Raw genomic sequence first — 44,385 nt, 5'->3', positions numbered from 1 at the left:
GGCCGGCTTCGTGAACCGCCGAGGGCGACTTCCCACCACGTGGGGCGACTTCGCCACCGCCGGGGCCGACTCGCGTCGCCGGGGCCGGCTTCGTGAACCGCCGAGGGCGACTTCCCACCACGTGGGGCGACTTCGCCACCGCCGGGGCCGACTCGCGTCGCCGGGGCCGGCTTCGTGGACCGCCAGGGGCAACGTCGCGCACCGCCGGGGTCCGAGCCTGGCGGGCCGACTTCGCGCACCGCCGGGCCGCTTCGTAGACCGTCAGGGCGGGCTTCGCGCACCGCCCGGGCGGGCTTCGTTCGGACTGCGCGAGGGCAAAGATCTCGGCGTTGCAGCGCTCGGCGCAGCGGTGCGATGATCGCACGCATGTCTGATCGCGGGGAGGGCGGTGGAGCGGCGGAGGGCACACGCCGGTCCAGGATCTTGGATTACCTGGAGGCGCCCGTCCCGGCGGGGCCGACGAGTTCGGCAGAGCCGCCCGATGCCGCGCCCCCGCCTCCGCCCCCGGTGGACCACCACGGCCCGCCACCTCCCACCGACGCAGGTGACGAGGCCGACCAGGCCGCCCTTCGCCGCCGCCGACGCGAAGCCGCCGCCCTGCTCGGCGAGTTCCGGCGTACGGCGGTCCTGGTGCCCCTGTCGGACGACGGCGACCCGCTCACCGGGGAGTACGGCGGCGTCCGCTGGATCTACGCCTTCTCGGACGAGCCGTCCCTGGCTCGATTCGCTGTCGCAAGGGGCGAAGGCGCGCGGGAGTGGACGTACGACCGTGTCCTGGGCGCCCGACTGCTGGACGTGGCGATCCCGGCGATGCCGGTGCCGTACGGGGTGGCGCTGGACGTCGGCAGCGACGGCCAGGGCGCGTTGTTCCCGCCGGTGACGGGGATCGTGCCGGACGCGGCGGCGGTGGACGTGGACCTGGACGTGGACGCGCACGGGACGAACGTAACGGGCGGCAACGGGGAGTTGGCTCGATGAACGACGGCGGAGGCGGTGGCGGAGCCGTTGGCCCCGGCGGAGGCGGTGGCGGTGAGAAGGACCTGCAGGTGGAAGGCCTGTCCCTGATCACCGAGGGCATCAACCTGGCCATGGCGGAGCTTCGCGAACTCGGCATGCTCGGTGAGGCGAGCGTGGGCCGCGGCGCACCCGGACCGGGCCCTGAAAGACGCCTGGCAGTCCGCCAAGAAGGACCCGTCCGAGTTCACCGGCCGCGTCATCCTCGACCTGCTGGGGACGAAGGGTGCGGGAGCGGCGCGCGGGGTGGCGACGGGCGGGATCAAGGGGGCGGTCAGGCACGGTCTCGAGGACGCGGCCGACGCGGGAGCTCAACGAGGCGCGAGGGAGGCCGCCGAGAAGGCGCCCCAGGAGCACGACAACCCCAACCGGAAGGTCGAGAAGGACCCGACCGACCCGGTCGATCTCACCACGGGCAAGATGTACCTGCCGCAGACGGACGTGGTACTTCCGGGTGCGCTCCCCCTCGTCTTCCGACGGCGGGTCGAGTCCGGCTACCACTTCGGCCGCTGGTTCGGCCCGTCGTGGTCCTCGACGGTCGACCAGCGCCTGGAGATCGACTCCGAGGGCGTCGTCTTCGTCACCGAGGACGGCCTGCTCCTCGCCTACCCCCATCCCGCGCCGGGCGTCCCGACCCTCCCCAGCCACGGCCCCCGCTGGCCGCTGGACCGGGAGGACGGCGGCTACACGGTCACCGACCCGCAGACCCACCGCGTCTGGCACTTCACCGACCGCGGGGACGACCTGGCCGTCATCGAGCAGATCGACGACCGCAACGGCAACTGGCTCACCTTCGAGTACGACACCGAGGGCACCCCTCTGGGCATCGTCTCCAGCGCCGGATACGACGTACGGATCATCACCGAGGCCGGCCGGGTCACGGCACTCCGGCCGGCCTCCGGCGACCAGGAACTGAAGCGCTACGGCTACACGGACGGCAACCTGACCGAGGTCGTCAACTCGTCCGGGCTCCCGCTCCGCTTCACGTACGACGAGGCCGACCGGATCACGTCCTGGACGGACACGAACGACCGCGGCTACACGTACGCATACGACGACCGGGACCGCTGCGTCGCCGAGGGCGGCACGCACGGTCACATGAGCCTGCGTTTCACCTACGGCGAGCGGGACCCTGGGACCGGCCGCCGCGTGACGACCACGACGACCGGCGAGGGCCACACCCGCCACTTCGTGATCAACGACGCCTGCCAGGTCGTCGCCGAGATCGACCCCCTCGGCGCGGCCACCCGCTTCGAACGGGACCGCTACCACCGCCTGCTCTCCCGCACGGACCCCCTCGGCCACACGACGACATTCCGCTACGACGAGGCAGGCAACCCGACCCTCGTCGTACGCCCGGACGGCCGCGAGGCGAGGGCTGAGTACAACGAACTCGGCCTGCCGGACCGGGTGGTGAACCCGGACGGCACGGTGATCCGCCAGACGTACGACGAACGGGGCAACCGCACATCGGTGACGGCCCCCACAGGTCTGACCACCCACTTCACATACAACGACTCGGGCCACCTGACCGCCGTCACCGATCCCCAGGGCCACACGGCAACGATCCGCTGCGACCGTGCCGGCCTTCCCTTGGAGATCACGGACCCCCTGGGTGCGACCACTCGGTACGAACGTGACCCCTTCGGCCGGCCCGTCAGTGTCACGGACCCGACGGGTGCGGTGACCCGGCTGGAGTGGACGGTCGAGGGCCACCTCGCCCGCCGCACGGCCGCCGACGGCACCACGGATTCGTGGACGTACGACGGCGAGGGCAACTGCGTCACCCACACGGACCCGATGGGCGGGGTCTCCCGCTTCGAGTACACCCATTTCGATCTGCTGACGGCTCGGACGGGCCCGGACGGCGTGCGCCACGAGTTCGAGCATGACCTGGAGCTACGGCTGACCAAGGTCACCAACCCGCAGGGCCTGACGTGGAGCTACGCGTACGACGCGGCAGGCCGTCTGATCACCGAGACGGACTTCGACGACCGCACCCTCACCTACGAGCACGACGTGGCGGGCCGTCTGACGTCCCGCACGAACGCCCTCGGCCAGGTGGTGTCGTTCGAGCGCAACGCCCTGGGCCAGGTGCTCCGCAAGGACGCGGCCGGCGACGTCACGACGTACGCGTACGACATGACGGACCAGCTCGCCCAAGCGACCGGCCCGGACGGCACGACTCTGACGATCCTGCGCGACCGCTTCGGCCTGGTGCGCTCGGAGACGGTCGACGGGCGAGCACTGACGTACACGTACGACGACCTGGGCCGCCGGACGGGCCGCACGACCCCGTCCGGCGCGACGACGACGTGGACGTACGACGCGGCGGGCCGCCGTACAGGCATGGTCGCCGGGGGCCGCGCCATCGACTTCACCTACGACGAGGCCGGCCGCGAGCTGACCCGCCGGATCGGCGAGACGGTCACCGTCGAGCACACCTTCGACTCCGTCGGCCGCCTCACCACCCAGGCGGTGACGGGCCCGTCCGGCCGCTCGATCCAACACCGCACGTACCACTACCGCGCCGACGGCAACCTGACCGACATCGACGACCAACTCTCGGGTTCCCGCCACTTCGATCTGGACGCGGCGGGCCGGGTGACAGCGGTGCACGCGGCGAACTGGACGGAGAGGTACGCGTACGACGCGGCAGGCAACCAGACGTCAGCGTCCTGGCCGTCGGCCCACCCGGGCCATGAGGCCACGGGTGAGCGCTCATACCAGGGCACCCGCATCACTCGCGCGGGACGCGTCCGCTATGAACACGACGAGCTGGGCCGCATCACCCTCCGCCAGAAGCCCCGCCTCTCCCGCAAGCCGGACACCTGGCGGTACGAGTGGGACGCCGAGGACCGCCTGACCTCGGTGCTCACTCCGGACGGCACGCGTTGGCGCTACACGTACGATCCGCTGGGCCGCCGCACGGCGAAGCTTCGCCTGGCGGACGACGCGGAAACGGTGGTGGAACGGGTCGACTTCACCTGGGACGGCACGACCCTTTGCGAACAGCGCACGACATCCCGGGATCTGTCGAACCCCGTGACTTTGACTTGGGACCACCACGGCCTACGCCCCATCGCCCAGACAGAACGCATCACCGCCGCAGGGGCACCACAGGAAGAGATCGACTCCCGCTTCTTCGCCATTGTCACCGACCTGGTCGGCACCCCGAGCGAACTCGTGGACGACCAGGGCGAGATCGCCTGGCGGACGCGGAGCACAGTGTGGGGTACGACCGCCTGGGCTACCAAGAGCGCCGCCTACACACCCAGGGCTGATGCGTTCTCAGATTTCGAGATCGAGTAGTTGGAGTGCGTGGTCGGTTCGTGACCGATAGTGGTCGGTGGCGGCGGCGATGTTCGTCCATCCGGCCTGGCGGATGAGGCCGATGGCGAGGTTGCGGAGCGTCGCCATCGCGCGGGGTGCGGTGCCGGTGCGGACACTGGAGGCGTCTTCGGCGAAGGTCACGTCCCGCACGTGGTGCAGGGCTTCCACCTGCCAGTGCCCGCGGATCAGTTCGGCGAGCTGGGATGCTGTGACCTGGTCCGGGGTGAGGCTGGTGACCGCGTAGATCGTCTTGATGGTGGTCTTGCCGGTCCTGCGGTTTATGCGACGCCGCTTGACCTCGATGGCTTGGACGGCGTGGGGGAAGAGCAGTCCGGGCTGGACGGTGCAGACCTTGAGTCGGCGGATTTCGCGGCGTCCGTGTCGCTGGTCGCGGGTGCGGTGCTGGAGCGGGACCTCCCGCCAGGGCAGGTGCCGCAGCTGACGGCGAAGTTTCTTCTGGTTGCCTTTGACGACCAGGATGTAGTGGGCACCCTGGGCGGTGATCTGCTCGGCGTGGCCGGTCTGGGTGTGCAGCGCGTCGGCGGTGATGACGTGGCCACGCAGGTCGAGTGGCTCAAGCAGCGGGGCAAAGGCGGGGATTTCGTTGCTCTTCGCGGCGATCTGCCGCTGGGAAATCACGGCCTGGCTCTCGTGCAGGACCGCGGCCAGGAGGTGGACAGCCGTCTGGCCGTCACGACGGCTGCCGCGTACGGCCTTGCCGTCGACGGCCAGTCCCACCAGCGCGGGCGCCTCGTCCTGGACCGGGTCACGGGAGTACCGGGCGAGCCAGGCACCCACTGCGTCATCAAAGGCGTCGCCGTCGATGCGGGACAGCAGGCGGCCCAGGGTGGTGGCACGCGGGAGACGCGTAAGGCCGATGCGTGTCCGTGTTTCAGGGGCGGCGTCGACGGCGAACCGGGAGATGCCGGCCAGTGTGGTGGCACCGCCGAGGACTGCGAGCAGGCACAGGGCGAGCAGGGAGCCCAGCCGGTAGCGGCGGCCTCTGACCCGCCTCGGATCGGGGAGCCGGTCCAAGATCTCGCGGAGTGAGGTGAGTTGCTCGGGCGGGCAGGGCAGGCCGACGTGCCCGCAGTGGCGCTGCAGGACGCCGATCAGGGAGGATGACACGCGAACGCGACCCCTGTTCGTGATCAAAGGCTTCGAGAACCTTGATCATCGGGGGTCGCGTTCACCGTCTCCAGTCCGGCCGCCGCGGCGCATGCACACGCGATCAGCTCATCTCGCCGAGTGAGAACGCATCAGCCCTGCCTACACACCTCTTCGATTTCCCGGCCAGTATTACGACCCGGAAACGGGCCTGCACTACAACTACTTCCGCCACTACGATCCCGAAACCGCCCGCTACCTCAGCCCTGATCCCCTTGGGCTCGCCCCAGCACCAAATCCAACTACCTACGTCTACAATCCTCACAGATTGGTCGACCCGCTAGGTTTGGCACCGGGCGGGTGCCCCGAAGAGGATCATCTGTTCCGCGGGACGACCAAGGGTTTCAACGCGGGCGATAATGCACAGAGTTCGGGGTTTACTCCCACCTCAACAGACCCCGGTGTGGCAACAGCGTTTGCCAGACATTCCGAGCAATTCGGTGAAGCCGTGGTCCAACTTATCCCGCGGAGCGCACTCGAAGGAATTGAAACCATGAGGGGATTCATTCGCGCCGAGGCAGAAGTAGCAGTAAATCTCCCCGCTTCCGAGCTTGCCAGGAGAGCCAGCGTTGAACTGCCAGCGAGCACTGCCGGAGACATCCTCAAAAACATGGGTATTCATGTCCCTAGAGTGAAGTCCTATGAAGGCATCAGCGACGCACTAGAATTTGACATACCAAAGCTTTCCCCCGATCAGATAAAGCATTTCGTTGCGGAGGCCTACAAACATGGATGACACCCGAGCAGGGAAGCTACAGATCTACTCTGTAGAAGAGCGTGAAGCTGCAGCCGCTGTCTGCATTGTCCGATGCGTAGGAGGTGTCGCACGAACAGGCCAGACATTCACTATCGAAACCGCACCAGATACCGTCCAACCCTCATCACACATGACCCTTGACTGGATTAACCGATACGAACGGCTAGTGGAGTTCGTTAGTCCGCCGCACAGCGCCAAGGTTCGCCTTTCCGGACACGGAATCTCCATACTGGAGAGGGGGAGCATCATCTCCTCCACCACTACTCAAGAGCCACGGTGAAGGAATGATCGGAGTTATACGCCGGTGGCCGTCGACAGCTCGAACCAGACCACCTTCCAACCGCGTCTACGGAAGTCTCCGGTGACGGGGTAGCGGCCCCAGACGTCCGCCAGTGCGTCGACGAGGAACAGGCCTCGGCCGAATTCCTGGTCGGCGGTGGAGGGGAGCGGGTCGGGGAGTTCCGGGTGGTTGTCCAGGACGGCGACATGGATGCGGTCGGGGCGGGTGCGGAGGGTGACGGTGATGAGGCCGTCGGAGTGCTTCACCGAGTTGGAGAGCAGTTCCGAGGTCAGCAGTTCCGCCGTGTCGGCGAGGGCCTGGGGGCAGGCGTGGCCGAGGAGTGCCGCGCGGATCGTGTGACGGGCGATGCGGGGGGTGCGGGGGTCGTTGGGGAGGTCCAGGCGGCATTCATAGGTGCGGGGTGCCTGCGAGGGCGAGTGCGCGGGCGGGACGGGGCAGGCCGAGGTCGCTTCGGGCATGAGGGTTCCCTTCGGGGAGCAACTGCCGAGGTTGGCTGACGCACTGCCAACTTAGCGAGGTGGTGGCTAATTTGGCCCCCCATAGTGAAATTTACGCCCGTTCGTGGCTCGGTCGTACGCGTAAGCGGCAGACTGCACCTGACCGCACGCGGAGGGAACGACATGGCAGCGAGGACGTCGCCCACGGAACGCCAGAAGCGACTGGGGGCCGAGGTACGAAAGATGCGCACGTCAGCGGGGGTCTCGGCGGAGTACGCCGCCGGGCTGCTGGGCGTGGACCGGGGAAAGATCTCGCACATAGAGTCCGGAGTGCGGGCCATCAGCCCCGAGCGCGTGCGCACCCTCGCTTGTAACTGTGCCTGCCAGGACGAGCAATACGTCGAGGCCTTGGTCGAAATGGCACAGCCCGGACAGCGCGGCTGGTGGGACAAGTACCGCGGCGAGCTACCTCAAGGGCTTTTGGACATCGCCGAGTTGGAGGCGCACGCGGTACGGATGCGGGCGGCGTACTCCATGCACATCCCGGGACTGCTCCAGACCTCCGACCATGCCCTCGCCCTCTTCCGAGTCGTCATCCCGCAACTGCCCGAGCATGAGATCGCCCTGCGCCTCGCACACCGAGTGGAGCGGCAACACGTGCTGGACGGTGAAAATCCGACGCCGTTGACCGCCATCGTGCACGAGGCCGCGTTGCGTATGCGGTTCGGCGGACCCGGCGTGGCACGAGCGCAGCTTGAGCACCTGTTGAAGAGGTCCGAGCAGGACAACATCACGTTGTTGGTGATCCCGTTCGAGGCAGGTGCGTTCCCGGGGGCAGGGCAGACCGTTCTGTACGCGGAGGGGCCCGTTGCCTCGCTCGACACCGTGCAGATCGACAACTCTCACGGGCCTGATTTCCTTCATGCGGACAACCAGTTGGCGAAGTACCGTTCCCACCTGGACTGGATGGAGGGCATCGCCCTGTCGCCATCGGCATCGCGTGACTTCATCCGCGACATCGCCAACGGTTTCTGAGGAGACGCCCGATGCACGACACAACGATCAGCTGGGAAGAGCCCTTCTGCGGCGAGGGCAACTCTTGCTTCCGCCTCGGCACCGACCCCGTCGGCAACGCCTACATAGCCGTAGCCGGCGCCGAGGACACCTACCTCACCGACAGTCGCGAAGCGCTTCGTACGCTCATTCTCGACATCAAGGCCGGGAAGGTGGACCACCTGCTCTGAGATGCCGCGCGGCTGCCGCTAGCCCATCGGGCGGTAGTAGCCGAGCACCTGGGCCAGGTGGGCGAACCACTGGTGGAGGCGTTCGCGGGGCTTGGCCTCGACCGTGCACTCGTAGAAGCGGCCGTCCAGGTGGATCACGGCGACCATGAGCGCCTTGCCGTTGCCGCTCGCCTTGTAGTGGACGCTGCGGATCTCGGGCCAGGGGAAGTCGACGGAGACGCCGTGGTCCTCGAAGGCGACGCCGGTGTCGTCGACGACGACGGAGTTGTGGCGGTCGACGGCCAGGAACTCCGGGCCCTGGGCCGGGGCGGCGCCACCGGGCACTCCCGGGGCCGCCGCCTGTGGCTGGGGGGCGTACGGGTGCGGCGGCTGCGCGTATGGCTGGGCCGGCGGCCCGTACGGCTGCTGCGGCTGCGCGTACGGCTGCTGCGGCTGCGCGTACGGCTGCTGCGGCTGCTCGTACGGCTGGGGCGGTGGGCCCGTGGGCGGGCTCTGGGGCGCGTACGGCTGGGGCGGTGGGCCGAAGCCCTGGCCTCCCGGCGGTGTCCACGGTTGTGGTGGCGGCTGGTGGCCCTGCTGTTCAGGCTGGTCCATGGTGTGCGTTCCTCTGCCCCGTTGGTGTGACTCGTACCGCACCGTATCTCTCAGCCTCGCGTGAAACATTCCCCGGGTGCCACCGCATCAATGGAGTGAGAGGCGACAACGCGAGTCCGTTCAGGGGGAGCCACGCATGAGACCAGTCCGCGCGGACGGATACCAGGAGTTCGCGGCGGCGCGCGCGGGTCATCTGTACCGGTCCGCGTGTCTGCTCACCGGTGGGGACACCCATCTCGCTGAGGACCTGGTGCAGGAGACGCTCGGCCGGTTGTACGTGAAGTGGGGGCGGGTGCGGCGGGCGGACAACCCGGTCGGCTATGCGCAGACCGTGCTGACCAGGACGTTCCTCGCCCATCAGCGGCGGCGCAGCAGTAAGGAACGGGCCACGGACGTGATTCCGGACGTGCCCGCCGCGCCCGGCACCGACTCCTCCCTGCGGCTCACCCTCGTCGAGGCACTGGCCCAACTGCCGCCCAAGGACCGGGCCGTGGTCGTCCTGCGCTACTGGGAGGACCGGTCCGTCGAGGAGACCGCCGCGGCGATGAACGCCAGTTCGGCGGCGGTGCGGACGAGATGTGTCCGTGCCCTCGCCCGGCTGCGCGTCCTGCTCGGCGACGCCATCGGCGAGTACGCCACGCCCTGAGCGCCCCCGCACCCACCGACACCAGCACACCCACTCGCAGAAACGGCGGTTCGTCATGCCCCAGGAACAGCAGGAAGACCCCTTCGAGGGCAGGCTCGGCGACGCCCTGCGCCGGGTCGGCGGCGCCTTCGAGACCGATCACCACGCGCTGGTCGGCGGCGGAGCCGTACGCGGCCGTCGGCTGCTGTTCCGCCGACGGGCGGCGATGCTGGGCGGGGTCGCCGGGATCGCGCTCGTCGGGGTGGGCGGGGCGATGCTGCTGCCCGGGGGCGCCGACGGAGGCGGCAAGCATTCCGTGGCGGCGGAGCGGTCCACCGAGCCCGGCGTCAGGGACGACGACGGCGCGGTGCCCGGCACGGAACTCGTCCGCATGCTCAAGGAGATGCTGCCGGACGGGAAGATCAGCGGGGAGTCCGCTCGTGGCACGAGCGCGGACGGAGGGCCGTACGCCCAGGTCGTGTACGACGACGGCAAGGGCGGGGGGGCCGTACAGCTCGGGCTCGGGCGGATCGAGGCCGACAGCGAGCAGGCCCGGCAGCTGACCGACTGCCCGGACAAGACGTTCGTCGCGTACGACTCCTGCGAGGAGAGCACGCTGCCGGGCGGGGCGCGGCTGATGGTCTTCCAGGGCTACGAGTACCCGGACCGCCGGGTGGACACCAAGCACTGGTACGCGCAGCTGGTCGATCCGGCGGGGTACGAGGTCAGCGTCATGGAGTGGAACGCCGAGGCGCAGAAGGACGCGCCGGTCACCCGTGCCGAACCGCCGCTGCCCATAGCCCTCCTGAAGACGATCGTCAGGGATCCGGGCTGGCAGGCGGTCGTCGACGCCATCACGGAGAAGCCGGAGAACGGCAGCCCGCAGGAGGACCAGGGAGAGAAGGAGGAGTCGTCGACGGTTGCCCCCGGGGGCGGGTCAGTCGATGCCCCGGTCGTCGAGGGCGAGGCCATTCGGAAGACGCTCATCAGTCTCCTTCCCGAGGGCCTCGACGTCGTCACCCAGGACAGCCAGGTGTCGGACTTCGCGTATGTCGTCCTCGACGACGGCAAGGGGCGGAGCCTGGTGCAGATCAATGTGCAGCCGGGGATGGGGGACCTCGCGGGCTCGCTGTTCGGCGCCGACGCCGAGACCCTGCCGGACGGTACGAAGGTCGCCTCGCAGCAGGGTCCCGGGGAGAAGGGCGGCGAGGGGGTCGTCATGTGGACCGTGGACACGCTCCGCACGGACGGGCTGCGTGTCGTGATCAGCGCCTTCAACTCCGGCGCCCAGCACACGGCCGCGACCCGCGAGACCCCCGCGCTCACCATGGCTCAGCTGAAGGAGATCGCCACCAGCGAGCGGTGGAGGACGCTCGACTAGCAACTGCTGCTCCGCCCCGCCCTGGTCAGAAGAAGTCCCCCCACGGCTGGTCCCAGATCTGCTTCACGGCCAGGACCAGGAAGAGCAGGCCCGCGATCGCCAGCATTCCGTTGCTGACCCATCCGTTGCGCCATTCGCGGGGTGTGCGGGAGGAGTTGAGGAGCCAGAGGAGGGTGGCGGCGAGGAAGGGGAGGAAGGCCGCGCCGAGGACGCCGTAGATGATGATCAGGCGGAACGGCTGGCCCTGGAAGAGCAGGACGATGGGCGGGAAGGTCAGCCAGAGCAGGTACGCGCGGAACGGCCAGGACCGCTCGTGCCGGCCGGAGGCGACCTCGCGGCCGGACGCGGCCGTCTCGCCCGTCGCCTCCCCCTTCCTGCGGAAGCGCTCCACGAAGTCCGCGAACATCAGGCTCACGCCGTGCCAGACGCCGATGAGGGAGGTGTACGAGGTGGCGAAGAAGCCGATCAGGAAGAACTTGGCGGTGGCCGTGCCGTACTCGTCGGCCAGGATGTCGCCGAGCTGGATCAGGCCCTTGTCGCCGCTGGCGATGGCGATGTTGGCGGAGTGCAGCAGCTCGGCGCCGACGAAGAGCATGGCGATCACGAAGATGCCGGTGGTGATGTACGCGACCCGGTTGTCCAGGCGCATGATCTTCATCCAGCCGGTGTTCGTCCAGCCCTTGGCGTTGACCCAGTAGCCGTACGCGGCCAGCGTGATCGTGCCGCCGACGCCGCCGATCAGGCCGAGGGTGTTGAGGATCGAGTCCTTCTCGTCGGGGAGGACGGGGAGGAGGCCGGCGAAGGCGTCGGCGAGGTTGGGGGTGACGCGGATCGCCAGGTAGACCGTCACCACGAACATGACGCCCACGAGGACCGTCATGACCTTCTCGAAGACCTCGTACTTGTTGAACCAGACGAAGACCAGGCCGCTCAGGCCACACAGGACGGCCCACCACTTGAGGTCCATGACGTCGGGGAACAGCGCCTGCAGGGGCAGGGCGCTGGAGGACATCGCCGCCGCGCCGTACACGAAGCCCCAGATCACGACGTACACGACGAAGAACCACGTCGTCCAGCGGCCGAGGCTGGCCCAGCCGTCGAAGAGGGTGCGGCCGGTGGAGAGGTGCCAGCGGCCCGCCGCCTCGGCGAGGGAGATCTTGACGAGACAGCCGATGACGGCCGCCCACAGCAGGGTGTAGCCGAAGTTGCTGCCCGCGATCAGGGTCGCGACGAGGTCGCCGGCGCCGACGCCGGTCGCGGCGACGACGATGCCGGGGCCGATGTACTTCCAACTGGACTTACGAGGGGCCGAAGTCGCTTCCCCGGCAGCTGTGTTGTCCGTGGTGTCAGCCATGCCGATCAAGAAAGCGCAAAGCGGGGCCGGACACAAGAGGGCGTGCGGTGAAGGAAACCGGCGGTGATCTTGATGGTTCCGGGGGGGGCGGCCGACCCGGTGGCGCCCTTGGCGGTCGGCGGCGGGGCGGGCGGTCGGAGACGGGGCGGGCCCGGCGGGGTGGTCGGGAACCGGGCGGGCCCGGCGCTCGGGGACCAGGCGCGCCTGGCGTGGCGGTGGTGAACGGGCGGGCCCGGCGGGCTGGGACGGGGCCGCGGGCCTGGCAGTCAGACAGGCCGGCCCCGACGGCTGGGGGCGGAGCGGCCCTGCGGTCAGGGACAAGGCGGCCCCGACGGCTGGGATGAGGACGGGCCCGACGTGGCAGTCGGGAACCGGGCGGGCCCGGCGTGCGGTCGGAGCGGGGCGGGCCTGGTGGTCAGGGACGGGGTGGCCCCGGCGGCTGGTTCTGCCGTCGGGGCCCTGGGCGGGGCGGGTCGCGGCGGCGGTGCCGCCGGAGCAGTTCGAAGCCGCCGAACCCAGCGGAGCGCTACTGCTGTCGCCGACCACAGCCGTCGGACCCGCACGTGCCGAGTTCGAACCACACGGTCTTGCCCGGCCCGTCCTGGTGGCAGCCCCAGCGCCCGGCGAGCGCGTCCACCAGGAACATCCCTCTGCCGCTCTCCGATATCCCCGTGGTCCGGCGCACCCGGGGCGGGCGGCCGTCCGTGTCCGAGACCTCGCAGCGCAGTACGCCGTGCGAAGCCGACAAAGTCAGCTTCAAGCGGCTCTCCGCGTGCACCAGCGCGTTGGTGACCAGTTCGCTCACCAGCAGCTCGGCCGTCTCGGTCTGGTCGAGAAGTCCCCATCCCTCCAACTGCCTGCGCACCTGCGCGCGGGCCTCCGCGGCGGCGGTGGGACGGGGCTCGTACTCGACGCTCAAGTGGCCCGCGCCCATGGGTGGTTGGGGGTACGAGGCGAAATGGGGGCCGGAATCCGGAAGGAGTCCCCCGGAGAGTTGCAGCATGACTCCAGCGTTGCCGCCGCGCGAAGGCGGCACACGGGGAGGAATACCTGTTTCCGGTCGTGCATATACCTGTTTCCCGCCCAGTTACGTCCGCAATTGCGGGTGTACGCGACTGATGGGCGTGTACGCGGTCGTGTACGGCTTACGCATGCCGTGAACCTCCGGCCGGTTCCCGCCCGTTCCGGCCATGCGCAGTCCGCGTCCGCCACAGTCACTCTTGACCTGGTCATGCCAGAGCCGCACCATGAGCGCCACACCCGCACCAGGGCCTGCCGAGCACCCCACGGTCATCGGCCAGGCCCGAGGCACGTCGCAAGGATCCACCCCCCGCTCCACTCCCCACCTTCCGGAGACCCCGGAATCCCTGGAGAAAATAGGAGACTTCATGCGACTCCGCATACGCGGCAGGGCGGCGACGCCCGGCGGCACCGGCAGGAGATCAGGCCGCCGCACCGCCGCCCTCGCCACCCTGCTGGCGCTCGCCCTCGCCGCCCCGGTCGCCGCGACCACGACGGACGCCACGGCGACCAGCGGCGAGCGGCCCAAGGCCTCGGCGGACGACATCCGCCAGTACGAGGTCCACATGCACTCGGACAGCAAGTCCCGCACGGCGCTGCAGCGGGCCGGCGTGACCGTCGACGACGCCGACGACCACACGGTGTTCATCTCCGGCCGCGCCGATCAGATCAAGAAGCTGAAGCAGCAGGGCTACGAGGTCACACCGCTCGGCGCGGTGCCGGACCGGTCGAACGGCGAGGACGACGTACGGCTCTTCGACTTCCCGTCCGCCGACTCCCGCTACCACAACTACGCGGAGATGACGAACGAGATCAACTCCGTCGTCTCGGCGAACAGTTCGATCGTCAGCCAGCGCGTCATCGGCACCTCGTACCAGGGCCGGAACATCGTCGCCATCAAGATCAGCGACAACGTCGGCACGGACGAGGCCGAGCCCGAGGTGCTGTTCACCCACCACCAGCACGCCCGCGAGCACCTCACCGTCGAGATGGCGCTCTACCTGCTCAACGAGCTGACCTCCGACTACGGGACCGACTCCCGGGTCACCAACATGGTGAACAACCGCGAGATCTGGATCATCCCGGACCTCAACCCGGACGGCGGCGAGTACGACGTCGCCACCGGCTCGTACCGCTCGTGGCGCAAGAACCGCCAGCCCAACAGCGGTTCGTCGGCCGTCGGCACGGACATGAACCGCAACTGGAACTACCGCTGGGGCTGCTGCGGCGGTTCGTCGGGCTCACCGTCCTCCGAGACGTACCGGGGTACGGCCGCCGAGTCGGCGCCCGAGGTGAAGGTCGTCGCCAACTTCGTGCGCAGCCGGGTCGTCGGCGGGGTCCAGCAGATCAAGACCGGCATCGACTTCCACACGTACAGCGAGCTGGTGCTGTGGCCGTTCGGGTACACGACCGCCGACACGACGACCGGGATGACGGCGGACGACCGCAACGCGTTCGCGACGGTCGGCGGGAAGATGGCCGCGAGCAACGGGTACACGCCCGAGCAGTCCAGCGATCTCTACATCACGGACGGGTCGATCGACGACTGGCTGTGGGGCAGCCAGAAGATCTTCGGGTACACGTTCGAGATGTATCCGTCGTCGGCCGGGGGTGGCGGGTTCTACCCGCCCGACGAGGTCATCGCCCGGGAGACCGCGCGGAACCGGGACGCGGTGTTGCAGTTGCTGGAGAACTCGGACTGCATGTACCGGTCCATCGGCAAGGAAGCGCAGTACTGCGCGTGAGGCTGCGCCGCTTGAGCCGGTGAGTGCTCAAGGGCTTCTGTGAGTGGGGAACTGCGCGTCCGATGTGGCTGGTCGCGCAGTTCCCCGCGCCCCTTAGGGGGCGCTGTCCTCGGCCTCTTTGTCGTCGGCGCCGTCGTCGGAACGGTCGTCGGAGCCGTCGTCGAAGTAGGCGTCCAGGACCTCGTCGATCTGCTTCTCCCACTCGGCGTGCTCGGACTTGGCCTTGGCCTCGATCTCGAGGAAGTACCAGCGGCGGTCGGGGGTGTGGACCGTGATGGTGAAACGCTTGCCGAAGCGGGGGGACTCCGTCTCGATCGCGCCGATCTCGTCCCAGCGGAACTCGCACTCCTGGTCGTCCAGGCGCAGTTGTACGCCACGGCTGTCGGCGACGATCTTCGCGCGGCGGTCGGAGGCCTCGAAGACGGGGCCGTCCGCGGTCGTCCCCTCCGCGTCCTCGCCGTCGGAGTCCGCGTCTGTCTCGCCGTCGGCCCCGGGCTTCGCCTCGTCTTCGGCCCCGGCCCCGGTGTCCGCGTCGGCCGAGGTCTTCTCGACGGACGTCTTCGACGCCTTCTCGGCCGCGGTCGGCTCGTCCTGGTCCGGGGCAGCCTCGTCCGGCTCCTCGGTCTCCGCCGGTTCGACGGACTCCGTCGGCTTGATGTCCTCCGGCTCCTCCTGCTTCTCCTTCTTCACGGACACCGGGGCCGTGAGTCCGGGGATGTGCGACGGGTCGACCGCGGCGGCGGCGGCCAGGGGCTGGTTGTTCGAACCGATGCGCTGCTCCACAGCGGGCAGTATGGTCGACGACCCTGTGCCGGGGACAGTCGGGCCAGGCATATGTCCGTATCTGGGTTTCACAACGGTCAGACGAACACGCTCAATACCGCCGCTACCGCGAAGCCCGCCACCGACAGCACCGTCTCCAGGACGGTCCATGTCTTGAGGGTGTCGCGTTCGCTGATGCCGAAGTACTTGGCGACGATCCAGAAGCCGCCGTCGTTGACGTGCGAGGCGAAGATCGAGCCCGCGGAGATGGCCATGATGACGAGGGCGACGAAGGCCTGGGAGTGGTCGCCCTCGGCGAGGAGCGGGGCCACGATGCCGGCCGTGGTGACGATCGCGACCGTCGCCGAGCCCTGGGCGACCCGGAGGACGACCGAGAGCAGGTAGGAGAGGACGACCACCGGCAGGCCCACGTCGTTGAACGTGTCCGAGAGGGCCTGGGCCACTCCGCTCGCCTTCAGTACGGCGCCGAAGACACCGCCCGCGCCGACCACCAGCAGGATGTTGCCGACCGGCTTGAGGGAGGAGGTGGAGACCGTCTCCAGCGACTTGCGGGACCAGCCGCGGCGGATGCCGAGCAGGTAGTACGCGAGCAGCAGGGCGATGGTCAGGGCGACGAAGGGGTTGCCGAAGAACTCGATCACCGAGCGGAGCGTGGAGGGGTCCAGGGCGATCGAGGAGAAGGTCGCGGCGAGGATGAGGATGAGGGGCGTACCGATGATCAGGAAGACCGTGGTGAGCGGGACCGGGCTCTCCTGCGGGGCCACGCCCGCCGCCCGCTGTTCGTCGATGACGGCCTGACGGGACTCCTCGGCCGCCTCGACCATGTCCTGCGGTACGGGGACGAAGATACGGCGGCCGATCCAGGCGGAGAACGCCCAGGCGGCCAGTACGGCCGGGATGCCGCAGACGACGCCCATGAGGATCACCCAGCCGAGGTCCACGTGCAGGAGCGCGGCGGCCGCCACCGGGCCCGGGTGCGGGGGCAGGAAGGCGTGGGTCATCGACAGGCCGGCGAGGAGCGGGAGGCAGTAGAGGAGGATCGACTTGCCGGAGCGTTTGGCGGCGGCGTAGACGATCGGGGCGAGCACGAAGATGCCGACGTCGAAGAAGACCGGGATGCCGAAGATCAGGCCCGTCAGGCCCATCGCGAGCGGGGCTCGCTTCTCGCCGAAGAGGTTCAGGAGGCGGGAGGCCAACACCTCGGCGCCGCCGCTGACTTCGAGGATCGCGCCGAGCATCGTGCCCAGGCCGATGATGATCGCGACGTGGCCGAGGATGCCGCCCATGCCGGACTCGATGGTCGAGACGGCGTCGCTTCGCTGGACCGTGCCGAAGAGTTCGGTGACCGAGAGGCCCGCGGCGAGGCCGACGGCTATGGAGACGGCGAGGAGGGCGACGAAGGGTTGGAGTCTGGTTCTGATGATGAGGAAGAGGAGGAGGGCTATGCCGAGGGCGGCGACGGTGAGGAGGCCGGCGGTGCCGTCGATGAGGAGGAGCAGGCCGCCGGTGTGTGGGGGTGTTTCGGGCATGGGGGTCCTCTGGGTGGGGGGCCTCTGGGTGGGGGCATGGCTGGGGTTTTCGGGCAGGGGGGAGCGCCGTGCGGGGTGCGGGGGTTGTGGGGGGGTGGTGCTGATGGCTGCCCGGGCGCGGGTTGTGTGGGGTTGCTCGCGCAGTTCCCCGCGCCCCTACAGGGCCTGCGGCCCTTCGAGCGCGGGGGCGGGACTCAGGCGTCCAGGACCGCCAGTGCGTCGATCTCGATCAGGAGGCCCGCCGGGAGGCCGACGTAGACCGTCGTGCGGGCGGCCGGGGCCGCGGTGAGGTGGGTCTCGAAGTACTCGTTGTAGATCGCGTTCATCTCGGCGAAGTGGTCCACGTCGGTGAGGTAGACGCGGATCATCATCACGTCGTCCCAGGTGGCGCCGCCCTCCTCCAGGATCGCCTTGACGTTGGCGAGGGTCTGGAGGGTCTGTTCGCGGAGGGTGGGGCCTGCGGGGGTCGGGGGCTGGCCCTCGACGGCGGGGAGGAAGCCGACCTGGCCCGCGACCTGGAGGATGTTGCCCTTCTTCACACCGTGCGAGAACTTCGCGGGCGGGGCGGTGTGGGTCTTCGGGGTGAGGGCGATCTTGTCGGTCATAGGGGGTCCTTGTCCGTCATACGGGGTCTGACGTGGGGGTTCTTCCGGAGTACTCGCCGCTGATCGCGTCCGCGGTGCGGCGGACCAGCGGGAGCAGGGTGAGGAGTTCGTCGGCGGTGACGACGACGTTGGGCGCGGAGACCGACATCGCGGCGACGACCCGGCCGTCGGCGCCGCGGATGGGCGCGGCGACGCAGTTGATGGACTCCTCGTGGCCGCCGAGGTCGGTGGCCCAGCCCTGTTCGCGGACCCGCGCCAGCTCCTTGAGGAAGGCGGGGGCGTTGGGGGTCGAACGGGGCGTGTACAGGGGGTAGTCGAGCTTCTCCGCGACGGCGCGGCGCTCGGCTTCGGGGAGGTCGGCGAGGCAGAGCTTGGCGACGGCGGCGACCGTGATGGCGACCGGCTTGCCGATCCGGGAGTACATGCGGACCGGGTAGCGGCTCTCCACCTTGTCGATGTAGAGGACCTCGTTCTCCTCGTAGACGGCGAGGTGGACGGTGTGGCCGCACTGTTCGTTGAGGCGTACGAGGTGGGGGTGGGCGATCTCACGGATGTCCAGGTTCTCCACGGCCTCCTGGGCGAGGGCGAAGAGGCGGGCGCCGAGGCGGTAGCGCTGGTCGGACTGGCGGTAGACGAGTCCGTGTTCGTGGAGGGTGCGCAGGAGGCGCAGGGCCGTGGACTTGTGGACGCCCAGGCGGTCGGCGACCTGGCCGAGGTCGGCGGGGCCCTCGGCGAGCAGCGGCAGGATGCTCAGCGCGCGGTCGACGGTCTGGCTCATGGGGTGCGTACCTCCTCGGGGGCCTGATCGGCTTGCGTCCAGCCGGGGCCGAGTCGAAGTCTCCCCCACGTGTCGTCGTCCAGGGCCGCCAGGCGGTCGGCGTGGTCGCGGAGCGGTGGGACGGCGAGGTCGCCGGGAACGGTGAGGGCGGCGGCTGCCATGAGGTGGCCGTGGCGGAGGCGGTCGCGGGCGGGGAGGGCGCGGAGGGTGGCGGAGAGGAAGCCGGCGGCGAAGGCGTCGCCGGCGCCGACCGCTGCCGTGACACGGACCGTGGGGGCGGGCACGAAGGTGGTCGTGTCCGTGGGCGGCCGGGTGCGCGCCGTCGTGGGGGCGGGCGCGATGGGGGTGGGATCGGGGGCGTGCCGGGGAGGCTCCGTCCTCGGTCCGGCGGGCGCCTTCGCGTCGGGATGTGACCGGTGGTGGACGCCGGCCGCTGCGGCCGCCCACCCCCCGGCATGCTCCCTTCCGTCCGTACTCGGCTGATCCACCGGTGGGGGCGTGCGTTCGAACAGGGTGGCTCCGTGCGCTCCCTGTTTCACCACCAGGGTTCCCGGCTCCGGCAACAGCGTCCGGATCGCCGTCGGGCCGCCTGTGACACCCCAGGCCTCGGCCGCCTCGTCCTCGCCCACGAACACGATGTCGGCGCTCCGTGCAAGGTCCAGCAGGGTCCGCGGGCCGTCGTCGGTCCGCCACAGGGCCGGTCGGTGGTTGACGTCGAAGGAGACGAGGGGGGCGTCGGCGCGGCCGGGGTCGGTCAGGGCGCGCATCAGGGCGCGGCACTCGGGGGAGAGCGCGGCGGTGATTCCGGAGAGGTGCAGCACCCGGCCCGCGCGCACCGCGTCCAGGTCCACGTTCCCGGCCGTCATCGCGGAGGCGGCCGAGCCCGCGCGGTAGTACGCCACCTCGTGGGCGTCGGTGGCCCGGTCCCCCGCCGTCCGGAAGTACACGCCCGTGGGACGTTCCGGATCGCGCCGTACGGACGTCACGTCGACGCCGTAGGAGCCGATCTCCTCGATCAGGTGATCGCCGAAGCCGTCGGCCCCGACCCGGCTGACCCAGCGCACCGCGTGGCCGGCGGCGGCCAGTACGCAGGCCACGTTGGACTCGGCGCCGCCGATGGCGCGGTCGAAGGAGGGGACGTCGGCGAGGCGGCCTGGGCGCGTGGGCAGGAACGTGACCATGGACTCGCCGAGCGCGACGACGTCCACGACGTCGGGGGCGGCGGGGCAACGGAGTCCGTCGGCGGTCACGATGGTGGGGGCTCCTCGTCGGCTCTGCGGGCTGGGTTCCGTGGGGGCGGCACCGTTGACCCGGTGCTGGCTGGGATGTTAGACAGCTGTAAGCGGCATACGCAATGAACGTTGCAGAGAGTGCAACGCACCTCGCCAGGGAGGCTCCATGAGTGTCGTGAGTGTCGAAGCGCTCGCCCGTCTTGCCGCCGAGCGCGTCGACCACCGCTTCAAGGGCCTCCCGCCGGACGCCGACGGACTGACGGTGGCCGAGCTGGCCGCGCAGGGCCGGAACCTGTTCACCGGCGGTTTCACCACTCCCGTGCTCGCCCTGTCCGCCGAGCGCCTGGAGCACAACCTGGCGCTGATGGAGACCTACTCCGCCCGCCACGGCCTCGCCTTCGCCCCGCACGGCAAGACGTCCATGGCGCCGCAGCTGTTCTGGCGCCAGATCGAGCGCGGCGCGTGGGGCATCACCCTCGCCGTCCCCCATCAGGTGCGCGTGGCACGGGAGTTCGAGATCGAGCGGATCTTCCTCGCCAACGAGGTCGTCGACCCCGCCGCCCTGCGCTGGATCGCCGCCGAGCTGGCGGCCGACCCGTCGTTCCGCTTCGTCTGCTACGTCGACTCCATGCGCGGGGTCGAGCTGATGGACGCGGCGCTACGGGGTTCCGCGCGCCCGGTGGACGTCGTCGTGGAGCTGGGCGCGGGCGAGGGCGCGCGCACCGGTGTCCGTACGGAGGCGGAGTGCGCGGCCGTCGCGGACGCGGTGGCCGGGGCCGCGACGCTGCGGCTGGCGGGGGTCGCCGGGTACGAGGGCGAGGTGCCGGACGCCGACCCCGAGCGGGTGCGGGCGTGGCTGCGCCGGCTCACCGCCCTGGCCGTCGACTTCGACAAGGCGGGGCGGTTCGCGGGGCTGGACGAGGTGATCGTCAGCGCTGGCGGCAGCGCGTGGTTCGACGCGGTGGCCGACGTCTTCGCCGAGCTGCCCGAACTGTCCGTGCCCGTACTGAAGTTGCTGCGGTCCGGCGCGTACGTCTCGCACGACGCCGGGCACTACCGCCGCGTGACCCCCTTCAACCGCGTCCCCGAGGAGGGCACCCTGGAGCCCGCCTTCCGGCTCTGGGCCCAGATCGTCTCCCGCCCCTCCCCCGAGCAGGCCTTCGCCAACGCGGGCAAGCGCGACGCCGCGTACGACCTCGACCTGCCCGCCGCCGAGGTCGTACGGGACGCCGCCACGGGCGCGGTCCGCGACGCCGGCGGGATCACGGTGACGGGGCTCTCCGACCAGCACGCGTGGCTGCGCACGGCGGCCGGGGCCGCGCTGGAGGTCGGCGACTGGGTGGGGCTGGGGCTGTCGCATCCGTGCACGTCGTTCGACAAGTGGAAGCTGATCCCGGTGGCGGAGGCGGACGGGACGGTCGTGGACTACGTCCGCACCTTCTTCTGAGGCGAAGGGCGGGCGCCGGCCGCGCGCCTCGACGGGCCGCGGGCCCGCAAGGGGCGCAGGGGACTGCGCGAGCGGCCACGGCGGACCCGCGGCCGCGAAGCCTCCTCAGCCGCCCCTCCCCGTAGGCACGCTCCAACGGCCCCCACCGGAAGGTGAAACGCGATGGACCTGGTCTTCCGTGACGCCGAGGTCGTCGACGGCTCCGGCGCTCCCTCCTACCGCGCCGACGTGGTCGTGGCGGACGGCAGGATCACGTCGATCGTCAAGGAGGCCGCCGCGGCGGGGTGCCAGCGGCCGAGGGCCCGGCGGGAGCTGGACGCCGAGGGCCTGGTCCTGGCCCCCGGCTTCATCGACATGCACGCCCACAGCGATCTCGCGCTCCTGCGGGACCCCGAGCACACCGCGAAGGCGGCGCAGGGGGTGACCCTGGAGGTCATCGGCCAGGACGGCCTGTCGTACGCGCCGGTCGACGACCGCACCCTCGAAGAGGTCCGCCGAGCGATCACCGGCTGGAACGGCTACGGCGAGGACATCGACTTCACCTGGCGCTCGGTCGGCGAGTACCTGGACCGCCTCGACCACGGCTTCGACGGCGAGGGGATCGCCGTGAACGCCGCGTACCTCGTCCCGCAGGGCACCGTCCGGATGCTCGCGATGGGCTGGGAGGACCGGGAGGCGACGCCTCAAGAGCTGGACTGTATGCGGGAGTTGGTGGCGGCCGGACTGCGGGAGGGTGCGGTCGGGATGTCGTCGGGGCTGACCTACACCCCCGGCATGTACGCCAAGGACGCCGAACTCACCGAACTGTGCCGGGTGGTGGCGTCGTACGGCGGCTACTACTGCCCGCACCACCGGTCGTACGGGGCGGGCGCGCTCCAGGCGTACGAGGAGATGGTCGCGCTGACGCGGGAGGCCGGGTGCGCGCTCCATCTGGCCCACGCCACGATGAACTTCGGTGTGAACAAGGGGCGGGCTCCCGAACTGCTCGCCCTCCTCGACGAGGCGCTCGCGACCGGCGCGGACATCACGCTCGACACCTACCCCTACACCCCCGGCTGCACGACGCTCGTGGCGATGCTGCCGAGCTGGGCGAGCGAGGGCGGCCCGGAGGCGATCCTCGCGCGGCTGAAGGACGAGGACACCGCCGAACGCATCCGCCGCCACATGGAGGTCGTGGGCGCCGACGGCTGCCACGGCGTGCCCATCGAGTGGGACACCATCGAGATCTCGGGCGTCACCGACCCGGCCCTGTCGTCGTACGTGGGCCGGACGATCGCGCGGTCGGCGCGGGCGCACGGCGAGGAGCCGTGGGTCACCGCCCGCCGACTGCTCGTCGGGGACCGGCTCGGTTCGACGATCCTCCAGCACGTGGGCCACGAGGAGAACGTCCGCACGATCATGCGCCACCGCGTCCACACCGGCGGCTCCGACGGCATCCTGCGCGGCGACAAGCCGCATCCGCGCGCGTACGGGACGTTCCCCCACTATCTCGGCCGGTACGTGAGGGAGTTGGGCGTCCTCTCCCTGGAGGAGTGCGTCGCCCACCTCACCTCACGCCCCGCCGCGCGGCTCCGCCTCGCGGACCGGGGACTCGTCCGCGAGGGGTACCGCGCCGACCTCGTCCTCCTCGACCCGGCGACCGTGGCCGCCGGGTCGACGTACGAGGCACCTCGCACCCTGCCCACCGGCATCCCGTACGTCCTCGTCGACGGCCGTTTCGTCATCGAGGACGGCCGCCGGACGGACGTACTGGCGGGCCGGACGATCCGGCGGAGCGCCTGACCCGCGCCCCTCAGGGGCGCGGGGAACTGCGCGAGAAGCCCCACCGGCCCGCGGACGGAGAACCGCCTGAGGGCCCCGGTGGTCTCGACGGCTCCGAGCGGAGCGCTACGGCTTCGGGAGTACGCAGCCGCTGCGAGTGAGGTCGAGCTTGTTGTCCACGCCGAAGCAGGCCGGGACGTGCCAGGTCTGCTGGGCGTAGTTGATGCCCTGGCGAACGGTCACGGTGCCGTTCGCGTCGACCTCGCAGGGGTTGTTGACGGTGCAGCGCTCGCCGCTCTCGTTGCCCGTGTTGTTGACGCCGACGACCTTGCCGGTGGCGTCGTTGAGCACCGGGGATCCCGAGGTGCCGCCGATGGTGTTGCAGGCGGAGGTGTAACGGATGGAGTCCTTCCAGGTCCAGTCACCCTCCTTGAGGCGGTAGGCGAAGCCGTCGACACCGCAGCTGTAGATCCGCTTCCAGTACCCGGAGACGACGCTGATGGCGGTGCCGGCGGCCGGGCGGGTGGTGTCGTAGACGAGCGCGTCGATGCCGTACGCGCTCTTGATCTGCGCGTACGTGGTGGTGAGCTGGTACACCGCCATGTCCGTGTCGGTCATCGTGCCGTACGCGATCTTGCTGGCACGCAGGGTGCCGACGCGGGTGCCGGCGGAGTTCAGCAGGCCGAAGGTGCGGGTGGAGGCCCGGTCGACGATGACCTGTCCGGGGGTCGGGAAGCCGGTCTCCAGACAGTGGCCGTTGGTCATCACCAGCGCCGGGTCGTTGTCCTCGGAGGCGGGCATGCGGACGACCGAGCCGGAGCAGTTGCTGAGCGAGACGGTGCCGGCGAAGTTGACGGCCTGGACCGCCGGGGCCGGGGCCGCGAGGTCGGCCACGGCCTTGTCGGCCGTCTCGACGACACTTCCGACCACCTGCTTCACCGGTGCGTCCGTCGTCGTCACGGGCGCCGCGACCGCCGGTGCCGCGCCCGCCCCGGTGACCACCAGGGCGAACAGCGAGGCAACGAGAGGCTTTCTCATGTGGGGGTCCCCTCTTGCTACATGGGTGACAGAAGATCTTCCGGCCACCGCAGTTTGTCATGCGCATTGTGAAGCTCATGTGGGGGACGAGCAAGGAGTTGGTTCCGGCCGCGTGATCTTCGGCCAACGCGATCTCCGGCCAAGGGGTGGGCTACTTGGGGCCCTTCGTCGCTCCCTGGCCACGGCCTTGGTTGCCGTTGGCGTTGCCGTGGGGCGAGGTGGTCGTGGCGGAGGGGGAGGCGGACGGGGTCGTGGGGTCCGGGGTGGGGGACGTGGGGTCGGAGGGCTCGGGGGTGGTGGCGTCGGGGGACGGCGTCGCGGAGGTGTCGGACAAGCCGCCCGGGGGCGCCGTGGCCGCCGCGTCGGAGGACCCGCCCGCCGAAGGGGAGACCTCTTGCGCGTCACCGGAGCGGGCGTCGGCCGGAGCCGACCCGACGGGCGCCGGGGCGCCGGGGTCCTCCTTGTCCTCGTCCTTGCCCGAGGGGCCGAGCCCGGCCAGCACCGCCACCGCCGCCCCCACGAGCACCGCCGCGCCGAGACCGCCCGCGATCAAGGCGCCGCGCCTCCGGGCCCGACGCCGGCCGAGCGTGACCCGCCGCCCGTCCGTGGGCCGCGCCCGCCGCCCGGCAGCGTCCAGGGCCTCGGGGGCGACGGGGCGGTCCTCCGCCTTCGGGTCACCTGGCTCCCGGGGGTGATCCAGAACGAACTCGTCCAGTCGCACCGTGTCGTCGTAGGCGTTCTGCCAGCCGTGGGCGGCGGCCGGGTCCCTGAAGGCCTCGTAGGCGGGGGTGGAGCGGGGGTCACCGACGGGGTGGTACACGTTCGGCTGATCGTGGAGATCGGCATCGCTCCGGTCCGGCCCGTGCGCCCTGTCCACGCCGCCCACCCCGTTCATGTCGTTCCGCCGCCTTCGTGTCGTGCGCCGTGCGGCCGCACAAGCCGTACAACCTGTGTCATGTGGTCGACGGCCATGGGGTGGGGGGTGGCCTGGACCTGCTCGCGGATTGTAGAGAGGAGGGGGCCGGGAGGACAGCGGCGGGGCATTTCGGGGTATAGCGGCCGTCTCACGTGGTGGAAAACACGGCCCGGAACCCGTTACCGGGCCGTAAGCTCGCGGACATGCAGGTGATCCAGTCGACCAAGCTCGCCAACGTCTGTTACGAGATCCGGGGCCCGGTGCTCGAGGAGGCGATGCGGCTAGAGGCGGCAGGGCATCGCATCCTCAAGCTGAACACGGGCAATCCGGCGGCGTTCGGCTTCGAGTGCCCGCCCGAGATCCTGGAGGACATCCTCCGCAACGTGTCGTCGGCCCACGGGTACGGCGACGCGAAGGGGCTTCTGGCCGCGCGCCGCGCGGTCGTCATGCACAACCAGACCATCGGCATCGAGACGGACGTCGAGCACGTCTTCATCGGCAACGGCGTCTCCGAGCTGATCGTGATGGCGATGCAGGGTCTGCTCGACGACGGCGACGAGGTCCTCGTACCGTCCCCGGACTATCCGCTGTGGACGGCCGCGGTGTCGCTGTCCGGCGGTACGGCGGTCCACTACCGCTGCGACGAGCAGTCCGACTGGATGCCGGACCTCGCGGACGTCGAGCGGAAGGTCACCGACCGCACCAAGGCCATCGTCATCATCAACCCGAACAACCCGACGGGCGCGGTGTACGACGAGGCGATGCTGCGCGGCCTGACGGACATCGCGCGCCGCCACAACCTCCTCGTCTGCTCGGACGAGATCTACGACAAGATCCTCTACGACGGCGCCACGCACACCCCGACCGCCGCGATCGCCCCCGACCTGCTGACCCTCACGTTCAACGGCATGTCGAAGGCGTACCGGGTCGCCGGGTACCGGGTCGGCTGGGTGGCGATCTCCGGGCCGCGCGCGCACGCCGACTCCTACATCGAGGGCCTGACGATCCTCGCGAACATGCGGCTGTGCGCGAACATGCCGGGGCAGCACGGGGTGGTCGCCGCGCTCAGCGGACGCCAGACGATCAACGACCTGGTGCTGCCGGGCGGGCGCCTGAAGGAGCAGCGGGACGTCGCGTACGAGCTGCTCACGCAGATCCCGGGCGTCTCGTGCGTGAAGCCGAAGGGGGCGCTGTATCTGTTCCCGCGCCTCGACCCGAACGTCTTCAAGATCAAGGACGACCGCCGGATGGTCCTCGACCTGCTCCGGCAGGAGAAGATCATGGTCGTCCAGGGCACGGGCTTCAACTGGGCCGAGCCCGACCACTTCCGGGTCGTGACCCTGCCGACGGTGGGTGACCTGCGGTCCGCGATCACCCGGATCGGGAACTTCCTGGACGGGTACGGGCAGGCCTGACGCGGATACGGCGACCAGACTTTCGGACCTCACTCAACTTTAGACGAAATCTAAGGTAGGCTGGTCGTCCGAGAGCTTGGAGGCCATCCCATGTACGAGCCGATCCGCACCAAGTCGGTCCACACGATGGCCGGCACCACCTCCTCCGACTTCCCTCACCGTTCGCGTGAGGAAGAGCTGGACATCCAGCTCGCGGGTCATCTGGCGGCGCTGCTGGCGGCGACCGACGAGCTCCGCGCGCTGGACCCTTCCGACGACCTCGACGTGGCCGCGGAGCGGGTGGCCGCGCAGGTCGCCCGTTTGCGGGGCGGGCGTCCGCCGGTTCGCTCCGCTTCGACCGCCGCCGGAAACCGTGAGGTCGGCGAGCTGCACCGGCGCGCCCATGCCCTCGCGGGGCGGGCCCTCGTCGTGGCCGCGTCACGGGCGGACACGGCGTCCGCGATCCTTGCGGCGGAGCGGATGGACGCGCATGCCGCCGGGGCGCTGCAGCGTGAGCTGGCGTCTCGTTGAGGTTGGGCACGGTCACGAGGGGCTGTGCCCCTTCGGCCCCCTGAGCGCCTTTCAGCTTGGGGGGTTCGGTTGTTCCAGCGGGTGCGGGTGGTATGTGGTTGCTCGCGCAGTTCCCCGCGCCCCTTGAAAGACACGACCCCGCGGACGACACACGCACCCCCGGCGGCAGCCCCCCGTTGCGTTCCGGGACCACCAGTTCACCGGCGGTTCACGCGCGGCGGCGAGGAACGTTGGGTTCCGGGAGCACGCTCCTCGATGTGAGACGAATAGCGGGAATCGTCCTCGCGGTACTGCTGATCGGCGGCGTGGTGGCAGCCGTCGTGGCGGGCCGGCAAACCGAGGACACGAGCACGGCAACGAAGACCGTGCGAGGCGTGATCGGGTCGGAGAAGGCGGAGTTCTTCGCCGACCCGGAGGTGGTGAAGGCCCTGGCCGCCAAGGGCTACACCGTGAAGACGGAGACGTCGGGATCCTGGGCCATGGACGGCCTGGATCTGAAGGGGTACGACTTCGCCTTTCCGTCCAGCAAGGCACCCGCCGACGAGCTGGCGAAGAAGTACGACGTACGCGAGCCGTTGCCGCGCCCCTTCTACTCCCCGCTCGTCGTGGTCGCCCACCGGGGCGCCGCCGACGTGCTGCGGCAGAACGGGCTCGCCACGGTCGAAGGCGGCCGGGGTGTCCTCGGCATGGCGGCCTATCTGAAGGCCGCCGAGGGCAGTCGGACCTGGCAGGACCTCAAGGGGGCGCAGAAGTACGGCGAGTTGATGGGGCTGCTCTACATCGCCACCACCGACCCGACCTCCTCCAACTCCGGGGCGCTCTACCTCGCCGCCGCCTCCAACGTCGCCAACGGCGGGCGGGTGGTCGCGAGCGAGAAGGAACTGGACAGGACCGCGCCTCTCCTGCGCGAGCTGATCAGTGTCCAGGGCGCCCAGCAGCCCAGCACCGACGCGGCGTTCCGCGACTTCGTCAGCGGGGTCGGCAATCCGCTCGTGCTCGTCTACGAGTCGCAGGTCGCCGCGCTGCTCGCCGAGGGCCAGAGCGTCGACGACCTGGTCGTCCTCTACCCGGACACCACTGTCTTCAGCGACCACACCGTCGTACCGGTCACGGATGAAGGGCGCGCGCTCGGTGAACTCCTGGGCACCGACCCGGAGTTGCGCGAGCTTGCCGCCCGGCACGGGTTCCGGCCGCAGGGGGCGGCCACCGAGTTCACGGCGGCCACCGCCGACCACACCACCTATCTGATGCAGAAGCTGACCGTCCGGCAGGCGCCCGTGCCCACCTCCGAGGTGCTGCACGAGATGGCGCGCCGGGCCAGGGGCCAGTAGGACGACGGGGGAACGACAGAGATGACCATCGAAGACAGCGGCAACGACAGCGGCTTCACCCTCACCCCGCCCGAGCCGGTCGCGGCCGTGCCCCGGGAGAAGGCCGGCGGGCTCGTGCCGGTCGAGGAGTCCGTGCGGACGGACATGGCCCGCAAGGCGGAGGAGTACGTGCGAGGGCTCGCCGCCCTCGACGCCCGCTCCCCGGAGTTCGCCGGGCGGGTCGGGGAGATCACCGCGCTCGGCGCGGGGGAGATGCGGACGGCCGCCGCGCAGTCCAACCGCATGCTGGAGCGGACCGTGCGCAGCCTGCCGGACAAGGGCGGTGACGCCCAGTCGCAGGTCGCCGGATCGCTCGTCGAACTGCGGCGCGTGGTCGAGGACCTGGACCCGCGTGATCTGGCGGCGGGCAAGGGCCGCAAGTTCCTGTCCCGGCTGCCCGGCGGCAACAGGCTGCGCGACCACGTCGCCAAGTACGCCTCCGCACAAGGGACCTTGAACAAGATCGTGGGGTCGTTGCGCGGCGGACAGGACGAACTGCGGCGTGACAACGCGGCGCTGCAGACCGAGCGCGTCCGCCTGTGGGAGACCATGGGCAAGCTGCAGGAGTACGTTGTCCTGACGGAGGCCCTGGACTCGGCCGTCGAGGCGCACATCCAGACGCACCTCGACGGAGTCGACCCGCAGCAGGGCGACACGCTCCGCGCCGACGTGCTCTTCCCCGTCCGGCAGAAGCACCAGGACCTGCTCACCCAGCTGGCCGTCTGCGCCCAGGGCTATCTGGCCATGGACGTCGTACGGCGCAACAACGAGGAGCTGATCAAGGGCGTCGACCGGGCCGCCACGACCACGGTCTCGGCGCTGCGCATCTCCGTGATGCTCGCCTCCGCCCTCGACAACCAGAAGAAGGTCGTCGACCAGGTCAACGCCCTTCGCGGCACCACGGAGGACCTGATCCGCGGCAACGCCGAGATGCTCGCCACCCAGAGCGGCGAGATCCAGCGCATCGCCGCCGACCCGGCCGTCGGCGCGGAGACACTCCGCTCGGCCTTCCAGCAGATCTACCGCACCCTCGACGCCATCGACACGTACAAGGCGCAGGCCACGGAGACCATGGCGGCGACCGTCGAGTCCCTGACGTCCGAACTCCAGCACGCGACGACGTACCTGGAGCGCAGCCGGTCGCAGGGGGCGCTGGAAGGGGGTGGGCTCGCATGAGAACACGTACGACCGCGGGGGTCCTCATGACCACCGTGGCCACGCTGCTGGCCACCGCCTGCACCTCGGCCGCCGAACCGCAGGCCGACCCGACCGAGTACGTCCCCGGTACCCTCCGCGTCCTCGCCTCCAGTGAACTCGCCGACATGAGGCCCGTGTTGGAGCGGGTCGAGAAGGACACCGGGATCAAGGTCCGGCCCACCTACATGGGCACGCTCGACGCGGTCGACCTGCTCGCGAAGGGCCGGGCGAAGGGCGCCTACGACGCGGTCTGGCTGTCCTCCAACGACTATCTGCGACTGCGCCCGGACGCCGCGCGGCAGGTGGTGTCGGAGACGCCGGTGATGTCCAGCCCGGTCGCGATCGGCGTGAAGAACGAGACCGTGCGGAAGCTGAGGTGGAAGCCGGAGAGCGTCACCTGGGCGGCGATCGAGGAGGCGGTGGGGGACGGGAAGCTGACCTACGGCATGACCGACCCGTCCCGCTCCAACTCCGGTTTCTCCACGCTCGTCTCGGTGGCGTCGGGGCTCTCCGACGCGCAGTCCGCGCTCACGGACGCGGATGTCGCGCGGGCGACGCCCCGGCTGAAGGAGTTCTTCGCGGGGCAGAAGCTGACGTCGGGGTCGTCGGGCTGGCTGGCGGCGGCGTACGACCGGCGCGGTGACGTCGACGCTCTGCTGAACTACGAGTCGGTGCTGAAGGGGAAGAAGGGCCTGACGGTGATCCGGCCGCGCGACGGGGTCGTCACCGCCGACTATCCGCTCTCCTCGCTCGCCTCCACGAGCAAGGGCGTCCGCGACGACGTACGCCGGCTCACGGACGCCCTGCGCACCCCGGACATCCAGCGGCTGATCACCGAGGAGACCCTGCGCCGCCCGGTGGTCGCCTCCGTCCCGCCCACGCCCGGCCTCGACACCACGCGCCGTCGTGAACTCCCCTTCCCCGGGACCCTATCCGTCGCGGACGGGCTCCTCGACGCGTACGAGAACGAGCTGCGCCGCCCGTCGCGGACCGTGTACGTCCTCGACACCTCGGGCTCGATGGAGGGCGAGCGTCTGGACCGGCTGAAGAGCGCCCTCACCGAGCTGACCGGCGACTTCCGGGACCGGGAGGAGGTCACGCTGATGCCGTTCGGGTCCGATGTGAAGAGCGTGCGGACGCATGTCGTACGGCCCGAGGATCCGCGGGCCGGGCTCGACGGCATCCGCGCGGACACCCGCGAACTGTCCGCCGCCGGCGACACCGCCATCTACACCTCGCTGCGCAAGGCGTACGAGCACCTCGGCACCGCCGACCGGGACACGTTCACCTCGATCGTGCTGATGACGGACGGCGAGAACACCGAGGGCGCGAGCCCCGCCGACTTCGACGCCTTCTACGGCCAACTGCCTCCCGCAGACCGGCAGATCCCCGTCTTCCCGATCCTCTTCGGCGACTCCGACAAGGACGAACTGGAGCACATCGCCGACCTGACCGGCGGCCGCCTCTTCGATGCCCGGCAGGGCTCGCTGGACGGCGCCTTCGAGGAGATCCGTGGCTACCAGTAGATTCATGACGTACGTCGAGTCCCGTAAGAACCTCACCGGCAGTGCGCTGGGGATCGTCGGACTCGGGCTGACCTTCGCGGGGGTCGCGGGCCCGTACTGGCCGGTCGTGGTCGCCGGTCTGTACGGCGCTGGCGCGCTGATCGCCCCGCCGGAGCGCCCGCCGCTGCCGGACTTCCCCGACCCTTCCGCCCAACTCGACGAGGTTCGCGCCGACTTCGGTACCCTCCGCGCATACCTCGCGGACGTCGACCTGCCGCCCGCCGCGGCCGGCCGTCTCACCGAGCTGACCGAACTCCTCACCGCCCTCCTCGACCCCGGCTGGGTCGCCGAGGTCCTCGCCCGCGACCCCGAGGGCATCCACGCCCTGTCCCGGGCCGTACGGCAGGACGTCCCCGAGGCCGTCGACACCTTCGTCCGCACCCGCTGGTGGACCCGTCTGACCCCGGGCACGGAACCGCCCGAGCGACACCTGGAGCGCCAACTTGGCGTTCTCCAGGAGGAGCTGGGTCGCCTGGCCGCCGCGCTGCGGGACACGGAAGCGCGGCGGCAGGAGTCCCACACGCGGTATCTGGAGGACCGGTCGGGCTGAGGGGGCGCGGGGAACCGCGCGAGAAGCCCCACTCACCCGCACCCGCCCGACTACGCGCCCACCCCGTCGGTCCGCGACTCTCATCCCACGCTGGTCAGAAACACGATCAGCAGCACCACCCCGAGCACCACGGCCAGCACCTTCAGCGCGGCGTACGGGGAAGGGGGCTGATCCGGCGGCGGTGGCGGGACCGGGACCGAGCTGGGCCGGGGGCCGTTGAACACGTCGTGGCCGGTGACCGCGGCCCGGGTGCACCAGGGGCACGTCGGCAGGTGGGAGCCGTAGGTGTGCAGCGGCCGTACCGTGCAGGCGCGCACCTCGCCGCGTTCCTTGTCCAGGGCGCGCAGCCAGGCCTCGGCAGGGGGCCGGGCGGTGGGCTCCTGGACGCCGGGTCCGAAGGCGGCCCTGGCGAGGGTGAGGAGTTCGGGTGGCAGGACGGACGGGTCGATGGTGCCGCGCGGGATGGTGACCCGTTCGGGGCGGACCACATAACTGCAGCTCGCGGCGATGTTGTCCTTGACGGTCGACTCGGAGGCGCTCTCGTGCGGGACCCCGCCGAAGGGGTGGTTGCCGGCGGTGAGCAGCTGGTAGACGAGGACGGCGAGGGCGAAGTCGTCGCTCTGCCGGGTGGCGGCGCCCCCGGTCTGGCGCTCCGGGGACGAGTAGTCGGTGGTGTGCATCAGGCACGGGAAGAGTTCGCCGGTGACCGGGTCGGTGAAGGCGATGGAGTCGCAGTCGAGGAAGGTGACGAAGCCGTTGCCGTCGACGACGACGTTGCTGCTGGAGAAGTCGCCGATGACGAGGTTGTCGTAGTGCATGCGGGCCGTCATGAAGGCGAGGTTCCAGGCGACGCCCAGCAGGAACCGCCAGTCGGCCCGGTCGGGGAAGAGCTTGAGGCGCTGGACACGGGTGAACAGGCCGACCAGCTGGACGTGTTGGGGTTCGCCGAAGCGGCGCATCGCGTAGCCGAGGAACTCGCCGTCGGCGCCCCGGGCGATCGCGGTGGGCCAGGCCAGCTCCGGTGGCTGGTTGGCGTCCGTCGGGCGGGCGGCCAGCGGGGACATGGTGAGCATCCGGGCGAGCCGCCGCTCCTGGTCCGGCCCCGGGGTGTCCCGGTAGATCTTGACGACGATCCCCGCGTCACCCTCCACGGGGAACACGGCCGCCTGCCCGCCCCCCTTCAGCGGCAACTCGGCCAGGGTGACCCGCCTACCGTCGAGAAAGACCGTGCGGCCGCTCATGGCCGTACCTCCGCGTGTTCGTCGAGCCGCCCGTCCTGGGGTTGCCGCGTTCCACCACCGGCCACGACCGGCGACAGCCGCTCCGGACCGGCCGTGGCCGCTGCCGGCCGGTGATGACGGGACGTGGCCGTCCTGACCGTCCACACCGGCCGTGACCGCCCCCGGCCGCCACCGGTCCTGCCCCGCCACCACCGGTACTCACCGGTCCCAACCCGCCACCACCGGCCTTCACCGGTCACAACCCGCCCCTCCAACCGGACCCACCAGCCATGCCCCGCCCATCCCGGCCGTCGCCGGCCCTGCTCCGCCACCACCGAGCACCACCGAGCACCACCGAGCACCACCGCGCTCCCCTCCCCGCTCATCGCCGGCCCGTACGCACCGCTCGTAGCAGGGTCTTGTCGTCGGCGTTGAGGGCGGTGAGGCGGTCGGAGCGGAGGAGGGCGGCCAGGTTGGTGTCCTGGGCGTCCTCGGGGGCCGCGTCGAGGGAGCGGAACACGGCGTCGGCGAAAGAGGTGTTCGGGGACTGGGCGCCACCGTTCGCCCGGTTGAGCATGGCCTGCGCGAGACCGTCCGTGGACAGCAGCACCCCGTCGACCCCGTCGTCCAGCACGCACTCGGTGTGCGTCCAGCGCGCCACGTCCGGCGAGGTCAGGAACACCGTCTCGTTGCTGTACTCGCTCGCCGCCGCGGCCTGCGGCAGCAGATGGAACTGCCGCTCCCCGTCCTCCGTCCCGGCCCGTACGACGACGAACCCGTCCCCCACGGTGAGGTGCCCGATCCAACCGGGCGCGAGCACCACCACCGTGAGCGTCGTCGCGAAGTCCTGCGCGTCGGCGCCGGTCCGGTCGAGGAACTCCTTGCTGACGTCGTGCAGGGCGTCCCGCAGCAGCTCGTGCACGGCCTCCCCCGGCCGCACCTCCACCGCCGCCCCGGCCCGCCGCGCGAAGTGCTCCGCCGCGAGCTGTACGGCGAGCCGCGCGCCCTCCTCCGACCGGGGCCTGCTGCCGGCCCCGTCGGCGACGGCGAGCACGGCGACGGAGGAGATGGTGGCGTAGGCGCAGGCGTCCTGGCAGGGCAGGCCCTGGCGCCGGTGCCGGTAGCCCTCGACGCTGAGCCCGTGGATCCGCCAGGGCGGGGCGGCGGTCACCTCACGCCTCCCAGGCCGGGCGTTGTGTCTTGAACTGGCTGAAGATCTTCTCGAACACCTCGTCCCCCGCCCCCTTCTGCTCGGCGTTGGCGCTGGCGGACATCATCTGGAGCAGCTCCCGGAACGGGAACCCCTGCAACCGGGCGTTGAACTTCGGCGCGAACGCCCGCAGCACCGACTCCCCCATGTCCGTGATCCCGCCGACCCCGATGGCGTACAGCCGGAACCGCCGGGCCCGCTGCTCCTCGGCGAGGACGGGGACCAACCGGTGCCAGGACTCGGTGAGATGGCCCGTCGGGTCGGTGGGCAGCCCGTCCGTGACGAGGCAGATCTGCGGCCGGTAGTACTGCAGCCCGGACGCCCGCAGCTCGCTCTTGCGGGCCGCGACGATGTGCATCGCCAGCTCCAGCGCCTCGGTCATCAGGGTGACCCCGGCGGCCGTGAGCTGCGGTGCCTGGAAGGCGTGCGCGGGTATGAAGGGGCTCGTCCGGGTGCGCGGGTCGAGGAGCTGGGGACCGCGCCAGGCGGCGACGCCCTGGCCGCCGAAGGTGACGACGGCGACCTCCACGCTGTAGCTGAGGCTCACGTCGTCGTGGAGTTCCCGGGTCCATTCGGCGAGCGCGTTGTTCAGCGTCTGGATCGGCTGACCCGCCATGGAACTGGACGTGTCGAGGCAGAGCACGAGCGGCATGCGCTGCGCGTTGTTCTCGAACTCGATGTCGGCGTACTCCGCCGGCAGGGTGGGCGGGTATTCGCTGTGCATCGTTCATCCCCCTGTGCTTCCGGTGCTGCTCGTGCCGGTCGACGCCGCAGGTGCCGATGGGCGCTGCCGATGTCGATGGGTGCTGGTGGTGCCGTCGGTGGCGGTTGACGCTGCTGGTGCCGTCGGTGACGGTTGGCGCTGCTGGTGCCGTCGGTGACGGTTGGCGCTGCTGATGGCGTCCGTGCTGGTTGGTGCCGTCGGTGCTACCTGGGCGTGCCCTTCGCGTGCCGTGCGGCGGTGGGCGGGAAGGCGTACAGGACGTCGGAGTCGCGTTCCCGCGCGTCGGCGACGTCGACGAGTCCGCCGGGTGCGGGCGGCGGCCGTCCCGGCTCGGCCCACACCGCCCGGCGCAGCACCCGGTCTACCTCGACGTAGCCCTGCGGGTGCAGTTCGGTGCGTACGACGGCGGTGCGAGCGTGCGCGGGACGGGCACCCACCTGGCGTCCGCGCCGCGGCGCGGGCGCGACCCGCAGCCGGGTGGTGCTCTCGTCCCCGCCGTCACCCCGGCCCCCGCCCCCGCTTCCGCCCCCGCCGCGCGCCGCGTGCGCCGGCGCCGCCCGCGCGGGACCACCGACGGCCCGCCCGGGCGAGGCCGCCCGGTGCCCCACCGCCACGGGGCCCCGGGACCGCCGGATCACGATCACGAAGGCGAGGAGCAGCAGGGCGAGGAGGAGACCCATCCAGAGGGCGGCCCAGGTGGAGCCGCTGTTCTCGGAGGCCCGACCGTCAGCTATGTCGGGCTGGTTGCCAACGCCCCGGCCCTTGCCCTCCTGACCCTGCTCGCCCCGGTTCTTGTCGCCCTGGCCACCGGAGGCGCCGGACGAGGCCGAGGAACCGGGGTTCCCGTCGCTGTCGGGGACGGTGAAACTGTTGTCGTCGGGATCGGCGGCGAAGGCGGCCAGCTCCGCGCCCTTGAGGGTGGCCGACCCCTGGCCGGGGCCGACCTTGGCGCACAGCTGGTTCGTGTCGTCGCAGAGGTCACTCTCTTTCAGGTCGGCCATCGTCCGCGCGTGCAGCCGCTCGACCTCGGCACTTGGGTGGATGAGCAGTCCCTCGGCGATGAGGAGCAGCGCCGTACCGCCCTGCCCCGTGCGGGCCCCCTTCGAGACCTGCACCACCACCGGGTGAGCATCCTCGCGCAGCCGTTTGATGACCTCGCGGTGCCGCTCACCGATCTCCTCGTACTCCAAGGGCCCCTTGAGGGTGATCACCAAGGGCCCCTCGGATATCCGGCCGGCCCAGCACTCCAGCCGCTCCGTGAACCCATCGTCCTGGCACGGGGCGCCGGCCGCGACCGACGCCTCCGCCGGCACCAGCGCGACCAACAACCCCACCAGCACACCGAGGAACCGCAACCGTCCGATCACCCCCATCGCACCAACCCCCGTGGCCTGAAAGGCACGCCCCCGCGGCCCCGAAAAAGCCCACCCAATAGTGGAGCAGGCAGCCGGGCGGCCGGAAGGGTTTGGTGAATTCCGTCAGGGGACTTACGGGGAGTTACGCCGATTTTCGATCAGTATGCTTTTCACTTCTACAACTTGAACACCTGATGGCAGCGACTGAACATCTGCCGCGCCCGCTCCACCCAGTCATTGGCCAGGACATCGAAATCCGTCTGGGTGATACGACATATCAGCGGAAGGTCGCAGACCCCGGCAAGACAGGGGCGCGGCCCGCGCGCATCCCAAACAGAAAGCATGGGGTTCAGTTGTTCGGTATTCCATGCGTTCGAAGCGGCGGCGGCAATGGCGAGTTGGTCGTGCCGCAGGAAATTCCCGTCCGTGGCGAAGGCGACGAGAAGTTTCCTGGTGGTCATGAATCTCACCGTGACCGTCCGCCCCGCCTCATGGAGATCGAATTGCAGGGAGACGGAGACGGTGTCATGGACCGTGTGGTAATTCCGCCGGGCGACCCAGTTCTGCACCAACTGCCGCCAGTGGGTGCCGAGGTCGTAGATCTCGGCGTTGCGCCCCGGATGCGAGTCCCGTCCGGAGAAGGAGTCGCGCTGGGAGAAGGAATCGCGGCCGGGGAAGGGGTCCCGCCCCGCGTACGAGTCGCGACCCGGGTAGGGGTCGCGGCCCGGGTGCGAGTCGCGGCCCGGATAGGAGTCGCGGTTCGGGTAGGAGTCAGGCGCCGTCACGGACCACCGCCCCGGCGACCATGGCGTCGGTCAGCCCCGCGTCGAGCAGCGCCTGAGCGTGCAGCAGCAGACAGGAGGGCACGGACTCGCTCGTCGTACGACGTCGATGGCGGTCCTTCAACTCCTCGTACCGCACCTCGATGGTCCGGGCCACCTGCGGCGGCGGCCACACCTCGGCCTGGACGGTCTCCTCCACCAACTCGGCCAGGATCTCGGCCAGTCGCGGCCGGTCCGCCGGCCGCTTGGCGAGGCAGCGGGCGATGAGCGGCCGCAGTCCCGCCGGTACGCCGTCGAGCCTGGGCTCGCCCCGTACGACCTCCACGCGCACGCCCTCCCCGCTGCCGTGCGGCGGTCGGCCGGTGAGCGCGTACACCAGGACCCCGCCCAGCGAGAACACGTCGCTCGACGGGCCGACCCGATCGCCGCGGATCTGCTCGGGCGACATGAACGGCGGGGTGCCGACGACGACGCCGACGCGGGTGAGGCCGGGCGCGCCGTCCACCCGGGAGATGCCGAAGTCGATGACGCGGGGGCCGTCCTGGGCGAGCAGGACGTTCGCCGGCTTGAGGTCGCGGTGGACGACGTGCGCGGCGTGGATGGCCTGCAACGCCTCGACGAGACCGGCGGCGAGGGGGCGGACCTGGGCCTCGGGGAGGGGGCCGTCGGCGCGCACCGCTTCCGCGAGGGAGGGACCGGGGACGTACAGGGTGGCCAGCCAGGGGAGTTCGGCCGTCGGGTCGGCGTCGACCACGGCGGCGGTGTAGGCGCCGCTGACCACGCGGGCGGCGGCGACCTCGCGGGCGAAGCGTTCGCGGAACTCGGGTTCGGCGGCGAGTTCGGGGCGGGCGACTTTGACGGCGACCTCGCGGCCGGCCGGGGAGCGGCCCAGGTAGACCCAGCCCATGCCGCCCGATCCCAGGCGGCCGACTATCTTGTACGGGCCGATCTTCATGGGGTCACTTACGGGTGTACGCACCCCGGTCACCTCATTTCGGGGTTCGGTGCGGATGCCCCGAGTGTCCCGCGAATTCCCTTCCCGGGCAGCCCTTTTCGCCCCCTCCGCCCCTACCCATCCCTCCCCCAGGGGCTGCGCCCCTTCGACCCCCAGCTGCGGGTTCGGTGCAGGCTGGTCGCGCAGTTCCCCGAGCCCCTGAAAAGCAGGGGCTGCGCCCCCTGCTTTTCGGTCCGCAGGGCCGTGTCTTTCAGGGGGCCGGGAACTGCGCGAGAAGCCCCACCGAACCCGCACCCGCCAACGAACCGCAAACTCCCGAGCTATCAGGCGCAACAAAAAGTCCGCGACCGGCCGAGGAGACGTCGCTGGTCAGGGCAACCCATATCGGCCGGTCGCGGAACTCACACGAGGGCCTCAGCCCAGACGGCTCACCAGCGCCCGGTACTCGTCCCACAGCTCCTTCGGCGTGTGATCCCCGAAGGTGTTGAGGTGTTCGGGAACGAGCGCGGCCTCCTCCCGCCACACCTCCTTGTCGACGGTCAGCAGGAAGTCCAGGTCGGACGAGGACAGGTCCAGCCCCTCCGTGTCCAGGGCATCGACCGTCGGCAGGATGCCGATCGGCGTCTCCACACCCTCCGCCCTGCCGTCCAGCCGGTCCACGATCCACTTCAAAACACGGCTGTTCTCACCGAACCCGGGCCAGACGAACTTGCCCTCGTCGTTCTTGCGGAACCAGTTGACGTAGTAGATCTTCGGCAGCTTGGCCGGGTCCTTGTCCTTGGCGACCTCGACCCAGTGGCCCATGTAGTCGCCCATGTTGTAGCCGCAGAAGGGCAGCATCGCGAAGGGGTCGCGGCGCAGTTCGCCGACCTTGCCCTCGGCCGCGGCGGTCTTCTCGGACGCCACGTTCGCGCCCAGGAACACCCCGTGGTTCCAGTCGAAGGACTCGGTCACCAGCGGCACGGCCGTGGCACGGCGGCCGCCGAAGAGGATCGCCGAGATCGGCACACCCTTGGGGTTCTCCCACTCGGGCGCGATGATCGGGCACTGCGCGGCGGGCACCGTGAAGCGGGCGTTCGGGTGGGCGGCCGGCGCCTCGGCGTCGGGCGTCCAGTCGTTGCCCTTCCAGTCGGTGAGGTGGGCCGGAGTCTCCTCCGTCATCCCCTCCCACCACACGTCGCCGTCGTCCGTCAGCGCCACGTTCGTGAAGACCGAGTTGCCCCACAGCGTCTTCATCGCGTTGGCGTTGGTGTGCTCACCGGTGCCGGGCGCGACGCCGAAGAAACCGGCCTCGGGATTGATGGCGTAGAGCCGCCCGTCCTCGCCGAAGCGCATCCACGCGATGTCGTCGCCGATCGTCTCGACGGTCCAGCCGGAGATCGTCGGCTCCAGCATCGCGAGGTTGGTCTTGCCGCACGCCGACGGGAACGCGGCGGCGACGTACTTGGACTCGCCCTGCGGCGGGGTCAGCTTGAGGATCAGCATGTGCTCGGCGAGCCAGCCCTCGTCCCGCGCCATCACCGACGCGATGCGCAGGGCGTAGCACTTCTTGCCGAGCAGCGCGTTGCCGCCGTACCCGGAGCCGTACGACCAGATCTCGCGGCTCTCGGGGAAGTGGGAGATGTACTTGGTGCTGTTGCAGGGCCAGGGGACGTCCTCCTGGCCCTCCTCCAGCGGGGCGCCCAGGGTGTGGACGGCCTTCACGAAGAAGCCCTCGGAGCCCAGCTCGTCCAGCACCGGCTGTCCCATACGGGTCATCGTGCGCATGGAGACGGCGACGTACGCGGAGTCCGTGATCTCGACGCCGATGGCGGAGAGCGGCGAGCCGAGCGGGCCCATGCAGAACGGCACCACGTACATCGTGCGGCCTCGCATCGAGCCGCGGAACAGGCCCTTCTCGCCCTGGAAGATCTCCCGCATCTCGGCGGGGGCCTTCCAGTGGTTGGTCGGGCCCGCGTCCTCCTCCTTTTCCGAACAGATGAACGTACGGTCCTCGACCCGGGCGACATCGGTCGGGTCGGAGGCGGCGTAGTAGGAGTTCGGGCGCTTGATCGGGTCGAGCTTCCGGAAGGTGCCCTTCTCGACGAGCTCCCCGCACAGGCGCTCGTACTCGGCCTCGGATCCATCGCACCAGACCACGCTGTCCGGCTCGGTCAGTTCGGCTATCTCGTTCACCCACGCCACGAGTTCTCGGTGGGTGGTCGGAACGGCTGAAGGGGGAGCCGCGATGTCGCGCGCCACGATTGCTCCTAAATGAGGGATTTTTTGTGTTGGAGGCCCCGTGGGGGCTGCGACCCGGATGCTTCACGGTTGGACTCTGGGCGCTCATCCGGTGTCGACCGCACTCATTTGATCATCCGACGAGAGTGCCCATATGTCCAGAGGGCCGCACACGTGAGCGTCGTGACCATCGCCACTCACCCGTTTTCACCCGAGAGGTTTCCCTACGTCACTGCCGCTTCACCGCGGGTATCCAGATGTGCGCCCGGATATCCGCTCACGAGGGCTTCGCGTGAGACGATGGCCACTTCCGGGAACACGAACAGCCCGCATGGCCCCGTAAGTTACGGCTCCGTAGGTACGATGCAAGGCATGACAGCGTCCGTCCCCGATGCGCAGACGGAGACGTCGGCCGACAGCCGCGATCCCGACGCGCGATCCCTGCCGCATCAGATCGCCGACCAGATCACCGATGAGATCCACGAGATCACTGGCGAGATCAAGCCCAAGCTCCGGGGCTGGCTCCATCTCGGCATGTTCCCGGCCGTGCTCGTCGCCGGCCTGGTCCTGACCGCCCTCGCGGGCTCCACCCGCGGACGTATCGCCTGCGGGATCTTCACCCTCACGGCCTGCCTGCTGTTCGGCGTGAGCGCGCTGTACCACCGGGGCGACTGGAGCCCCCGCATGGACGGCATCCTGCGCAGACTGGACCACGCCAACATCTTCCTGATCATCGCCGGCACCTACACCCCGCTGACGATGCTGCTCCTGCCCGGCGCCAAGGGCCAGTGGCTCCTCTGGGGCATCTGGGCCGCCGCGCTCGCGGGCATCATCTTCCGGGTCTTCTGGGTCGGCGCCCCGCGCTGGCTCTACACCCCCTGCTACATCGCGATGGGCTGGGCGGCCGTCTTCTTCCTGCCCGACTTCATGCGCACCGGCGGCATCGCCGTCCTCGTCCTGGTGATCGTCGGCGGTGTCCTCTACAGCGCCGGCGGAGTCATCTACGGCCTCAAGCGCCCCGACCCGTCACCACGCTGGTTCGGCTTCCACGAGGTCTTCCACTCCCTGACCCTGGCGGCGTTCATCGCGCACTACGTGGGGATCTCCCTGGTGGCGTACCAGCACACGTAACCGCCCCCTCGCCCCTTCCTGGCCACGGCTTCCGAGCCGTGGCCATTTTCGTGCGCACGAACACCTGACGACAGGCCGACGGATTGACAGTGCCTCCATTTTGACTGTCACTCTCACTACATGACCGCTGTCACTCGACATACTCGCGGCGTCCGCCGTACTGATCACCGTCCTGGTGCTGCGCGAACGGCGGGCCGTATGCCCCGTGCTCGACATGGGCCTGCTGGCCCACCCCGGCTTCCACTTCAACGCCCGGGCCGCGACCCTCGCCATGTTCGCCCTCTCCGGCCTGGTGTGCGTCCTGCCGCCGTACGTGCGGGTGGCGCAGTCGGTGGCCGAACGCTTCGGCTCTCGTGCCCGCGATGTCCGGCGCCCTCGACAGCCTGCCCACCGACCGGGCCGGCTGGGGCATACCCCCACGCCCTCAAGTCAGTGGGGGGAGGCTCCGGGCTGCTGATGACATTGCGTCAGGTGGGCGGCGCGATCGGCATCGCCCTGCGTACGTCCACGGCATGGGCGTGGTCCTGCTGGTGTGCGCGGCGCGGCGCTGGTGACGGCGCTGCTGGCGGCGGCGTTCCTGCCGAGCGGGCCGACGGACGGGGGCGGCGCGACCACCAGCCCTGACCTGGCCGGCCCGAAGGCCGATGCCCGACAATGACCGCATGACGGCCGCACGCCCCCACGCCCCCACCACCCCCACGGACCGCCCCCGGCTCGGGCTCCGCGAACGGAAGAAGATCAAGACCCGCGAGGCGATCCGGGCCGCGACCTACGCGCTGGTCGAGGAACAGGGCTACGACGCCACGACGATCGAGCAGATCGCCGACCGGGCGGAGGTGTCACCGTCGACCGTCTTCCGCTACTTCCCGACCAAGGAGGACATCGTCCTCACCGACGAGTACGACCCGATCCTCCTGGAGGAACTCCGGGCCCGGCCGGCGGACGAACCATGGCCGGACACCATCCGGTACGTGATGCGGGAGGCCGTCCGCACGGGCATCGAGGAGGACATGGAGGTCGCGCGGCTGCGCACCCATCTGATGGTCCAGGTCCCGGCGGTGCGCTCGCGCATGATGGAGAGCATGTCGGTGACGGGCCGCATGCTCTGCACCGCCATCGGCGAGCGGACGGGCCGGGACCCGGAGAGCCTGGAGGTACGGGTCTGGGCGATGTCCCTGATCGGCGGCCTGATGGAGACGTCCCTGTACTGGGCCGAGAACAACCACCAGGACGACTTCGCCGAACTGGTCGACCGCGCCCTGACGACCATCCAGCACGGTCTCCCGACGGAAAACCCCTGAGCCCCTTCCCCTCCCCCATGCCATCCTGACCAGGTGAAACCACCCGAGATCCTGGTCGAAGTCGCCCCCGAACTGGCCCTGTTCGTCCCTCACGGCCGCCGCACGGGCGCGACGCTCCTCACCACCGACGGCGTCTCCACGCTCGGTCACGTCATCGAGTCCCTCGGCGTTCCGCTCACGGAGGTGGGCGCGCTGGTCGTCGACGGCCGAGAGGTACGGGTCTCACACGTCCCGGCGGACGGCGAGTCGGTAGCGGTTCGCCCGGTGGAACGCCCCCAGCGCGTCCCGGGCGCCCCACTCCGCTTCCTCCTCGACGTCCACCTCGGCACGCTCGCCCGGCGGTTGCGGCTGCTGGGGGTGGACGCGGCGTACGAGTCCACGGACATCGGCGACCCCGCGCTCGCCGCGCAGTCGGCCGCCGAGCAACGGGTGATGCTCAGCCGCGACCGGGGCTTGCTGCGGCGGCGTGAGCTGTGGGCCGGGGCGTACATCTACAGCGCCCAGCCGGACGAACAACTCCGGGACGTACTGGACCGCTTCGCCCCGGAGCTGCGGCCGTGGACCCGCTGCACCGCCTGCAACGGCCTGCTGAAGCCGGCGACGAAGGAGGAGGTCGCCGACCGGCTGGAGGGCGGGACGCAGCGGTCGTACGACGTGTTCGCGCAGTGCGGTGACTGCGGGCGGGCGTACTGGAAGGGCGCACACCACGAGCAGTTGGAGGCGATCGTGCGGGAGGCGATGAGGATGCGCACGGGTTGAACCGGGGGGCGGAGACGCTGAATCAAGAGCTCACCGCCCTCAGCTGGGGAAGCTGCTTTCACCATGGTTCCCCGCTGTTCTTCGCTCGCTCCGGTGCGCTTGGCGTGCGGTCGCCATGGCTCTCGGCGGCACGGTTCGGCTTGTACTGCCGAGGGAAGTCTGGATGGTCCTGGTAGGGGTGCGCGAGGTCGAGTAGGTCGTCGCATGGCCAGAGGTCACCGTCGAACTGGCAGTCGTCGCGGTCGTCCCAGGGACGCTCCGGGTCGCCTTCGGCCGGACTGAGCGTGTGGCGGCTCAGCACGCTTCGCTTGGCCTCGACTTCGCGCAACACGCGGGCGGGGTCGTGCAGGGCCACATGCTGCGCGATCGCGGGATGGAATCCGGGGAGGTCCATTTGGCAGAAGCCGACCGTGTCTCCGCGGGCGGTCCACTCACCGCAGCACCCGACCTCGTCACAGTGGCGGGCCAGCTCGGCGTCCTCGTCCAGACGCGCGTTCAGGAACACCACCAGGTCGTTGGTCATGACCTCATCCTCGACGATGGACCGTGCGCCGGCACCCGCTGTGCGACGTCTCTTCTCTGTCCGCGGCGACGGGCGGTGGCGGTCGCTGGTGGTCGCCGCGCTTGCCGTACTTCGTTGCCGCACCGCAAGATCGGACGATGTCCCGGTCAGTAGGCGTGCACACCGCCGACCCGTGCCCCCGGTGCCTGGTCGAAGCGGTTCGCCCGGGCAGCCCGATGACCGTTGCGGGACAGGACGTGGTCGGCTACCGCTGCGATCGCTGTGCCAACGCATGGACTCGGCCGGTTGAGGATGACCTCGACGTCTACGACGTCGTCAGGGTGGACCTCCCCGACGCCACGCTCTACGGCACGGTCTGGCAGGTGGAAGCCGACCGCGTCCAGGTGCGCGGTACGGGCGGTTACTGGCTGCTCTGGGTCGACCGCTGGAGAGCCATCGTCTACTAGCTTGATCTTTAACGTCCGGTGTCGAATGGTGTGCCGAACTTGATCACCTGGTCCGGTAACCGCCGTACACGGAAGCGGCCTTCGGCTGAAC

At 70.3% G+C, this 44,385-nt stretch carries 40 protein-coding genes and 2 pseudogenes; 22 read left to right on the top strand and 20 right to left on the bottom strand.

From position 1 onward, the window contains the following. The first annotated feature begins 366 nt into the window (after window positions 1–366). Both ACWD26_RS40640 and ACWD26_RS40635 read left to right on the top strand, forming a co-directional pair. Window positions 367–978, top strand: coding sequence for a hypothetical protein (locus tag ACWD26_RS40640; RefSeq protein WP_451278215.1), 612 nt, complete (start codon window positions 367–369; stop codon window positions 976–978). A 159-nt stretch (window positions 979–1,137) separates the two neighbouring features. Then, window positions 1,138–4,290, top strand: a pseudogene (locus ACWD26_RS40635) (DUF6531 domain-containing protein); the annotation flags it as partial. A 15-nt stretch (window positions 4,291–4,305) separates the two neighbouring features. Here ACWD26_RS40635 and ACWD26_RS40630 read toward each other — a convergent pair. Then, window positions 4,306–5,475, bottom strand: coding sequence for an ISAs1 family transposase (locus ACWD26_RS40630; protein ID WP_451278213.1), 1,170 nt, complete (start codon window positions 5,473–5,475; stop codon window positions 4,306–4,308). 127 nt (window positions 5,476–5,602) lie between these two features. Here ACWD26_RS40630 and ACWD26_RS40625 point away from each other — a divergent pair. Both ACWD26_RS40625 and ACWD26_RS40620 read left to right on the top strand, forming a co-directional pair. Next, a pseudogene (locus tag ACWD26_RS40625) lies at window positions 5,603–5,831 on the top strand (RHS repeat-associated core domain-containing protein); the annotation flags it as partial. Window positions 5,832–6,007: 176 nt separating this feature from the next. Continuing rightward, window positions 6,008–6,250, top strand: coding sequence for a hypothetical protein (locus ACWD26_RS40620; RefSeq protein ID WP_451278211.1), 243 nt, complete (start codon window positions 6,008–6,010; stop codon window positions 6,248–6,250). A 315-nt stretch (window positions 6,251–6,565) separates the two neighbouring features. Here the strand turns inward: ACWD26_RS40620 and ACWD26_RS40615 are convergent, their stop codons facing one another. Next, on the bottom strand, window positions 6,566–7,030 hold the full coding sequence (locus ACWD26_RS40615) for an ATP-binding protein (protein ID WP_451278209.1): 465 nt from the start codon (window positions 7,028–7,030) through the stop codon (window positions 6,566–6,568). Window positions 7,031–7,192: 162 nt separating this feature from the next. Between ACWD26_RS40615 and ACWD26_RS40610 the strand changes: the two genes are divergently transcribed. After that, window positions 7,193–8,044, top strand: coding sequence for a helix-turn-helix domain-containing protein (locus ACWD26_RS40610; protein ID WP_451278208.1), 852 nt, complete (start codon window positions 7,193–7,195; stop codon window positions 8,042–8,044). Window positions 8,045–8,055: 11 nt separating this feature from the next. Next, window positions 8,056–8,253, top strand: a complete 198-nt coding sequence (locus ACWD26_RS40605; protein ID WP_451278206.1) for a hypothetical protein — start codon at window positions 8,056–8,058, stop codon at window positions 8,251–8,253. Between the two features lie 18 nt (window positions 8,254–8,271). Here the strand turns inward: ACWD26_RS40605 and ACWD26_RS40600 are convergent, their stop codons facing one another. Next, window positions 8,272–8,847, bottom strand: coding sequence for a hypothetical protein (locus ACWD26_RS40600; RefSeq protein WP_451278204.1), 576 nt, complete (start codon window positions 8,845–8,847; stop codon window positions 8,272–8,274). Between the two features lie 136 nt (window positions 8,848–8,983). On the opposite strand from ACWD26_RS40600, the gene ACWD26_RS40595 reads away from it, so the two are divergent. Beyond that, a complete protein-coding gene (locus ACWD26_RS40595) occupies window positions 8,984–9,493 on the top strand; it encodes a SigE family RNA polymerase sigma factor (protein WP_451278202.1) in 510 nt (169 codons plus the stop codon). A 55-nt stretch (window positions 9,494–9,548) separates the two neighbouring features. Continuing rightward, window positions 9,549–10,853 (top strand): hypothetical protein, encoded by a 1,305-nt coding sequence (locus ACWD26_RS40590; RefSeq protein WP_451278200.1) that lies wholly within the window; start codon window positions 9,549–9,551, stop codon window positions 10,851–10,853. 25 nt (window positions 10,854–10,878) lie between these two features. On the opposite strand, the gene ACWD26_RS40585 is transcribed toward ACWD26_RS40590, so the two are convergent. Both ACWD26_RS40585 and ACWD26_RS40580 read right to left on the bottom strand, forming a co-directional pair. Continuing rightward, window positions 10,879–12,207: an Nramp family divalent metal transporter gene (locus ACWD26_RS40585; RefSeq protein WP_451278198.1), complete on the bottom strand. Its 1,329-nt coding sequence runs from the start codon at window positions 12,205–12,207 to the stop codon at window positions 10,879–10,881. 526 nt (window positions 12,208–12,733) lie between these two features. Further along, window positions 12,734–13,141, bottom strand: coding sequence for an ATP-binding protein (locus ACWD26_RS40580; RefSeq protein ID WP_451278219.1), 408 nt, complete (start codon window positions 13,139–13,141; stop codon window positions 12,734–12,736). Between the two features lie 454 nt (window positions 13,142–13,595). Here ACWD26_RS40580 and ACWD26_RS40575 point away from each other — a divergent pair, with 454 nt between their 5' ends. Then, complete coding sequence (locus ACWD26_RS40575) at window positions 13,596–14,972, top strand: M14 family metallopeptidase (RefSeq protein WP_451278196.1); 1,377 nt, start codon at window positions 13,596–13,598, stop codon at window positions 14,970–14,972. Window positions 14,973–15,065: 93 nt separating this feature from the next. Here the strand turns inward: ACWD26_RS40575 and ACWD26_RS40570 are convergent, their stop codons facing one another. The 5 genes from ACWD26_RS40570 to ACWD26_RS40550 all read right to left on the bottom strand — a co-directional run bounded on the left by ACWD26_RS40570 (window position 15,066) and on the right by ACWD26_RS40550 (window position 19,917). After that, window positions 15,066–15,755 carry a hypothetical protein gene (locus ACWD26_RS40570; RefSeq protein WP_451278194.1) on the bottom strand — a complete coding sequence of 230 codons (690 nt, stop codon included), beginning with the start codon at window positions 15,753–15,755 and terminating at the stop codon, window positions 15,066–15,068. A gap of 77 nt (window positions 15,756–15,832) precedes the next feature. Next, complete coding sequence (locus ACWD26_RS40565; protein ID WP_451278192.1) at window positions 15,833–17,284, bottom strand: GntP family permease; 1,452 nt, start codon at window positions 17,282–17,284, stop codon at window positions 15,833–15,835. Between the two features lie 194 nt (window positions 17,285–17,478). Continuing rightward, the gene (locus ACWD26_RS40560) at window positions 17,479–17,889 is read right to left on the bottom strand and encodes a RidA family protein (RefSeq protein ID WP_451278190.1); all 411 of its coding nucleotides are present in this window, start codon (window positions 17,887–17,889) and stop codon (window positions 17,479–17,481) included. Between the two features lie 16 nt (window positions 17,890–17,905). Further along, window positions 17,906–18,667: an IclR family transcriptional regulator gene (locus ACWD26_RS40555; protein ID WP_451278188.1), complete on the bottom strand. Its 762-nt coding sequence runs from the start codon at window positions 18,665–18,667 to the stop codon at window positions 17,906–17,908. Beyond that, window positions 18,664–19,917: a sugar kinase gene (locus ACWD26_RS40550; protein ID WP_451278186.1), complete on the bottom strand. Its 1,254-nt coding sequence runs from the start codon at window positions 19,915–19,917 to the stop codon at window positions 18,664–18,666. Before ACWD26_RS40550 ends, ACWD26_RS40555 begins: the two co-directional genes overlap by 4 nt. Before the next feature lie 148 nt (window positions 19,918–20,065). On the opposite strand from ACWD26_RS40550, the gene ACWD26_RS40545 reads away from it, so the two are divergent. Both ACWD26_RS40545 and ACWD26_RS40540 read left to right on the top strand, forming a co-directional pair. Further along, window positions 20,066–21,346 carry an alanine racemase gene (locus tag ACWD26_RS40545; protein WP_451278184.1) on the top strand — a complete coding sequence of 427 codons (1,281 nt, stop codon included), beginning with the start codon at window positions 20,066–20,068 and terminating at the stop codon, window positions 21,344–21,346. 162 nt (window positions 21,347–21,508) lie between these two features. Beyond that, window positions 21,509–23,128, top strand: a complete 1,620-nt coding sequence (locus tag ACWD26_RS40540) for an N-acyl-D-amino-acid deacylase family protein (RefSeq protein WP_451278182.1) — start codon at window positions 21,509–21,511, stop codon at window positions 23,126–23,128. Window positions 23,129–23,233: 105 nt separating this feature from the next. Here the strand turns inward: ACWD26_RS40540 and ACWD26_RS40535 are convergent, their stop codons facing one another. Together ACWD26_RS40535 and ACWD26_RS40530 are read right to left on the bottom strand one after the other, a co-directional pair. Further along, window positions 23,234–24,145: a trypsin-like serine peptidase gene (locus ACWD26_RS40535; RefSeq protein ID WP_451278180.1), complete on the bottom strand. Its 912-nt coding sequence runs from the start codon at window positions 24,143–24,145 to the stop codon at window positions 23,234–23,236. A 151-nt stretch (window positions 24,146–24,296) separates the two neighbouring features. Next, window positions 24,297–25,040 (bottom strand): hypothetical protein, encoded by a 744-nt coding sequence (locus tag ACWD26_RS40530; RefSeq protein ID WP_451278178.1) that lies wholly within the window; start codon window positions 25,038–25,040, stop codon window positions 24,297–24,299. 224 nt (window positions 25,041–25,264) lie between these two features. On the opposite strand from ACWD26_RS40530, the gene ACWD26_RS40525 reads away from it, so the two are divergent. From ACWD26_RS40525 to ACWD26_RS40500, 6 genes are all read left to right on the top strand, one after another. After that, a complete protein-coding gene (locus ACWD26_RS40525) occupies window positions 25,265–26,476 on the top strand; it encodes a pyridoxal phosphate-dependent aminotransferase (protein WP_451278176.1) in 1,212 nt (403 codons plus the stop codon). Between the two features lie 90 nt (window positions 26,477–26,566). Beyond that, window positions 26,567–26,986 carry an SCO4983 family protein gene (locus tag ACWD26_RS40520; RefSeq protein ID WP_451278174.1) on the top strand — a complete coding sequence of 140 codons (420 nt, stop codon included), beginning with the start codon at window positions 26,567–26,569 and terminating at the stop codon, window positions 26,984–26,986. A gap of 257 nt (window positions 26,987–27,243) precedes the next feature. Then, entirely contained in the window at window positions 27,244–28,317 is a 1,074-nt protein-coding gene (locus ACWD26_RS40515; RefSeq protein ID WP_451278172.1) for a substrate-binding domain-containing protein, read from the top strand. Between the two features lie 21 nt (window positions 28,318–28,338). Further along, on the top strand, window positions 28,339–29,532 hold the full coding sequence (locus ACWD26_RS40510) for a toxic anion resistance protein (protein ID WP_451278170.1): 1,194 nt from the start codon (window positions 28,339–28,341) through the stop codon (window positions 29,530–29,532). Then, on the top strand, window positions 29,529–31,079 hold the full coding sequence (locus ACWD26_RS40505; protein WP_451278168.1) for a substrate-binding and vWA domain-containing protein: 1,551 nt from the start codon (window positions 29,529–29,531) through the stop codon (window positions 31,077–31,079). The genes ACWD26_RS40510 and ACWD26_RS40505 overlap by 4 nt, the downstream gene beginning before the upstream one ends. 4 nt (window positions 31,080–31,083) lie before the next feature. Then, entirely contained in the window at window positions 31,084–31,668 is a 585-nt protein-coding gene (locus tag ACWD26_RS40500) for a hypothetical protein (RefSeq protein WP_451278217.1), read from the top strand. A gap of 80 nt (window positions 31,669–31,748) precedes the next feature. Here the strand turns inward: ACWD26_RS40500 and ACWD26_RS40495 are convergent, their stop codons facing one another. The 7 genes from ACWD26_RS40495 to ACWD26_RS40465 form a co-directional block, all read right to left on the bottom strand. Further along, window positions 31,749–32,909: a hypothetical protein gene (locus ACWD26_RS40495; RefSeq protein WP_451278166.1), complete on the bottom strand. Its 1,161-nt coding sequence runs from the start codon at window positions 32,907–32,909 to the stop codon at window positions 31,749–31,751. Window positions 32,910–33,270: 361 nt separating this feature from the next. Further along, window positions 33,271–34,059, bottom strand: coding sequence for a PP2C family serine/threonine-protein phosphatase (locus ACWD26_RS40490; RefSeq protein WP_451278164.1), 789 nt, complete (start codon window positions 34,057–34,059; stop codon window positions 33,271–33,273). A gap of 1 nt (window position 34,060) precedes the next feature. Beyond that, window positions 34,061–34,822, bottom strand: a complete 762-nt coding sequence (locus ACWD26_RS40485) for a vWA domain-containing protein (RefSeq protein ID WP_451278162.1) — start codon at window positions 34,820–34,822, stop codon at window positions 34,061–34,063. Window positions 34,823–35,025: 203 nt separating this feature from the next. Beyond that, entirely contained in the window at window positions 35,026–36,195 is a 1,170-nt protein-coding gene (locus ACWD26_RS40480) for a hypothetical protein (protein ID WP_451278161.1), read from the bottom strand. Between the two features lie 158 nt (window positions 36,196–36,353). Beyond that, entirely contained in the window at window positions 36,354–36,962 is a 609-nt protein-coding gene (locus tag ACWD26_RS40475; RefSeq protein ID WP_451278159.1) for a hypothetical protein, read from the bottom strand. Further along, window positions 36,949–37,938, bottom strand: a complete 990-nt coding sequence (locus ACWD26_RS40470; RefSeq protein WP_451278157.1) for a serine/threonine-protein kinase — start codon at window positions 37,936–37,938, stop codon at window positions 36,949–36,951. The genes ACWD26_RS40475 and ACWD26_RS40470 overlap by 14 nt, the downstream gene beginning before the upstream one ends. A 390-nt stretch (window positions 37,939–38,328) precedes the next feature. Continuing rightward, window positions 38,329–40,155 carry a phosphoenolpyruvate carboxykinase (GTP) gene (locus ACWD26_RS40465; protein WP_451278155.1) on the bottom strand — a complete coding sequence of 609 codons (1,827 nt, stop codon included), beginning with the start codon at window positions 40,153–40,155 and terminating at the stop codon, window positions 38,329–38,331. Window positions 40,156–40,506: 351 nt separating this feature from the next. On the opposite strand from ACWD26_RS40465, the gene trhA reads away from it, so the two are divergent. The 4 genes from trhA (at window position 40,507) to ACWD26_RS40445 (ending at window position 43,325) form a co-directional block, all read left to right on the top strand. Beyond that, window positions 40,507–41,265, top strand: a complete 759-nt coding sequence (trhA, locus tag ACWD26_RS40460; protein ID WP_451278153.1) for a PAQR family membrane homeostasis protein TrhA — start codon at window positions 40,507–40,509, stop codon at window positions 41,263–41,265. A 175-nt stretch (window positions 41,266–41,440) separates the two neighbouring features. Beyond that, a complete protein-coding gene (locus ACWD26_RS40455) occupies window positions 41,441–41,722 on the top strand; it encodes a hypothetical protein (RefSeq protein WP_451278151.1) in 282 nt (93 codons plus the stop codon). Window positions 41,723–41,927: 205 nt separating this feature from the next. Further along, window positions 41,928–42,566: a TetR/AcrR family transcriptional regulator gene (locus tag ACWD26_RS40450; RefSeq protein ID WP_451278149.1), complete on the top strand. Its 639-nt coding sequence runs from the start codon at window positions 41,928–41,930 to the stop codon at window positions 42,564–42,566. A gap of 33 nt (window positions 42,567–42,599) precedes the next feature. Further along, window positions 42,600–43,325 (top strand): Mut7-C RNAse domain-containing protein, encoded by a 726-nt coding sequence (locus ACWD26_RS40445; RefSeq protein WP_451278148.1) that lies wholly within the window; start codon window positions 42,600–42,602, stop codon window positions 43,323–43,325. 58 nt (window positions 43,326–43,383) lie between these two features. On the opposite strand, the gene ACWD26_RS40440 is transcribed toward ACWD26_RS40445, so the two are convergent. Continuing rightward, window positions 43,384–43,848, bottom strand: a complete 465-nt coding sequence (locus ACWD26_RS40440) for a DUF6221 family protein (protein ID WP_451278146.1) — start codon at window positions 43,846–43,848, stop codon at window positions 43,384–43,386. Between the two features lie 215 nt (window positions 43,849–44,063). Between ACWD26_RS40440 and ACWD26_RS40435 the strand changes: the two genes are divergently transcribed. Then, window positions 44,064–44,294 (top strand): hypothetical protein, encoded by a 231-nt coding sequence (locus tag ACWD26_RS40435; RefSeq protein WP_451278144.1) that lies wholly within the window; start codon window positions 44,064–44,066, stop codon window positions 44,292–44,294. The last annotated feature ends 91 nt before the right edge of the window (window positions 44,295–44,385 follow it).

The organism is Streptomyces sp. NPDC002787 (genome assembly GCF_053592095.1).
The sequence above is the reverse complement of the archived record's forward strand: the minus strand, read 5'-3'. Positions and strand labels throughout refer to the sequence as shown.

Bases quoted from the DNA above. Each gene is read 5' to 3' on its own strand.
- ACWD26_RS40485 (WP_451278162.1), bottom strand. From the start codon at position 34,822: ATGCACAGCGAATACCCGCCCACCCTGCCGGCGGAGTACGCCGACATC.
- ACWD26_RS40440 (WP_451278146.1), bottom strand. From the start codon at position 43,848: ATGACCAACGACCTGGTGGTGTTCCTGAACGCGCGTCTGGACGAGGAC.
- ACWD26_RS40610 (WP_451278208.1), top strand. From the start codon at position 7,193: ATGGCAGCGAGGACGTCGCCCACGGAACGCCAGAAGCGACTGGGGGCC.
- ACWD26_RS40595 (WP_451278202.1), top strand. From the start codon at position 8,984: ATGAGACCAGTCCGCGCGGACGGATACCAGGAGTTCGCGGCGGCGCGC.
- ACWD26_RS40605 (WP_451278206.1), top strand. From the start codon at position 8,056: ATGCACGACACAACGATCAGCTGGGAAGAGCCCTTCTGCGGCGAGGGC.
- ACWD26_RS40505 (WP_451278168.1), top strand. From the start codon at position 29,529: ATGAGAACACGTACGACCGCGGGGGTCCTCATGACCACCGTGGCCACG.
- ACWD26_RS40600 (WP_451278204.1), bottom strand. From the start codon at position 8,847: ATGGACCAGCCTGAACAGCAGGGCCACCAGCCGCCACCACAACCGTGG.
- ACWD26_RS40590 (WP_451278200.1), top strand. From the start codon at position 9,549: ATGCCCCAGGAACAGCAGGAAGACCCCTTCGAGGGCAGGCTCGGCGAC.
- ACWD26_RS40545 (WP_451278184.1), top strand. From the start codon at position 20,066: ATGAGTGTCGTGAGTGTCGAAGCGCTCGCCCGTCTTGCCGCCGAGCGC.
- ACWD26_RS40640 (WP_451278215.1), top strand. From the start codon at position 367: ATGTCTGATCGCGGGGAGGGCGGTGGAGCGGCGGAGGGCACACGCCGG.
- ACWD26_RS40435 (WP_451278144.1), top strand. From the start codon at position 44,064: ATGACCGTTGCGGGACAGGACGTGGTCGGCTACCGCTGCGATCGCTGT.
- ACWD26_RS40555 (WP_451278188.1), bottom strand. From the start codon at position 18,667: ATGAGCCAGACCGTCGACCGCGCGCTGAGCATCCTGCCGCTGCTCGCC.
- ACWD26_RS40510 (WP_451278170.1), top strand. From the start codon at position 28,339: ATGACCATCGAAGACAGCGGCAACGACAGCGGCTTCACCCTCACCCCG.
- ACWD26_RS40540 (WP_451278182.1), top strand. From the start codon at position 21,509: ATGGACCTGGTCTTCCGTGACGCCGAGGTCGTCGACGGCTCCGGCGCT.
- ACWD26_RS40520 (WP_451278174.1), top strand. From the start codon at position 26,567: ATGTACGAGCCGATCCGCACCAAGTCGGTCCACACGATGGCCGGCACC.
- ACWD26_RS40575 (WP_451278196.1), top strand. From the start codon at position 13,596: ATGCGACTCCGCATACGCGGCAGGGCGGCGACGCCCGGCGGCACCGGC.
- ACWD26_RS40535 (WP_451278180.1), bottom strand. From the start codon at position 24,145: ATGAGAAAGCCTCTCGTTGCCTCGCTGTTCGCCCTGGTGGTCACCGGG.
- trhA (WP_451278153.1), top strand. From the start codon at position 40,507: ATGACAGCGTCCGTCCCCGATGCGCAGACGGAGACGTCGGCCGACAGC.
- ACWD26_RS40525 (WP_451278176.1), top strand. From the start codon at position 25,265: ATGCAGGTGATCCAGTCGACCAAGCTCGCCAACGTCTGTTACGAGATC.
- ACWD26_RS40565 (WP_451278192.1), bottom strand. From the start codon at position 17,284: ATGCCCGAAACACCCCCACACACCGGCGGCCTGCTCCTCCTCATCGAC.
- ACWD26_RS40580 (WP_451278219.1), bottom strand. From the start codon at position 13,141: ATGGGCGCGGGCCACTTGAGCGTCGAGTACGAGCCCCGTCCCACCGCC.
- ACWD26_RS40495 (WP_451278166.1), bottom strand. From the start codon at position 32,909: ATGAGCGGCCGCACGGTCTTTCTCGACGGTAGGCGGGTCACCCTGGCC.
- ACWD26_RS40500 (WP_451278217.1), top strand. From the start codon at position 31,084: ATGACGTACGTCGAGTCCCGTAAGAACCTCACCGGCAGTGCGCTGGGG.
- ACWD26_RS40450 (WP_451278149.1), top strand. From the start codon at position 41,928: ATGACGGCCGCACGCCCCCACGCCCCCACCACCCCCACGGACCGCCCC.
- ACWD26_RS40560 (WP_451278190.1), bottom strand. From the start codon at position 17,889: ATGACCGACAAGATCGCCCTCACCCCGAAGACCCACACCGCCCCGCCC.
- ACWD26_RS40615 (WP_451278209.1), bottom strand. From the start codon at position 7,030: ATGCCCGAAGCGACCTCGGCCTGCCCCGTCCCGCCCGCGCACTCGCCC.
- ACWD26_RS40530 (WP_451278178.1), bottom strand. From the start codon at position 25,040: ATGAACGGGGTGGGCGGCGTGGACAGGGCGCACGGGCCGGACCGGAGC.
- ACWD26_RS40585 (WP_451278198.1), bottom strand. From the start codon at position 12,207: ATGGCTGACACCACGGACAACACAGCTGCCGGGGAAGCGACTTCGGCC.
- ACWD26_RS40480 (WP_451278161.1), bottom strand. From the start codon at position 36,195: ATGGGGGTGATCGGACGGTTGCGGTTCCTCGGTGTGCTGGTGGGGTTG.
- ACWD26_RS40620 (WP_451278211.1), top strand. From the start codon at position 6,008: ATGAGGGGATTCATTCGCGCCGAGGCAGAAGTAGCAGTAAATCTCCCC.